39 protein-coding genes and 1 other RNA gene are annotated in these 41,004 nt (G+C 59.3%); 13 read left to right on the top strand and 27 right to left on the bottom strand.

The window, feature by feature from the left end:
* Positions 1 to 879: 879 nt before the first annotated feature.
* Positions 880 to 1,626, bottom strand: coding sequence for a YebC/PmpR family DNA-binding transcriptional regulator (locus tag LC354_RS13020; protein WP_223424475.1), 747 nt, complete (start codon positions 1,624 to 1,626; stop codon positions 880 to 882).
* A 183-nt stretch (positions 1,627 to 1,809) separates the two neighbouring features.
* Here LC354_RS13020 and LC354_RS13015 point away from each other — a divergent pair, with 183 nt between their 5' ends.
* The 3 genes from LC354_RS13015 (at position 1,810) to LC354_RS13005 (ending at position 6,156) form a co-directional block, all read left to right on the top strand.
* Entirely contained in the window at positions 1,810 to 2,757 is a 948-nt protein-coding gene (locus LC354_RS13015) for a glutathione S-transferase family protein (protein ID WP_223424474.1), read from the top strand.
* A 111-nt stretch (positions 2,758 to 2,868) separates the two neighbouring features.
* The gene (locus LC354_RS13010) at positions 2,869 to 4,641 is read left to right on the top strand and encodes an SLC13 family permease (protein ID WP_223424471.1); all 1,773 of its coding nucleotides are present in this window, start codon (positions 2,869 to 2,871) and stop codon (positions 4,639 to 4,641) included.
* A gap of 657 nt (positions 4,642 to 5,298) precedes the next feature.
* On the top strand, positions 5,299 to 6,156 hold the full coding sequence (locus tag LC354_RS13005; RefSeq protein WP_223424468.1) for a bile acid:sodium symporter family protein: 858 nt from the start codon (positions 5,299 to 5,301) through the stop codon (positions 6,154 to 6,156).
* A 566-nt stretch (positions 6,157 to 6,722) separates the two neighbouring features.
* Here LC354_RS13005 and LC354_RS13000 read toward each other — a convergent pair.
* The 9 genes from LC354_RS13000 to LC354_RS12960 all read right to left on the bottom strand — a co-directional run bounded on the left by LC354_RS13000 (position 6,723) and on the right by LC354_RS12960 (position 15,993).
* Positions 6,723 to 8,516 (bottom strand): SLC13 family permease, encoded by a 1,794-nt coding sequence (locus LC354_RS13000; protein WP_223424466.1) that lies wholly within the window; start codon positions 8,514 to 8,516, stop codon positions 6,723 to 6,725.
* Positions 8,517 to 8,539: 23 nt separating this feature from the next.
* Entirely contained in the window at positions 8,540 to 9,397 is an 858-nt protein-coding gene (locus tag LC354_RS12995) for a DMT family transporter (protein ID WP_223424463.1), read from the bottom strand.
* A 65-nt stretch (positions 9,398 to 9,462) separates the two neighbouring features.
* Positions 9,463 to 10,272 carry a TIGR00282 family metallophosphoesterase gene (locus LC354_RS12990; RefSeq protein ID WP_223424459.1) on the bottom strand — a complete coding sequence of 270 codons (810 nt, stop codon included), beginning with the start codon at positions 10,270 to 10,272 and terminating at the stop codon, positions 9,463 to 9,465.
* Positions 10,273 to 10,364: 92 nt separating this feature from the next.
* Positions 10,365 to 10,934, bottom strand: coding sequence for a 5-formyltetrahydrofolate cyclo-ligase (locus LC354_RS12985; RefSeq protein WP_223424457.1), 570 nt, complete (start codon positions 10,932 to 10,934; stop codon positions 10,365 to 10,367).
* A gap of 70 nt (positions 10,935 to 11,004) precedes the next feature.
* On the bottom strand, positions 11,005 to 12,399 hold the full coding sequence (gene mgtE / locus LC354_RS12980) for a magnesium transporter (protein ID WP_223424454.1): 1,395 nt from the start codon (positions 12,397 to 12,399) through the stop codon (positions 11,005 to 11,007).
* A 609-nt stretch (positions 12,400 to 13,008) separates the two neighbouring features.
* The gene (locus tag LC354_RS12975; RefSeq protein WP_223424451.1) at positions 13,009 to 13,431 is read right to left on the bottom strand and encodes a CAP domain-containing protein; all 423 of its coding nucleotides are present in this window, start codon (positions 13,429 to 13,431) and stop codon (positions 13,009 to 13,011) included.
* Positions 13,431 to 14,771, bottom strand: coding sequence for an 8-oxoguanine deaminase (locus LC354_RS12970; RefSeq protein WP_223424448.1), 1,341 nt, complete (start codon positions 14,769 to 14,771; stop codon positions 13,431 to 13,433). The genes LC354_RS12975 and LC354_RS12970 overlap by 1 nt, the downstream gene beginning before the upstream one ends.
* Complete coding sequence (gene hisN / locus LC354_RS12965) at positions 14,768 to 15,562, bottom strand: histidinol-phosphatase (RefSeq protein WP_223424446.1); 795 nt, start codon at positions 15,560 to 15,562, stop codon at positions 14,768 to 14,770. Before hisN ends, LC354_RS12970 begins: the two co-directional genes overlap by 4 nt.
* A gap of 53 nt (positions 15,563 to 15,615) precedes the next feature.
* Positions 15,616 to 15,993: a helix-turn-helix domain-containing protein gene (locus LC354_RS12960; RefSeq protein WP_223424445.1), complete on the bottom strand. Its 378-nt coding sequence runs from the start codon at positions 15,991 to 15,993 to the stop codon at positions 15,616 to 15,618.
* Between the two features lie 515 nt (positions 15,994 to 16,508).
* Between LC354_RS12960 and LC354_RS12955 the strand changes: the two genes are divergently transcribed.
* The 3 genes from LC354_RS12955 to LC354_RS12945 all read left to right on the top strand — a co-directional run bounded on the left by LC354_RS12955 (position 16,509) and on the right by LC354_RS12945 (position 18,413).
* On the top strand, positions 16,509 to 16,709 hold the full coding sequence (locus LC354_RS12955) for a hypothetical protein (protein WP_223424443.1): 201 nt from the start codon (positions 16,509 to 16,511) through the stop codon (positions 16,707 to 16,709).
* Between the two features lie 374 nt (positions 16,710 to 17,083).
* Positions 17,084 to 17,863 (top strand): Bax inhibitor-1/YccA family protein, encoded by a 780-nt coding sequence (locus LC354_RS12950; protein WP_223424441.1) that lies wholly within the window; start codon positions 17,084 to 17,086, stop codon positions 17,861 to 17,863.
* Between the two features lie 79 nt (positions 17,864 to 17,942).
* The gene (locus LC354_RS12945) at positions 17,943 to 18,413 is read left to right on the top strand and encodes a cupin domain-containing protein (protein WP_223424439.1); all 471 of its coding nucleotides are present in this window, start codon (positions 17,943 to 17,945) and stop codon (positions 18,411 to 18,413) included.
* A 517-nt stretch (positions 18,414 to 18,930) separates the two neighbouring features.
* Here LC354_RS12945 and LC354_RS12940 read toward each other — a convergent pair.
* The 7 genes from LC354_RS12940 to gatC all read right to left on the bottom strand — a co-directional run bounded on the left by LC354_RS12940 (position 18,931) and on the right by gatC (position 23,906).
* On the bottom strand, positions 18,931 to 19,443 hold the full coding sequence (locus LC354_RS12940; RefSeq protein ID WP_223424437.1) for a P-loop NTPase family protein: 513 nt from the start codon (positions 19,441 to 19,443) through the stop codon (positions 18,931 to 18,933).
* A 91-nt stretch (positions 19,444 to 19,534) separates the two neighbouring features.
* Positions 19,535 to 19,702 carry a 50S ribosomal protein L33 gene (rpmG, locus tag LC354_RS12935; protein WP_089276079.1) on the bottom strand — a complete coding sequence of 56 codons (168 nt, stop codon included), beginning with the start codon at positions 19,700 to 19,702 and terminating at the stop codon, positions 19,535 to 19,537.
* Positions 19,703 to 20,146: 444 nt separating this feature from the next.
* Positions 20,147 to 20,548: RNase P RNA component class A (rnpB, locus tag LC354_RS12930), an RNA gene on the bottom strand.
* 111 nt (positions 20,549 to 20,659) lie between these two features.
* Positions 20,660 to 21,325: an N-acetylmuramoyl-L-alanine amidase gene (locus LC354_RS12925; RefSeq protein WP_399203518.1), complete on the bottom strand. Its 666-nt coding sequence runs from the start codon at positions 21,323 to 21,325 to the stop codon at positions 20,660 to 20,662.
* 7 nt (positions 21,326 to 21,332) lie between these two features.
* Positions 21,333 to 22,097 (bottom strand): hypothetical protein, encoded by a 765-nt coding sequence (locus LC354_RS12920; protein WP_223424433.1) that lies wholly within the window; start codon positions 22,095 to 22,097, stop codon positions 21,333 to 21,335.
* A gap of 37 nt (positions 22,098 to 22,134) precedes the next feature.
* The gene (gene gatA, locus LC354_RS12915; RefSeq protein ID WP_223424431.1) at positions 22,135 to 23,619 is read right to left on the bottom strand and encodes an Asp-tRNA(Asn)/Glu-tRNA(Gln) amidotransferase subunit GatA; all 1,485 of its coding nucleotides are present in this window, start codon (positions 23,617 to 23,619) and stop codon (positions 22,135 to 22,137) included.
* Positions 23,619 to 23,906 carry an Asp-tRNA(Asn)/Glu-tRNA(Gln) amidotransferase subunit GatC gene (gatC, locus tag LC354_RS12910; protein ID WP_223424429.1) on the bottom strand — a complete coding sequence of 96 codons (288 nt, stop codon included), beginning with the start codon at positions 23,904 to 23,906 and terminating at the stop codon, positions 23,619 to 23,621. Before gatC ends, gatA begins: the two co-directional genes overlap by 1 nt.
* A 118-nt stretch (positions 23,907 to 24,024) precedes the next feature.
* Between gatC and LC354_RS12905 the strand changes: the two genes are divergently transcribed.
* From LC354_RS12905 to LC354_RS12890, 4 genes are all read left to right on the top strand, one after another.
* Positions 24,025 to 24,405 carry a VOC family protein gene (locus LC354_RS12905; protein ID WP_223424427.1) on the top strand — a complete coding sequence of 127 codons (381 nt, stop codon included), beginning with the start codon at positions 24,025 to 24,027 and terminating at the stop codon, positions 24,403 to 24,405.
* A gap of 255 nt (positions 24,406 to 24,660) precedes the next feature.
* Positions 24,661 to 25,353 (top strand): metal-dependent hydrolase, encoded by a 693-nt coding sequence (locus LC354_RS12900; protein ID WP_223424425.1) that lies wholly within the window; start codon positions 24,661 to 24,663, stop codon positions 25,351 to 25,353.
* Positions 25,354 to 25,423: 70 nt separating this feature from the next.
* A complete protein-coding gene (locus tag LC354_RS12895; protein WP_223424422.1) occupies positions 25,424 to 26,398 on the top strand; it encodes an adenylate/guanylate cyclase domain-containing protein in 975 nt (324 codons plus the stop codon).
* Between the two features lie 549 nt (positions 26,399 to 26,947).
* Positions 26,948 to 28,894: a tetratricopeptide repeat protein gene (locus LC354_RS12890; RefSeq protein ID WP_223424419.1), complete on the top strand. Its 1,947-nt coding sequence runs from the start codon at positions 26,948 to 26,950 to the stop codon at positions 28,892 to 28,894.
* 4 nt (positions 28,895 to 28,898) lie between these two features.
* Here the strand turns inward: LC354_RS12890 and ychF are convergent, their stop codons facing one another.
* Complete coding sequence (gene ychF / locus LC354_RS12885; RefSeq protein ID WP_223424417.1) at positions 28,899 to 29,996, bottom strand: redox-regulated ATPase YchF; 1,098 nt, start codon at positions 29,994 to 29,996, stop codon at positions 28,899 to 28,901.
* A 237-nt stretch (positions 29,997 to 30,233) separates the two neighbouring features.
* On the opposite strand from ychF, the gene trpA reads away from it, so the two are divergent.
* On the top strand, positions 30,234 to 31,025 hold the full coding sequence (trpA, locus tag LC354_RS12880) for a tryptophan synthase subunit alpha (RefSeq protein ID WP_223424415.1): 792 nt from the start codon (positions 30,234 to 30,236) through the stop codon (positions 31,023 to 31,025).
* A 316-nt stretch (positions 31,026 to 31,341) separates the two neighbouring features.
* A complete protein-coding gene (locus LC354_RS12875; protein WP_223424413.1) occupies positions 31,342 to 31,974 on the top strand; it encodes a DUF4956 domain-containing protein in 633 nt (210 codons plus the stop codon).
* 140 nt (positions 31,975 to 32,114) lie between these two features.
* Here the strand turns inward: LC354_RS12875 and LC354_RS12870 are convergent, their stop codons facing one another.
* The 8 genes from LC354_RS12870 to meaB form a co-directional block, all read right to left on the bottom strand.
* Positions 32,115 to 32,738, bottom strand: a complete 624-nt coding sequence (locus LC354_RS12870) for a (d)CMP kinase (RefSeq protein WP_223424411.1) — start codon at positions 32,736 to 32,738, stop codon at positions 32,115 to 32,117.
* The gene (locus LC354_RS12865) at positions 32,735 to 33,211 is read right to left on the bottom strand and encodes a hypothetical protein (RefSeq protein WP_223424409.1); all 477 of its coding nucleotides are present in this window, start codon (positions 33,209 to 33,211) and stop codon (positions 32,735 to 32,737) included. Before LC354_RS12865 ends, LC354_RS12870 begins: the two co-directional genes overlap by 4 nt.
* Entirely contained in the window at positions 33,211 to 34,557 is a 1,347-nt protein-coding gene (gene aroA / locus LC354_RS12860) for a 3-phosphoshikimate 1-carboxyvinyltransferase (RefSeq protein WP_223424407.1), read from the bottom strand. The genes LC354_RS12865 and aroA overlap by 1 nt, the downstream gene beginning before the upstream one ends.
* Positions 34,558 to 34,689: 132 nt before the next feature.
* Entirely contained in the window at positions 34,690 to 35,388 is a 699-nt protein-coding gene (gene trmB / locus LC354_RS12855) for a tRNA (guanine(46)-N(7))-methyltransferase TrmB (protein ID WP_223424405.1), read from the bottom strand.
* A gap of 94 nt (positions 35,389 to 35,482) precedes the next feature.
* The gene (locus LC354_RS12850) at positions 35,483 to 35,947 is read right to left on the bottom strand and encodes a copper chaperone PCu(A)C (RefSeq protein WP_223424403.1); all 465 of its coding nucleotides are present in this window, start codon (positions 35,945 to 35,947) and stop codon (positions 35,483 to 35,485) included.
* A 39-nt stretch (positions 35,948 to 35,986) separates the two neighbouring features.
* Positions 35,987 to 36,331, bottom strand: coding sequence for a hypothetical protein (locus LC354_RS12845; RefSeq protein WP_223424402.1), 345 nt, complete (start codon positions 36,329 to 36,331; stop codon positions 35,987 to 35,989).
* Positions 36,332 to 36,437: 106 nt separating this feature from the next.
* On the bottom strand, positions 36,438 to 36,728 hold the full coding sequence (gene rpmB / locus LC354_RS12840) for a 50S ribosomal protein L28 (protein WP_223424476.1): 291 nt from the start codon (positions 36,726 to 36,728) through the stop codon (positions 36,438 to 36,440).
* Positions 36,729 to 36,876: 148 nt separating this feature from the next.
* Positions 36,877 to 37,860 (bottom strand): methylmalonyl Co-A mutase-associated GTPase MeaB, encoded by a 984-nt coding sequence (gene meaB, locus LC354_RS12835; protein ID WP_223424400.1) that lies wholly within the window; start codon positions 37,858 to 37,860, stop codon positions 36,877 to 36,879.
* A 94-nt stretch (positions 37,861 to 37,954) separates the two neighbouring features.
* Between meaB and hrpB the strand changes: the two genes are divergently transcribed.
* Positions 37,955 to 40,369 carry an ATP-dependent helicase HrpB gene (gene hrpB / locus LC354_RS12830; protein ID WP_223424398.1) on the top strand — a complete coding sequence of 805 codons (2,415 nt, stop codon included), beginning with the start codon at positions 37,955 to 37,957 and terminating at the stop codon, positions 40,367 to 40,369.
* Between the two features lie 196 nt (positions 40,370 to 40,565).
* On the opposite strand, the gene LC354_RS12825 is transcribed toward hrpB, so the two are convergent.
* Positions 40,566 to 40,940 carry an NADP(+)-dependent, decarboxylating phosphogluconate dehydrogenase gene (locus tag LC354_RS12825; protein ID WP_223424396.1) on the bottom strand — a complete coding sequence of 125 codons (375 nt, stop codon included), beginning with the start codon at positions 40,938 to 40,940 and terminating at the stop codon, positions 40,566 to 40,568.
* Positions 40,941 to 41,004: the final 64 nt, after the last annotated feature.

Below are 41,004 nucleotides of genomic sequence, written 5' to 3'. Positions count from 1 at the left end.
TAAAAGATACTTGATCCGCAGGCCTGATCAGGCGATCTTCGCGTCAGATGGCAGGCCACTTGGGGAATGTCGGTTTAGAGGAGGAAAGGTATATCGCCACCGGCGACTTCCCACACGTAAGGAACGCGGGTTAAACGATAGGCGCAAGTTCAAGACGGACAACGCACCACTTGGGAAGCCAGCTTATTCCTGTTTATTCAGTGTCGGTTTCATCGCAGCGCACATTGGCGCAATAGTTGCGAATTAACGCTTTGTCCGCAGACTGTGTATTGATCAGGCTCTCAGATTTTCTGACGCAGCAGATGTCGGAAATACGGGCTGGCCAAGTGGCAGAATAGCATCATGTCGAGTGACCGGTATGGGCTGATTCCAACTGAAAACGTGCAGATATTCCAGAAGCTGCGGCGCTGAAATCTAATTCGATTGGGCGGCTTTGTTACACAAAACATCGTGCGTGCTGATACTCTCAATGAAAAACAAGATAGTGTTGAGCCGTTTTAATTCGATTGAATGCAAGATTGCGAAACCAACGACAATTGCGCCAATGCGCTGAGAAAATGTGGGCAGCCAAAAAACCAATTACTAAAGCAAGTGCCAAACCAAGTGGCAACTAGCCAGCTATCAAGAGAAAAATTCCACGACCCAAGGGATTGGCCAATTCAATCTGCGATATGCTTCTCACGGTTTTCATTCATCGATTCATTTAACGCACCGGGCTTACAAATTCTGCGAAAGACTGGCAGCAGGACGCAGACGGATCTGGGTCAAGTACTCAGGATACCTCTTCTTACAACCCGATCCGACATTTTGTACTTTGGCGAAGGGCGCGGGAAGTTCTCATTTTCATGACGATTGGAGAACGTTATGCCAAACCTCGCGCTACGCTTCCAACTGATCCATAACCTCATCGCTGGCTTCGAAGTTGGTCGTCACTTGCTGAACGTCGTCATCATCCTCGAGCGCGTCGATCAGCTTCATCAGCTTGTTCATGGCCTCGAGGTCCATCTCGGTCGTGGTCGTCGGACGCCAGATCAGCTTGGTAGACTCCGATTCCCCCAGCTCAAGCTCAAGCGCATTCGACACCTCGTTCAGATCGGTATCCGCACACCAGATCACGTGGCCGTCCTCTGTGGATTCCACGTCTTCGGCCCCTGCTTCGATGGCGGCCATCATTACGGTATCCGCGTCGCCCACTTCAGCCGGGTAACTCACCGCCCCCTTGCGGTCGAACATGAAGCCGACGCTGCCAGTTTCACCCAGATTACCGCCGTTCTTGGTAAAGGTCGAACGGACGTTCGAAGCCGTACGATTACGATTGTCGGTCATCGCCTCTACGATCACCGCGACACCGTTAGGGCCATAGCCCTCATACCGGATTTCTTCGTATTCGTCGCCTTCGCCCGCTTGTGATTTCTTGATGGCGCGATCAATGACGTCCTTGGGAACGGAATTTGATTTCGCCTCTTTGACCGCCAGACGCAAACGAGGGTTCTTGTCGGGGTCAGGATCGCCCATTTTTGCGGCGACCGTAATCTCCTTGGACATCTTCGAAAACAGCTTGGCGCGGATTTTGTCCTGCCGCCCTTTGCGGTGCTGGATGTTCGCCCATTTTGAGTGGCCTGCCATGGGGGGTCTCCTGTCGTTCTGTAAGTCCAAGGGTCTGTCGCGCAGCTATAGGACAACGGCGCTGTCGGGGGCAAGCCCACACCGGCGGCTGTGCAACGACGCAGACAGGCCGCGCGCGGGCGTCTGGTGCATCGCAACGCGCAGCACAGTATCCTAAAGTTCAATCCACGAGAGGGGACGCACATGGGCGTAATGATCGAAGGCACCTACCATCAGGACGACCCCGGACCGGATAGCACACGCGGGGGCGCCTATGAACGTGCCAAAAGCACCTTACGAGACTGGATCACGCCTACGGGTCCATTCCAGGCCGCGCCGGGGCGCTACCACCTCTTCGTCGCGTGGAACTGCCCTTGGGCGCATCGCACATTGCTTGTCCGTGCGGTGCTGGGTTTGGAACATGCGATTTCAATCAGTATCGCCCAACCACGGCGTACGGCAGACGGTTGGGTCTTTGACAAAACGGGGGCATTTTCCGACCCAGTACTGAAAGTCAGCGCGCTTCACGAGGTTTATGGCAAACAGCCCGCGCCTTACACCGGGCGAGTGACGGTGCCAGTGCTTTGGGACAAGAACACCAGCCAAATCGTATCGAATGAAAGCGCCGACATCGCGCGCATGCTGGCGCTGTACTTCGATCCGGGACGGCGTTTGGTCCCAAAAGCTCTCGAGGCCGAGATAGAAAGCTGGAACGCCCGGATCCACTCAAAGATCAACAACGGCGTTTACCGGGCCGGTTTTGCGCGCACGCAAGAGGCCTATGACAGCGCGGTCACCGAGCTCTTTACCGCACTGCAAACGCTGGAATCCCACCTGAAAGACAAAACAACCCTGGTCGGTGAAACGCTGACGGAGGCTGATCTTCGCCTGTTTCCAACACTCGCGCGGTTCGATGTGGCCTATCATTATGCCTTCAAATGCAACCTGGCCAAGCTCAGCGATTTTCCCAACCTCTGGGATTATGCCCGTGCGCTTTATGCGGTGCCCGGCATCGCCGACACCGTCAAACCGGACATCTACAAGGCAGGTTACTTTTCTCCGTCAGAGTTGCGAAATCCACTTGGGATCATTCCCAAGGGCCCGCAGGTGGATTGGACAAAGCCAACCCATCGCAACATCACATTGGGCTAAGCCCCCTCTCCCTCTTCTCTGTTCCCAAAAATCCCGGGGACGGCCGAAGGCCGGGGGCAGAGCCCCATAATCACACTGGCACCGGGGGCGACACCTGCCTAGGGTAGGCGCATGACCACCGACCAAATCGTTCTGTTTTCGCTCTTCGGACTTGTCTTTGGCCTCCTGCTATGGGGCAGGTTTCGTTACGATATCGTCGCCTTTTCCGCTTTGATGGCGGGTGTCGTCCTGGGCGTTGTTCCCACACAGGATGCGTTTTCGGGTTTTGGGCACCCCGCAACAATTGTGGTCGCACTGGTGCTGGTGGTCTCGGCGGGATTGGTGCGATCCGGTGCGGTCTTTCTGATCACGCGCACCCTGGTGGATGAAAGCCGCTCGCTGGGCAGCCATATCGCGCTGATGGGGGTGATCGGGGGCGTACTTTCGGCCTTCATGAACAATGTCGCCGCCTTGGCGTTGCTGATGCCGGTTGATATCCAGACCGCGCGCAAGGCCGGGCGCAGCCCGGGGCTCAGCCTCATGCCGCTCAGCTTCGCGACGATTCTCGGCGGGATGGTGACGCTGATCGGCACGCCGCCAAACATCATCATTGCCGCCATCCGAGAAGAAAGTCTGGGCGCGCCGTTTCGCATGTTCGACTTTGCGCCGGTGGGAGGGGTAGCCGCCATTGCAGGGTTGATCTTTGTGGCCCTGATCGGCTGGCGCCTGATCCCCGTGCGCGAGGATACACACATCAGCCCAGAAGATCTTTCGCAATATATTGCCGAATTGACAGTTCCTGAGGACGCGAAGCTGATCGGCAAGCGCCTAAGCGAACTGGACGAAGACGCAGAACGCGCGGACGTCGCGATCATCGGGCTCATCCGCGACGGAGAAAGACGTTATGGACCTGCGCGCAACGCCACATTGCGCGCTGGCGATTCTCTGGTCCTCGAAGCCACGCCGGAGGCACTGGACGAATTTCGCGCGGCGCTTGGCCTCGCTGTCGCAGACGCCCAACGCGAGGAGAAACTCAAGGCGACAGGGGCTGGCGTTGAAATCATTGAAGTGGTCGTGACGGACCAGTCCCGCTTGATCGGTCGGACCGCCCAGGGTGTCGGGCTGGCGTGGCGTCAATCCACTGTTCTGATGGGCATTTCCCGCAGCGGCAAACGCATCACGAATCTGATCCGCAAAACTCCGGTCCAGTCCGGCGATATTCTGTTGCTGCTGGTACCGCGCGATACCGGTGCGGACGTCACACAGTGGTTGGGCTGTCTGCCTTTGGCCGAACGGGGGCTCGCGGTCACATCCGATGAAAAGGTCTGGCTGGCGATCGGGCTGTTTCTGGCGGCCGTGGCGGCGGCCAGTGTCGGCCTGCTGTATCTGCCGGTTGCGCTTGGGCTTGTGGTCGTGGCTTACGTCCTGTCCAAAATTGTACCCTTGTCCGAGCTTTATACCCATATCGAGTGGCCGGTCGTTGTGTTGCTCGGATCAATGATCCCCTTGGGGGCCGCTCTGGAGAGTTCAGGCGGGACCGAGTTGATTGCAGGCTGGTTGGTCAGCCTGACCCAAGGCATGCCCGCATGGGCGGTTCTGACGGTTTTGATGGTCGTCACCATGAGCCTCTCGGACGTTCTCAACAATACCGCCACGACGATCGTTGCCGCCCCTGTGGGCATTCAGATGGCACAGACTTTAGGGGTTTCACCAGACCCGTTCCTGATGGCCGTGGCCGTGGCGGCATCCTCCGCTTTCCTGACGCCGATCGGGCACAAGAACAATACTTTGATCCTCGGTCCCGGTGGGTACAGCTTTGGCGACTATTGGCGATGCGGCCTGCCGCTGGAGGTCATCATCGTCGCCGTTTCAATACCTGCCATCTTGGTCTTTTGGCCTCTGTAACAGGACAGTATCAAGGCGGAGGCAGCGTCACCGGAGGGACCGAGCATCCGAACTTGAACTGGTCCATAAGCCCTTGGTCGCCGAAACTGTGAAGGCAATCCAGCATCTTTTCTGACTTTATAAACAAGCGCCCTTTGTGTCAAAACCCCGAAGGAAGTACCTGAATCCAATTTCCTTGGAATGCATATTGTACGTGAAACTGTGCTTCTCTCTGTACACAACAAGAGCGTAGGCAGACTTGGGAGACCATTGGACGTTGTTTTTGCAAAGTCGTCCACGCCATTCACGGACAATATCGAGCAGTGCTACGAGATTTGGAACCTGCCCTCGCGGGAGCCAGATTCCATTATATAGTGAGTGAAGCACGTTTTTGGCATCACTTCCGCAGATGACGCATTTCAGGACTAATGTTTTGTTTCAATAAAGCCGGATACTGCTCCTGTTACATCAGACGGTGGGACTTCTTCGGAAGTGCAGTTAAAAATTTTAGAATAAGAACTAGGTCCTTGGACACTTCATTCGCTGAGGATTGAAGCAGACGAAGCGGAAACCGACACGGTTTCCGCCCGTTTTCCGTGTCGGAAAACGTAGAGACCAAGCGTGAGCGTTGCCTGTAAGCGCCAACGATCGCTAAAGTTCGATGCAGGAGGGCTGCGCGTGGACATTCTCATTACCGTGGTTTTACCGCTATCTCTGGCCGTCATTATGTTCAGCCTTGGAGTCGGACTTACATTTTCTGATTTCTTCCGTGTGTTCAACGCGCCAAAGGCATTTGTGATCGGCGCTGTTTCGCAAGTTTTGCTGCTGCCCATGGTCACTTTGCTGACCGTCCTTAGTTTCGATCTGAGCGCCGAAATCGCGGTTGGTTTCATGCTGCTGAGCTTTTGTCCGGGCGGCGTCACATCCAATATGCTGTCCCGGTTGGCACGCGGGGATGTGGCATTGTCTGTCTCACTGACTGCAATCATAAGCCTGCTGAGTATACTGACGGTACCCATTCTAAGCGCATGGGCCGTCGTGCATTTCATGGGCGACGCCGCGCCAGACGTGTCCGTCACATCGCTTGCCACGGCAATGTTCCTTATCACCACGCTCCCGGTTCTGGTCGGACTACTTTTTAGGCACTTCGCGCCCGAAGTCGCTGTGCGAATGGAACCGGTACTGACAGGCATCGCCACCGCTTTGTTCATGACAATCGTCTCCGTCGCCCTCGCAGGCAACTGGGGCCTTTTCGTTGAAAATGTATACACTTTGGGTTCGGCCCTCATCATCCTGAATGCTGCGTTATTGTTCATCGGATTGGGCTTTGCGCGCACGAGCGGGCTCGCCTGGACCCAGGCCAAAACCATCTCGATCGAAACCGGGGTGCAGAACGCCACTCTGGGCATAACACTGGCTGCGCTTATTTTGCCGCAAGCAGAGGGCTTCAGCGCGCTGGCCCTACCATCAGCCGTTTACGGCATCACCATGTATTTGGTCGCCGCACCATTCTTGGCATGGTATCGCAGCACATAGGTGGCCAATTTTTAGAGCCGTTACTCTCTGACTGAATGGGATGCAATTTCGACGTCGTGCGCCAAGCGTGACTGATTGATCGCAGTTCCCCAGCGCGGCCAATGTGATTCCGGCGGTGCCCGGTCATGTTGACGGGCGGATAGTCATGATTTCCGATGATACAAGCTGTCCCTGCTTTATGGTATCCGTTTACGGCAGTGTGCGAAGGGCACAAATAATGAGACCTGATCCGACGATCGTAAGGTGGTCGCGTTTTGCCCGCGCCTTCATAGACGCGGTTCAACCCAGCAGGCAAATATCATAAAGCTCACTTTCAAAACCGCTTAGACGCGCGGCGCGTTAACTGCATATCCCTGTGCGCCAAACGATGGAACGATGGTTGGGCGGCAAACCGATCTGAATTCAGAAAGGGCCTGGGTGCATGAGCAGATTGTAACACGACGCTTGGACGGCGTCGGCAGCTTTGCAAGTCCGCCTTCGAGCGCGGCGTTTCGATCGATGCGTGATTCTTCGGCGAAATGCCTGCCAATGGGGCACCAGCGTAAAAGAATTTTCGACGAAAATTCTTACCCCGCACCCGGAGACAAGGGCCAGATAAAGGGAATCACCAAAGATGCCAGCAAGCCAACGCTTAGATTCAACGGAATGCCCACACGCAGGAAATCGGTAAACTTGTACCCGCCAGGCCCATACACCAGCATATTGGTCTGATACCCGATGGGCGTCGCGAAACTCGCCGAAGCCGCCACCATCACCGCCACCACCAAGGGCCGCGGATCGATGCCCAGCGCGCCCGCCAGCCCGATTGCAATCGGCGTCACTACGACCGCCACGGCATTGTTGCTGACCAGTTCCGTCAAAATCGACGTCAGCAAATAGATCGCCCAAACGATCAGGAAGGGCGGCAATGCCCCCAAAGCCGGCGCCACCGCATTCACGATCAACGAAACAGCCCCCGAGGCCTCCAACGCGGCTCCGATCGCCAGCATCGAAAAGATCAAGGCAAGCAAACGCCCGTCAACAAATGAAAACGCCTCGTCCGCGTCGATACAGCGCGTCACCAACACCACTGCCACGGCAAGAATGGAAAGCAAGAAGATCGGCGCCACGCCCAGCGCGGCCAGCACAACGATTCCCAGCAAGCTCAACAAAGCAACGGGGGCGTGGCTGCGCCGAAAGGCCCGCTGCGACGGCTTGGCCACATCGACCATATCCATATCGCTGGCCAGGCGCTGGATGTCTTCAGGTGCACCTTCCAGCAACAACGTGTCCCCCACCCGGACAACCAGATCGTCCAGTTGCACACCGATATTCTGGTTCCGCCGATGCACCGCCAGCGGATACACACCATAGCGTCGCCGCAATCGCATCATGCCCAGGCTGCGACCGATCATCTTGCAACCGGGCGTGATCAGCACCTCAACGGTCGTCGTCTCGACGGCCCCGACCTGATCCAAGCGCTTGAGTTCCTTGTTACTTTGCAAACCAAGCAACTCGGTCATTTGGGTTCGTAAAATGACCCGGTCACCGACCTGAAGCTCCACCCCCGCAAGGTTGCGCCGCAACGACAAATCCCCACGCACGACGTCGATCAAACGGACACCTTCGCGCTTGAACAACTGCACACCAGAGACTTCGCGACCAATCAGGTTGCTTTCAGGCGGAATGACAGCCTCGGTAAAGAACTTCATCCGACTGCGATCGCTGAGCAGTCCCGCCATGCTGTCACGGTCCGGCAAGAGAATCGGACCGACGAAGCGAAGATAGACCATCCCCCAGATCACAAGAATGATCCCCAACGGGGTGACTTCGAAAATTGTGAACGGGGCCAATCCCTGCGCCCGGGCAACGCCATCGACCAACAGGTTGGTCGAGGTTCCGATTAAAGTGAGCGTACCGCCCAAAATCGCTCCATAACTCAATGGAATCAACAATTTCGAAGGCGAAATACCCAAGGTCTTTGCGAGTTGTACAAAGACCGGGATCATCACCACGACAACTGGCGTGTTTGATACAATAGCCGACGAAATGATCACGAAGCCCATGAGCATGGCAATGGCGAGGACAGGATTGCTTTGCGCTTTGCGGTCCGCGAAGCCTGTGAACGCCTCCAGCGCGCCGGTCCGCACAAGCGCACCCATGATGATGAACATCGCAGCAATGGTCCAAGGCGCCGGGTTCGACAGCACCGACAAGGCGTCGTCATAAGGCAGCGCTCCAAGCGCCAACAGCACGGCGACGCCTGCTATCGCAACCACCTCCGTCGGAAAGCTCTCACGCAGAAAGAGCAGGAACATGATACACACCACCGCGAGCGTCGCAATCGCGCTGCCCGTTTGTGAAAGTTCGATAAAACCCATTGGATTCTCTTTGGTGGCTGAAGTCAGCGCCCACTGTCCTCTATCGCTGTACCAGCTTCAAGCGATGCTTTGCGCGGCTGCACAAGATACATCCCCAGCATCATCATCGCCAAAGCCGCCCAAAAGGCCGGCGGATAGGCCTCGTTCAGGATCAGCCAGGCCCAAAGGATGCCAAACAAGGTCACGAGGTAACTGATCTGGACCGCAAATACAGGGCCTGCCCGCCTCACCAGCCAAACATATCCGGTATAGGCAAACACATGCAGAACTGCACTGATCCCCAGTGCCATTTGCGCCGCCCCGAACGGCGGACGGGGGTCGATCCATTGCCCCGATCCCAATGCCAGCGGCAAGGTCACAATCGTCCCCACAATCGACGCGCCCCAAAGCACCTGCATCGCATCAAGGTCCGCAGCCCCCCAGCGGGCGACGAAATTGCCTTCGAATGCGTAGAACAGCCCGGAAATCATACCAATCAGAACCCAGAAAACAGGAATGTTGCCAGACATGTCCGCCCCAGGCAAAACGATCAGCAAGACGGCCGCCATTCCCGCGAATAATCCGCCTAAACGACGCCACTCAAAGCGATCCAATGCAAGAAAAAGAGTGATGGGAAAGGCCCAGATCGGAATCATCGACAGGAGGATCGACATGACCCCCGAGGGCAAATGCACGGCCGCCTGATAGCTGGCCGTATTTGGGAAGATCGATCCGACAAAGGCGATCACCACATAGAAGCGCAACTGGGCCCGTCCCAACGGCAGACGGGTGCCCCGTAGAATCGCCACCAGGGTCATGACAGACGCGCCAATCGCCATCTGCCAAAACAGTAGCCCGAAATGTTTGTAGCCGGTGCTGACCGCGATCTTGGTCAGTGGCATGGTCAAACCCTAGGCCGCCCCCACGACAAGCAAAACACCAGTACAAATGTAAAGTTCGCTGCGAGTCACGGCCCGCACTGTTTCAAGAGCCCGCCCTGACGCACCATTTCGATCCGGGTGGCGCGCCCGTCTGCGCCGGTCTCGATATAAACGCCAGACAGCGTCGCTTCACCCAAGGCAGGGGTGAAGCGCTCTTTGGGCATGCCGGTGATAAAGCGGCGCAATGGCTCGTCCCGCTGCATCCCGATGACCGAATTATAGTCCCCGCACATGCCTGCATCGCTCAAGTATGCACAGCCCTTCGACAAGATCATCGCGTCGCTGGTCGGTACATGGGTGTGGGTGCCCACCATGAGGCTGGCCCGTCCGTCACACCAATGGCCCATGGCCATTTTTTCCGATGTCGCCTCACAATGAAAATCGACGATCACCGCATCCGCCTGCGCCCCCAAAGGATGAGCGCGAAATACCGTCTCAAGAGCGGAAAACGGATCATCAAAGGGCCGCTTCATAAACACCTGCCCCAAAGCCTGTGTCACAAGCACCTGCTTGCCGTTTCGGGTTGGGAAAAGTCGCGCGCCCTTGCCGGGAGACGCCTTGGAAAAGTTCAAGGGCCGGATGACCCGGGGCTCGTGTTCAATGAATTGCAGCATGTCCTTTTGGTCGAACGCATGGTCACCCAAGGTCACGCAATCCGCCCCGGCCGCCAGCAAGGCCTTGGCATGCGCACCGGACAGCCCCATGCCGGACGTGGCATTTTCTCCGTTGACCACAACAAAATCCAGGTTCCAGTCAGCGCGCAAACGCGGCAGATGATCGGTGATCGCCTGACGACCGGCACGGCCCATCACGTCACCCAAAAACAGAATATTCATAAGGAAAGGCCTAGTGCGCGCCTACCTGTTCGGCAAGAGACAACGCACACTTCGTCCAATCAATACATCAACAAGTCACTGCCATGGCGCAATCAGACAGGGCCACAGGCAATGTCTATGACCTCAGTGTCGGTGACAATCATGTCGAGCGGCTGATCGGTCTTTTCAAGCGGCAATGCGTCAGCAGCCTGGGCGCCATAGGCAAATCCAATGGCGAGGGTCGCCCGGTTGGCACGCAACTGCTCGAGCGTGCGATCATAAAACCCACCGCCATAGCCAAGGCGACCACCGGTTCGTGTGAACGCCACCAAGGGTACGATAAGAATTTCAGGGGTGATGAAATCATCTACCTCCGGCAGCTGCGTCCCGAAGGGCCCCGCACGCAAGGCGCAATCCGGTGTCCAGCGTGAAAAACGTAACGGTTGACCCGGCGCCATGATGACAGGCACCGCGACAGGACCGTGTGCCGCGGCTTCACACATCGCAGGCAGCGGATCGATCTCTGACCTTATAGGCATGTATCCTGCGATCGGAACGCCGCGATAGCCTGCCAGAACCGATGACAAAAGGCCCGCACCGCCGCCCGCATCCAGATCGAAAGCGGCCTTGCGCGCCGCAAATGCCAGTTTGCGCGCGGCATCCTTTTGGGCCTTCAAATCCATGGTGCAGCGCCTAAGGGACGGTGGGCGGGGCGCATTGCGGCGCAGCCCGCAACAGCGTCGTCCCAGCGGCTCACAACAGCACGATCGCGGCAAGACCAAGGAAGGCGAAAAATCCGACGACATCCGTCACCGTGGTCACGAAAGCGCCAGACGCCAAGGCCGGATCAATGCCGACGCGGTCCAGGATTACGGGAATTGCAGTGCCCGCCAGTCCCGCCACCACAAGGTTGATGACCATCGCCATGCCTATCACATATCCAAGGGCGGGCGATCCGAACCAGACCATGCCGATGATGCTCATCACGACGGCAAAGACCATCCCATTGATAAGACCTACAATGACTTCGCGCCGGATCACCCGCCACACGTTGGCTCCGGTCAAATCCTTGGTGGCCAAGGCACGAACCGCCACCGTGAGCGATTGTGTCCCCGCATTGCCGCCCATGGAGGCAACAATAGGCATCAAGACGGCCAACGCCACGATCTGCGCCAGAATAACCTCGAATTGTGCGATCACAAGGGACGCGAGGATCGCTGTAAACAGGTTGACAGCCAGCCACGGCAGCCGCTGACGCGTGGTTTCGCGCACATTGTCCGACAGCGCCGATTCCTCCCCCACGCCCCCCAGAAGCAGGATATCTTCCTCATGCTCTTCATCCAGCACGGCCATGGCATCATCAATGGTGATCAGACCGATCAACCGGCCTTCATCATCGACAACAGGTGCCGAGATCAAATGATATTGGTTAAACGCATAGGCAACATCGCTCTCGTCCTGATTGGCCGGAATGACCTGAAATGTATCTTCGACCAAATCAATCAGCATGACGTCGCGGCGCGAGCGCATCAACTTGCCAAGGGTGACATTTCCGACCGGATGCAGGCGCGGATCAACCAGAACGATATGATAAAACTGTGTCGGCAGTTCGTCCTCGTCGGCGTTGCGCAGTCGGTCAATGGCCTCGCCCACGGTCCAATGCTCCGGCGCCATGACGACCTCGCGCTGCATCAGACGCCCGGCCGAGTATTCGGGGAAGGACAACGATTGCTCAACGAGGGCCCGATCCGCGTCTTCCAACGCGTCCAGGATTGCCTCTTGCTGGGCATCCCCCAGATCCTCGATCAGATCGACAACATCGTCGCTATCCAGATCCCGTACAGCTTCAGCCAATACAGAAGGCCGCAAGACGGAAATGACTTCCTCACGGATCGACTCGTCGAGTTCCGACAGGATGTCCCCATCGAATTCACGGTCATAGAGGCGAATAAGGCGCGACCGATCAAAGGCATTGATCTGTTCCAGTAGGTCTGCAATGTCAGCCGCGTGAAGCGGCTCCATCAGCTTGGTCAGTTGTTCGCGATCTTCGATATCGACGGCATACAGAATGGAAGCAACGTCTTTGCGGCCCAGCGTGTAGGCATTGTCATCCGCATTTTCCGAGTCTTTTTCGATTTCATCCGACATGGCTGCCCCCTGATGCGCCGCGACCATACGAGGGGGCTTCCGCGGATACAACTGCATCGACTGGGCTATACTGCAATCTGATCTGGATAAGTGATAAACGACCGTTTGAGCGGCAGACCAAAATTCTGATTTGACCTGTAAAGCCGAACCATCTCGACGCATTCCAAGATTGACAGGACGTCGGGGCCCGGAGGCTCAAGGCCGTACACATTCGATTCAGGACGACACGAACAGCTCGGCCAAACGGGCATAAGTGCGCACCCGGCTTTGCGCTTAAATCTGTATTAATGCAGATCGTTACGGTCGGACCCGAACCAGTAACGGCAGCATCATGAACTCAAACGCCCGAACTTTGCCACGGTCCTCCGGACTGTTTGCGGCAAATCGTAAATGCACGTCATGGCTCACTCCGAAGAACATCGAGGTGCAGAGCCAATCCGGGTTTGGCACTCTCATACATTCGAAAATCCTGCTACAATTGAGCGCTCTTCTATACGAACGCTTTAATTCGCAACGACGACGTTGGCTTAACAGGCGCAAGGTTTGAAACGCTGAAGGCAGTGGAAACTGACGCAGTTTCCGGCCGTTTTCCGGGCCGGAAAACGGAAACTAGCACTGCGCGCCGAACACCATCACCCAACGATTTCCCTGCGCGCGCGCGAAACCCATGGCCTCTGCCTTGCGGCTCAGGATGTTTTTGCGATGCCCGCTCGAATTCATCCATGCCACCATAGCACGTGACAAATTCGGCTGCCCAACCGCAATGTTTTCAGCTCCAAAGCAGTATTTGTAGCCCGCACGTTTCAGACGCTTCGCAAGGGTCGAGCCGTCGGATCCGGTGTGACTCATGAAATTGCGCGCTGCCATGTCACGCGCATGGGCAAGCGCTGCGGCTTCAAGGCGGTCATCATAGACGAGCGCCGCACGCCCCTTTGCGCTGCGTTCCGCATTCACTGCCGCAAGCGCATTTGCATCTGCCGCAGCTATCCCCGCCAACATCAATAGAATAGTGCTCAGAAAGATAGTCCGCATTACGTTCCTTCACTCAATTGCCGCGCGAGCACGGACTGACGCTCCATAGCAGCGCCGAGGTCAAATGTCGTCATTTGCCCATCCCGCACCACCTGTCGCCCTTCGACAAAAAGATCACGCACGGTAGTGGGCCCAGACAACAACAACGCGGCAGGATCCCAGCTGCCTGCCGCCTCTATGCCCGAGACGTCCCATATTGCAATATCGGCGCGGGATCCGAGAGAAATCCTGCCACAATCCGGCCGACCAAGCACATTTGCGCCACCGCGAGTCGCAATCTCCAAAGCTTCACGGACGCTCATAGCATCCGCACCGTTAACAACCCGTTGCAAGAGCATGGCCTGGCGCGCTTCGGCCACCAGATTGCTGGCATCATTGCTTGCCGACCCGTCGACGCCAATAGATACCGGAACACCTGCGTCACGCATCGCCCGAACCGGTGCGATGCCCGACCCAAGACGGCAGTTTGAACAGGGGCAATGCGCGACACCCGTACCGGTTTCCGCGAAAAGAGCAATTTCAGTGGCATCCAGTTTCACACAGTGCGCATGCCAGACATCCGGACCTGTCCAGCCGAGATCCTGCGCATACTGGCCCGGGCGACAGCCGAACTTCTCCAACGAGTATGCGATATCTTCATCATTTTCCGCCAGATGCGTATGCATCATGACGCCCTTTTCTCGGGCCAGCACTGCGGCATCTCGCATCAAGTCCCGACTGACCGAAAAAGGCGAGCACGGCGCCACACCGACACGGCACATCGCACCGGGTGCGGGGTCGTGAAAGGCGTCGATGACCCGGATGCAGTCCTCCAATATGGCAGCTTCGGATTCGACCAGGCTGTCGGGTGGCAATCCCCCATCGCTTTCGCCAATGCTCATCGCTCCGCGGGTAGGATGAAACCGCAGCCCCACGATGTCGGCGGCGTGGATGGTGTCTTCGAGACGACTCCCGTTTGGGTAGAGATACAAGTGGTCCGAACTCAGGGTACATCCCGAGAGCGCAAGCTCCGCCAGTCCGATCTGGGCCGAAACAGACATGTGCTCGGGCGTGAACCGCGCCCAGATCGGATAGAGCGTTTGCAGCCATCCGAACAACAGCGCGTCCTGTGCGGCGGGTACCGCTCGCGTCAGAGTTTGATAGAGATGATGATGCGTATTCACGAGACCGGGCGTCACCACACAGCCCTGCGCCAGAACCGTTTCACCAACAGTCGTCAATCCAGGTCCGATATCCGCAATCACGCCATTCCGTATCAGGATATCCGCATGTTCCAACTCCCGGCGGTCATCGTCCATCGTCACGACATGTGACGCGTTCTTGATCAGCCACTCTGTCATGCTGTCTCCCTCAGAATATCAAGCGCCGCCCGGTGAATCTCAAGATTGGCGGCGGCCAGCACACGCCCTCCTTGATGGACGGGTTTCCCATCCCAGTCGGTGACCACGCCACCGGCGGCTTCAATCAACGCAATCGGGGCCTGAATGTCATAGCTGTTCAAACCTGCCTCGATCACGAGATCAACCTGACCTGCCGCAACCAGCGCATAGGCATAGCAATCCATACCGTAGCGCACCAACTGCACCTTGGCGGCCACGGCCTCGAACCCTGCACGATCCTGAGCAGCCCCGACTTCCGGGAAGGTTGTGAACAGGGTCGCGGCGGACAAGGCACGCGGCGGGCGGGTGCGAATGGGGCCAGATCCGTGTGGGCCAACCAAATGGGCCGCACCGGCGCTACCCACGAACCGCTCGCCGATATAGGGCTGGTCAATGATCCCCAGGATCGGACCGCTATCCGGCCCGACTGCGATCAGAACGCCCCAGGTCGGTGTCCCGGACACAAAGCCGCGCGTGCCATCGATCGGGTCAAGCACCCATGTCAGACCGCTGGACCCTTCGGTCGCGCCGAACTCTTCTCCGACGATTGCATCCTGAGGCCGCCGCCGGGCCAAAACAGCGCGCATCGCCTGTTCGGCCGCGCGATCCGCAACCGTGACGGGGTCGTACCCATCCGCCAGTTTATTGTCTGCCACGAGATCAGTGCGGCGGAAATGCGGCAAGATTGCCGCACGCGCGGCATCTGCCATCGCGTTGGCTACGTCCGTCAGCTCATCAATTTCATATGTCATCACACCGAGGTGCCAGAGGAGGCCGGATGGCGCAAGCCCCGCCCCTCTCGGACTCAGGCGACGTCGCTCAGGACACGGGCCAGCTCAAACAACCGCCGGCGTTGATTTTCGGGAATTGCGTAGTAGCTGCGGACAAGGTCCATTGCTTCCTTGTCTCCGAGCATATCAGGTGGCGCCTGTGTTCCGCCATCAGCCGCGACGTGACCCGCCCCGTCGTTCAAACCCTCGAAAAAGAAAGACACAGGAACACCCATCGCTTCCCCGATGTCCCAAAGCCGGGACGCACTTACGCGATTGGCCCCGGTCTCATATTTCTGGATCTGCTGAAACTTGATGCCAACCATATCAGCCAGTTTTTGCTGGGTCATACCAATGAGCCAGCGCCGTTGACGGATACGTTTTCCCACATGAGTGTCCACGATATGTGCCATCTAAATTCTCAACTCTCTCAAATACATGGCTCACTCAAGAGCCTTTTACACCGAATTCAAACGCTGCCAAAATAAACAGTCGATCCGGAAGTCACCCGACGTTGCAGCCCTCAAACCATATTTCGATCGTTTTTTAAAAACAACGCAATCCGACCGAGGCAGACATGTGCGGTGGGTCTGCTGCCATAAAAAGTGCGCGTCCGATCAAAAAATGCGTCGACGATCCAACTGAGAAATTGAAGTATCACAATCCCCCACACGAATGACAGTATACATTCTGTATTTGCAATCAATAGCTTAGTCACTCGACGATTCATTCAATTTTTGGTTGAACATCCCGTAAGTAGCGAAAATCCCTGTGTTTTCGGCAGTTCTTGGCCAAACGCGAAAATCCGCCGATCGCGCGGAAATCGGCCCAATGCCCCGCGCATTTCACGCTGCTCCCTGCCTTTACCGCATGCAGTCGTGCCGAGTCGCTCGAGCCAAACGCGCCAAGTCACAACCAAACGATTGCGTTGTACACATGTTATGTGGCCGCCCCGATACAGGCCAGTCCGCTGTGGCGGCAGTTGTGGCAAAATCCTGTCGTGATTGATTTGGTCAAGAAATGGCGGTTCGGCTTCCTCAAGCAGCGTGAGGACATTCGGACCAGCATCGACCTGCGCGCCAGTCGCCCGGTCGCTGTCAGTGTCGACGACGCCATCCGAAGCGCCTAAACCAGCAAATGGTTCCCTGACGCTGTCCGCGCAATGGACAGTCCCGCACCGATCGAAGGGGCCGAGCCGGAATGTCTGTGCAAAGCGCTTGATCAACATGCATTCACCCCTCAGGCCAATGCACGCGAAGGGGTGAAATCGATCTGCCAAGTGCCTGTAAACTCACGTTCAGCAAGAGAAACCTGTGGCCGGTACGGATAGATTTCATAATTTATGACAAAAAGCGTCGGATTCTTTGGTCGGATCGGCGTGTCAATGGTGAAAAACCCTTGAAAGGGAGCCCTTCTGACACGATATTAGCGCATGAGCGGGCGGAAATCCGCGACCGTCAGGACAAACCTGTCGGGCATAATGTATCAATTTGGAGGTCAACAATGGCTGAGTTGAATACGATCCGGTCGGCGGCCGGAACACGCGCCGCCCAGATCGACGTAGGGCTGCGCGCCCATATGAATAAAGTGTACGGCACCATGTCTGTCGGCATGCTTATCACCGCTGCTGCGGCGTGGGCTATCGCGGGGCTTGCGGTCACATCCGATCCGGCAGGCGCAACCATAGCGCTTCGTGAGGGCCAATACCTGACGGGCTTGGGCACGCTTCTCTTTGCGACACCGCTAAAATGGGTCGTCATGTTTGCACCACTGGCCTTCATTCTGTTTGGCTGGGGCGCGTTGATGCGTCGTGGCTCGGCGGCTGCTGTGCAATTGGGCTTCTTCATCTTCGCGGCCGTCATGGGCGTGTCGATGAGCTCGATCTTTCTGGTGTTCACACCCTACTCGATTACCCAGACGTTCCTTGTCACCGCAATCGCCTTTGCGGGTCTGAGCCTTTACGGTTACACGACCAAGAAAGACCTGAGCGGCATGGGCACATTCCTGATGATGGGTGTCATCGGTCTGATCGTCGCGATGATCATCAACATCTTCCTGCAGTCCCCTGCGATGATGTTCGCGATCTCCGCTCTGGGCGTTCTGATCTTCGCGGGTCTGACGGCGTTCTACACGCAAGAAATCAAAAACACCTATGTGGCGCATGCGGCGCACGGTGATCAGGAATGGTTGGACAAAGCGGCAATTGACGGTGCTTTGAGCCTCTACATTGCCTTCCTGAACATGTTCCAATTCCTGCTGATGTTCATGGGTCAGCAAGAGTAGCACGCCTTGGTATAAGCTGCTCGAAAGGGGCCGGTCATTGCGACCGGCCCCTTTTCGTTCCCGTGCAGGAGGATACTGAATGACAGTCATAAAAAAGGGCAGCGCCAAAATAGATAGCGGCGGTCAGAACAGCGCGCTCGGTCCCTATCGGGCAGAGTTGATCAGTGACAGCGCCGGTCTGACGCAGTTCGGCGCTTTTGTCGAAGAACTGCCACCCGGCTCGTTTTCCTCCCATGCACATTGGCACGCAAATGAAGACGAAATGGTGTTAATCCTGTCCGGCTCCGCAACACTCATTGAGGACCGGATCGAGACAACGCTTTATCCCGGAGACGCTGCGTGCTGGAAAGCCGGAGAGCCCCAAAGTCATTGCATGGAAAACCGCAGCCGGGAGCCAGTTCGATATATGGTGATCGGGACGCGCGCGCCTGCCGACCAAGTCACCTACCCAGACATGGACCGGGTTCTCCACTTTGACCGAGACACCCAAGCGCGGCGCTACACGACACTCGCAGGCGCACCCGCAAACGCGCCGGGAACAAACGAATGAACGATGTGTGACCTGACAGTAAGGCGCACCCTCGGTGCGCCCTGACCTCCCAGAGCAAACAGGTCATCTGTATCGACGGAAATGCCACCTTTAACGGCGACATCCATCGGCGCAATCGTCTCGAAGCCCACCGCATGATAAGACGGCTCTGCCATTCGGATCGCCCAGCTTTTCATACACGCATTCCAGCCGCGCGGACCTTGCCAAACCAGTGAAACAGCAACGCCCCCCGACACCGGGGATGCAACGCGCGATAATCTGTTGCTTCGTGACGGATTTGCTCTGCATGCGGTCTTTGCGGTCATGCTCCAACGACCGACCCTAAAGATGACACCATCCAATAAAACCGACGCAATTGGTGCCGCCCCCAAAAACGCAGACTGTGCCCGGCTGATGATAAGCAAGCCAGTGACAAGCAAGGTCCCCGGATAATTCACCTTGCGCAGATTTGGGCACGTTCGGAGCAGCACCCTGTCGACCGCTGCCAGGTCCGCCATGGTCGACGTGCGATTTTGATTTACACGGCTTCCATGAACCGACGCACCTGAACGCGTGTTGTCAGATGGTGGATCGACACCTGCTCCGGCGCATCTGCAACCAGCGCGGCGAGGCGGTTTGGGCCCGTGCGCCGCGTGTCCCAGATCCAACGGTAGAAGGCCCAGGTCTCGCTGTGGATACCCTCTACGCAGCCTTCGGCCATATCGGGGCGGCGCTGCCCATAGTTCTCGACGAGGCGTCGTGTCACGCGCCACAGTCGCAACCCGACAGGTAAGTCCAGCCAAATCAGGGTATCGGCACGCGACAGACGGTTTGCATATGTGGTCGAAAACCCACCTTCGAAAATCCAGGTGTCACGCGCCTCGATCTCAAGGGCCATCGCGCGACGAGCCGCTCTCAGGCGAGGATCCCAGCCCGGCCGCCAGTGAATATGATCCATGTGATAAACCGGCAAGCCCATCCGCCTGCCCAGCGCGCGCGCCAGTGTGCTCTTGCCCGAGCCTGATCCGCCAACAATCATCACCCGACGCATGTGACACCTCTGCATGCCAAGTCTGGTCTCCGAACGACAAAAGCCGCGTCCTTGCGGCGCGGCCTTTGAAATACAAAAATGGCAGGCGATCTTACTTGATCTTGCCTTCCTTGTACTCAACATGTTTGCGCACAACGGGGTCATACTTCTTGATTGACATTTTTTCAGTCATCGTCCGCGCGTTCTTTTTGGTCACATAAAAGTGGCCGGTGCCTGCGGTCGAGTTCAGGCGAATTTTGATCGTGGTTGGCTTGGCCATCTGAGTTCTCCTCGGGGCACGCACGCGTGCAAAAGTGTCAGACTCGGCTTCTATCGGTTGTGTATTCGGAGTCAACGCGCTTTTTTCAAATGACCGCATCCAAAGCTGAAAAAGACCGGCAAAACTGACTTTTTTGCGTCAAATTGATAAGGTCAGGGTCTTTGATACGTATATTGGGAAGACATCTTTAGGAAAACTTCTCTGATTTACGGCATCGTGTTTAAGGTCACATTCGCCACGTCGCGTCCTGCTGTTGCGGAGGGCTTTTAACCGATAACAACTTAGGCTGCATTCCCGGAACAGGTCGGCGGCAAGAAACTGATGTTTGGTGACGATCATGTCACAGCGCGCGGCAAACCTGCGAACCAGATGGCAAAGTGTTTCGCATCACCTGCCACGGGACACGGGAAAAGCTTATGAATTCACCCTGACCCTGGCATAGACACGCGCGGAGAGGCTATAAGCCGGATTCTGTCATAGGCGGATCGCTCCGCCCGAGATGACCATTCCTCTCGGGATGCTGTTACCAACACCCCTCTAGCTGCCAACCCGGACCTGCTGAGGCAAAAGCAGCCCCGCCGGTTGCCCGGCACGCGGTCCCTATTTGGCATTGCTCCCGGTGGGGCTTGCCATGCCCGGTCTGTTACCAGCCCGGCGGTGGGCTCTTACTCCACCGTTTCACCCTTACCCCAGCACCCGTAGCACGGGCGCGAAAGGCGGTTTCTTTTCTGTGGCGCTTTCCGTCGGGTTGCCCCGCCCGGGCGTTACCCGGCACCGTTGCTTTCTGGAGTCCGGACTTTCCTCTCTGTCAGGTTGCCCTGCCAAAGCGGCCATCCACCGCTCCGCGCGTGGCTCGCCTTACGGCGTGAACAGGGGGCGCGTCAATGGGCCGTCGTACCTGCAGAGGGTTCGGGAGCCTCCGGCGGGAGTTTAACTGGCAAGATGAAGGGGGATCGTCTATGTGCGGGCGCCATCGCTCAACGGGGTAAAGTCGGCAGCTTCCAAAGGACCGGACGCGTTCTGCCGATATCTCAGGCGGACAGCGGCAAGCAAGTCATTGTCACCGACATCGGCTGTGTACCCACACGCCCGCGCCATCTTGCGAAAGAGGGCCGCATCGGGGACGTGTGGTGGCAATGTCTTTCCTGATGGCGCGGCGAGCCCTTTTGTTTCCAATCGCGCCCAATCGAAAAAGGCGCCCGGGTCACATTTTCGACCCGGTGCCATGTCAGAATGACCGATGACATTTTGCGGCGGGATATCCCATGCCGCGAGCATTCTGGCCAACAATGTTTCGAGGCTTTTCATCAGCGCTGGCGTAAAGGGGCCCTGCCCGTCATTGTCCAACTCGATCCCGATGGACCGTGAATTCATGTCTTGCAGCCCGTGCCACTCGCCAGCACCCGCATGCCACGACCGTAGCCCTTCGCCGACGAGTTGGATGATCCGCCCGGATTTACAAATGACATAATGGGCGGATACTTCGGCTTTGGGATCGCAAAGCCGGTCAATCGCGGCCTCGGCGGAGGCCATTGCCGTATAGTGCAGAACCACGTAACGCGGCACCAGCCCGTTCCGGCGAACCCCGCAATTGGGCGACGCAAACTGGTGCACCGCAACCATCCGCGGATCAGCCGCCGGAGTTCGGGCGGAATGGGGCCGGATCCCAGTCGCAGGCATATCCATCGCCATCCGGGTCAAGACCGCGCCGATCGCGCTCCGGCCCGCCACGCGCGAGGAAGTCGATCTGTGCCTCGTCTGCCGAAGCATATCGCGCGCAACTGCGCATCAGACCGGAGACCGATGCGATGTTGAGGCGTTGGTAAACTTTGGTTCCCTTGGGATGGTTTGTCTGCAACGCATATTGAACCACGTTTGGTTGCGCGTCGCCCGATCGTTGAGGCAGGTCCGTTGGTTGCACGATCTGATATTGCGCGCGATTGGACTGAACGCGGGCGGCGTCACTGGCAATGGTTTCGCGCCCCGACACGGCATCAAAGCTGTTTTCATCCGAGATGGCGGGATTGCTCTGGAACACAGGCGCCGCGTTGGAGGGGCTCGCATTCACAACCGCAACGCCGGAATTCGTTCCGGCTGCCAGTTCTGCGTCGAGGCTCTGAGGATCATAGACGGCGCGTGCGCTGCGCTGGGTGGGTTGTGGAACAGGCGTTCTGAGCGCCGACAAGGGTTCACCGGATACCGCTGGTGCATTCGGGACAACGGTGGAGGTCGCCAACTGTGCGTCCCGCGCCTGTCGGGCCGCCAGCGTCGAGGGGTCATCAAATCCGACGCCTCTCCCACTGTCATAGGCACCTGCCCCGCTGTCGGGCACCGCAGGTTGGCACGCTGCCAGACCGGCTACCGCACCCATCATCATAAACTTGCGAATACTCATTTCTGCTCTGCCATTGTCAGGTCTGATCGAGGACGTTTTACCACCATTTTTGTGGCTTGGCCACAAACCCCGCCCGGGCTTCAAGCGCATAAGCGGTGTTCAGCAAATCACCCTCTTCCCAAGGTCGGCCGATCAGCTGGAGCCCGAGGGGCAGCCCTTGACCATCCATGCCCGCAGGCACCGCGATACCCGGCAGGCCCGCCATGTTCACAGTCACCGTGAACACGTCGTTGAGGTACATTTGTACAGGATCATCCGACGCCTCGCCCAACCCAAACGCGGCAGACGGCGTTGCAGGCGTCAGGATCGCATCGATGCCCGTGGCAAACACGTTCTCGAAGTCGCGCTTGATCAGGGTGCGGACCTTGCGCGCCCGGTTGTAGTAGGCGTCGTAGAACCCGGCCGACAGAACATAGGTCCCGATCATCACTCGGCGCTGGACTTCGGCTCCGAACCCTTCGGCACGGGTCTTTTCATACATCTCTGTGATGCCATCGCCATGATCCAGCTTGGCCCGGTGCCCGTACCGCACGCCGTCATAGCGCGCGAGGTTCGAAGACGCCTCCGCCGGCGCAATCACGTAATAGGCGGGCAGCGCGTATTGCGTATGGGGCAGAGAGATGTCGACAATCTCGGCCCCGGCATCGCGCAACATCGCCGCGCCGTCGGCCCACAGCGTTTCAATCTCCGTCGGCATACCGTCCATGCGGTATTCCTTGGGGATGCCGATTTTCTTGCCCTTGATATCCCCCGTCAGCATTGCTTCGAAATTCGGCACGGGAAGATCCGCACTGGTGCTGTCTTTCGGGTCATGCCCACACATCGCCTCGAGCATGATCGCTGCATCGCGCACCGACTTGGTCATCGGCCCGGCCTGGTCGAGGGACGAGGCAAAGGCCACGACACCCCAGCGCGAACAACGCCCGTAGGTCGGTTTGATCCCGGTAATGCCCGTGAACGCCGCAGGCTGCCGGATCGAGCCGCCGGTATCGGTGCCGGTGGCGGCCAGACACAGGTCGGCAGCGACAGCAGACGCAGAGCCGCCCGACGATCCGCCCGGTGTCAGTTCAGCCGTATCATTGCCGCGACGCCATGGGTTGACCGCATTGCCATAAACCGATGTTTCGTTGGACGAACCCATGGCGAATTCATCCATGTTCAGCTTGCCCAGCATCACCGCGCCTGCGTCCAGAAGGTTCTGGCTGACGGTGGATTCGTATTCCGGCAAGAAGCCCTCCAGGATTCGCGATCCTGCCTGACTTGGGACCCCCTTGGTACAGAACAGGTCCTTGATTCCGATGGGCAAACCGCACATGGCAGGGGCATCGCCCGCAGCGATCCGCGCGTCAGCCGCAGCCGCCTGTGCACGCGCGATATCAGGTGTATCGTGGACAAAGGCGTTCAGCGCACCTGCGCCCTCGATCTCGGCCAGACAGGCCTCGGTCAGCTCAACAGATGTCACATCGCCCACGCGTAGCGCATCACGCGCCTCGGCCAGACCCAGTTTGTTCAATTCACCCATTATTCAACCACCTTCGGCACGGCAAAAAATCCTTCGCGCGCATCGGGCGCATTGGCCAGCACGCGCTCTTGCTGATCTCCGTCGGTCACAACGTCGGCTCGGCGCTTGAGGCGCTGCGGCGTCACAGATGTCATCGGCTCAACGCCTTCCACATCCACTTCGCTCAACTGTTCGATAAAGCCGAGGATCGTGTTGAACTCAGCCGCAAGCGCGGGAAGCGCCTCGGGTTCGACCTTGATCCGGGCCAGTTTCGCCACGCGGGCGGCGGTGCTTTCATCGATGGACATGAGGAACCTCAATTTACGTCTCTTGGGGCTTTAGCGCGCGTATCGCGCACCTTCAAGCCTCCGCCCTTGCAGGCACGCGGTCTTTGGCACAGATTTGACCAAACAAAGGGACAAAGCCATGAAGCTGACACTACACCATGTGAACCTGGTCACGGACAACGTGGCGCGGATGGAAAGGTTTTATCGCGACGTTCTGGGGTTAGAGACAGAAACCGAAGGATTGCCGACGCTGGAGAAGAAGCAGGGCTACGCGGGCGACGTGGCCTTTGTCACCGATGGCGCGATCCAGACGCATCTGGCCCAAAAAGATCCTCTGGCCGGGTTCAACTCCGGACAGTTGGTCAATCCCGTCAGTCATGGCCATATCGCCTACCGCACCGATGATCTCGCCGCGTTCATTGCGCATCTTGAGGCACAGGGCATCGCCTATGCCGATTGGGGCAACCGTGCGGTAGCAGGCTGGCACCAGATCTTTTTTACGATCCCGAAGGCAACGTGATCGAGGTACATCAGGTCTCCGACACCTGACAGCGATACCCACTGATCGGTCTTCGCGGCATCACAGCGTTCAGAACAGAGCAAACCGAACGCAACCAAGGCCGCCAAGCTGACCGGCGCCCGAGCCCAACCCCTATGCGAGAGCTAACGGCCTTACGCCACAGGTCCGTGTTTCTCTGTTCCTAAAAAATCCCCGCCGGAGGCTCCCATAGCACGCAAACCGCGCTAAGGTCGGACAAAATGAGGAGCAAACGCAATGAACATCATCTGGCTCGGCCATGGCAGCTTTCGCATCGAACTCGCAGATCAGGTTTTGCTGGTCGATCCGTGGATCAACGGCAACCCGATGCTGCCCGAAGATCAGGTGGCCAACGCCATCGCGGATGCCACCCAGATCCTCGTCACCCACGGGCACTTCGATCACACGACCGATGTGGTCCAACTCAGCCGCGACAAGGACCTCCCGGTTTCGGCCATTTTTGAGCTATCGGCGCACCTCACATCCCTCGGCGCGGTCGAAGGCAACGGCTTCAACATGGGCGGTACAATCCAGCTTGGCGATGTGAGCGTCACCATGGTCCCGGCAAGCCATTCGTCCTCGATGGCCGTGGACGGACGCGGCGTCTACATGGGGCAAGAAGCCGGGTTCATCCTCAAGGGTGAAGGCAAAACGATCTACCTGTCTGGCGATACCGGGATCATGGCGGATATGGACTGGATCGGGGACTACCACAAACCGACCATTGGCATCCTGTCCGCCGGCGGACACTACACCATGGACATGGCCGGGGCGGCCTATGCCGCGAAACGGTATTTCAATTTCGACACCTTGATTCCCTGCCACTACCGGACCTTTCCGCTGCTCGAACAGGACGCGGCGGCGCTCAAATCGGGCCTGCCGGGTGTCAACGTGATTGAACCGCAGGTCATGCAACCGATCGTACTGTGATCAACATGACCCGGTGGCCCACATCGCCAAGCGCTGCGCATCCACGATACCCCAGCCTGGAGGGGCCCACATGACCGACCCTTTCACACCGTCACCCGAGCTGGCCGCCATCGCAAGGCGCTGGTTGAAAACCTATGCCGGACGGAACTCCGAAGCCATTGTCAAACTGTTCTCCCACTCGGACAGCGTCACCTATATCGGATCCGACGAGGGCGAAATTTTTACCGGCAACGACGTGCGCGAGATGTTCGGAGCCTTCACCGAGCATCAGGTCGTTCTTGAACTCGAAGACATGGAAGCCAGCGGGTTCGAGGCCGGTCCGGTCGGATGGGCCTATGCCACCTTCACCGTCTATTCGCCGGACGCCGACATGCGCGTTCGGTTTCGCAGCACCCTTGTCTTTTCGCTGGAAAATGCCGTCTGGCGCGTGGTCCATGTGCACAATTCCAATCCCAAGCCCAATATGGAATCGATGGGCTACACCTCTCCCAATCTCGAAAAGCTCGCCGCCGCCGTGCACAGCGCCGGGGTCGATCTGGGCCGCACGGGTATCGCGTCCGTCATGTTCACCGATATCGTCGACAGCACCGCACTGGCCGCGGCCACAGGCGACGCAAAGTGGAGCCGGATCGTCACCGATCACGTGGCAAGCCTCACCGAATGCGTGACCGGTTTGGGCGGGACCTTTGTCAAATCCCTTGGCGATGGCACTTTGTCCACCTTCGCCTCGGCCAGTTCGGCCATGCAGGCGGCGCAAACCATCATGACACGCATGGCGGCCTCCAAATCCGAGCCGCATTTACAGCTGCGCATCGGCATCCATACCGGCGACGTGGTTGAGGCCAACGGCGATTTTCTGGGCAGCGTTGTCAACAAGGCCGCCCGCGTGGCCGCCTTCGCCGCACCGAACGAAACCCGTGTCTCCGACGCCACCCGCGCAATGATCGGCGGATCCAGCGATTTCGCTTTTACCGACGCCGTCAGCGTGACCCTCAAGGGACTGGAAGGCGAACACGTTCTTTACCGTTTGGCCTGGGCGGAATGAGCGGCAAGAATCCCGAGCGTGAAGCGATTCTCAGCCTGTAGATCGAGCCAACAGGAAACGGCAATGGCAGAACCATTCGCAATCACCTCAGCCCTGACGCCACTGCACTCTATTGTGGAACCGGGCCCGAGGCGTTGATCAGCGCAGAGGCGCTGCAATATGGCATTTTTGCGCATATTGAGGAAATCGACGGTGCGCGTCTCGAACCGTAATCCTTTCATTCCCGGGCTTGGGACCATACCGGTTGGGCGATCACGGGATGTAAAGTGACGCGCCCCGACACTGTCAACGCGCCTTGGTGGCGATTGCATGTCCCTTTCAGTCTCGAAGCCGGTGTGTGGAAAGCCCATCATATGTACGGCGCCTATACCACCGACTATCACGAGACCGTCATGGGGGAACATCACAGCGCGTTTCAGGCCCCGTTGACTGCAAAATTCAGCATAGACCTATAGTTGCGGCCTTGGATGGCCAACTGGGTTTTGCACATCAGATTAAGGTTGATCCTGACAGCCTCCGCAGTAGCCTTGAGGGGCGAAAGGGTGCGGTATGGTGGAAAAGGTTGTACACGGCGTCAACGTGGCGGCGTGTTGCGGGCAGTTGGTGACGCAAGCCGTGGACATCGCCTCGACCGGAGGGGTAGCGACGGCAATGAGCGCGACACTGTCTGCGCTCGCGCTCAGGCCGTCCGCACGCACCGATATGGAACGGGACTGCCTGACCGCCCTGACCAACCACCTTGAGGCGGCTGCTCTGCACCCCAACATCGAAAAACAAATCGTTCTGATGCTGGACAGCTTTCTACCCGGACGCACAGATTTTGCCAGCGGAGATATGAACGCTGCATCGGTCGCCGCCCATATGCGGAAAAGGGTGCAGGATGAAAGCAATGTGCCGGAATACCGCGAAACGGCCGTGCTGGACGCCTACGAGGCGCTGTTGAGGGCCACCCTCTCACCCTTGCTGCCGCCTAGAACACAGAGCGAGGCAAACGATGCCGAACTGCTTGCTCGATCAACGCAACACGATAACAAACTTTCCAAATTGATGGACATGGTGGAGGCCCAAGGCGCCGACACCCGCCTGCACGCCGCTGGCATTACACCGCAGGCCATCACGCAACTGGCCGCCCGCATCTCGGCCAAGACCGATGACCTCGGCCAAGCCTGGCGTGATCTGGAAAACGCGATGGAGATTGCGGTCAAGGTGCAGGCCGAAGGGCACATGCGCTCCAACCATGGTGATTTTGTCGATACGGTACTGGCGCGGGTGGCAGAGTTGTCGGCGACGGGGGATTACGCCAGCGCGAACGCGGCGATTGATGCGGCGCTGGAGGATGCAGAGGCGGCAAAGGCCCGGCTGCTGGAAAGCGGCGTGAACATTGCGAAACTGGCCGGAGACATCGAACGCGCCGCGCGTTTGCTGATTGCGCAGGCCGATCATGCGGCGGGTGGTCTGGCGACGTTTCAGGCTTTGCGGACCTTATGGAAAGAATACTACGAACGCGGACGGGACAGGGGCGTCACTCTGGACAGTGAACTCGCCATTGCTCTGGCCAACCACGTCCACAACCGCGCTACAACATCTGACGAGCGTGGCACGGCCCTGAACGATTTGGGCGCTGCGCTGCGAACCCTCGGGGAACGCGAAAGCGACACCGACAGGTTGGACGCTGCTGTCACAGCCTATGAAAACGCCCTGCTGCAATGGACACGTGACAGGGTGCCGCTGGACTGGGCCATGACACAGATGAACCTCGGCACTGCGCTGAAAACCCTCGGGGAACGCGAAAGCGGCACCGACAGGTTGGACGCCGCCGTCACCGCCTATGAAAACGCCCTGCTGGAACGGACCCGCGAAAAGGTCCCGCTGGATTGGGCCATGACACAGAATAACCTCGGCGCTGCGCTGCGAACTCTTGGGGAACGCGAAAGCGGCACCGACAGGCTGGACGCCGCCGTCACAGCCTTTGAAAACGCCCTGCTGGAATGGACCCGCGAAAAGGCCCCGCTGAACTGGGCCACGACACAGAATAACCTCGGCAATGCGCTGCAAACCCTCGGGGAACGCGAAAGCGGCCCAGACAGGTTGGACGCCGCCGTCACAGCCTATGAAAATGCTCTGCTGGAACGGACCCGCGAAAAGGTCCCACTGCAATGGGCCAGGACACAGAATAACCTCGGCGCTGTGCTGCAAACCCTCGGGGAGCGCGAAAGCGGCCCAGACAGGTTGGACGCCGCCGTCACAGCCTATGAAAACGCCCTGCTGGAACGGACCCGCGAAAAGGTCCCGCTGGACTGGGCCATGGTTCAAGGGAACTTGGCGAATGTTTCGATAGCGTTCTTTGGCAAGACCAAGGACGCGTCGCATCTGGAACAGGCGCGGGCCTACGTAAATGCAGCCCGCGAGGTATACGTTGACGCAGGTGCGGATCACTATATCGGGATAACAGACCGGATCCTGACAAAAATCGCAAACCGGGAAGCGACCCTTTGACCTCTCACGTATTAAACAAAAAGTGCAGCACGTCGCCGTCTTTCACCACATACGCCTTGCCCTCGGCCCGCATTTTGCCGGCCTCTTTTGACGGGCCTTCGCCGCCCAGCGTGACAAAATCGTCATAGGCGATGGTTTCGGCGCGGATGAAGCCTTTTTCGAAGTCGCCGTGGATCACGCCCGCCGCCTTGGGCGCGGATGTGCCTGCGGGTACCGTCCAGGCGCGTGCCTCTTTGGGGCCAACGGTAAAGTACGTCTCAAGGTGCAGCAATTCGTAGCCTGCGCGGATCAGCCGGTCGAGGCCCGCCTCGGTCAGGCCCATTTCCTCAAGGAACATCTGGGCTTCCTCCGGCTCCAACTGGCTGATCTCTTCTTCGATCTGGGCCGAGATCACCACGTGGGCATTGCCCTGCGCTGCGGCCATTGCAGCCACGGCCTCTGACAATGCGTTGCCTTCAGCGGCTTCGGCTTCGCCCACGTTGCAAACGTAAAGCACGGGCTTGGTCGTCAGAAGTTGCAGCATCTTCCACGCTTTTTCGTCTTCGGCGTCCACGTCCACGGTCCGCGCGGGCTGGCCGTCTTCGAGAACGGCAAGGGCGGCACGCATGAGGCGCTCTTGCTGTACCGCTTCCTTGTCGCCCCCGCGCACCTTGCGCACGATGTTTTGCAGGCGCTTCTCGATGCTTTCGATATCGGCCAGCATCAGTTCGGTCTCAATGGTTTCGGCGTCGGCCACCGGATCAACGCGGCCTTCGACATGGGTCACGTCCCCGTCCTCGAAACAGCGCAGCACGTGGGCGATGGCGTCCACTTCGCGGATGTTTGCCAGAAACTGGTTGCCCAGGCCTTCGCCCTTGGACGCGCCTTTGACCAGCCCTGCGATGTCGACAAAGGTCATGCGCGTGGGAATGATGGATTTTGACGATGCAATCGCGGCCAGTTTGTCCAGCCGTGCGTCGGGCACGGCCACCTCGCCCACATTCGGTTCAATCGTGCAGAACGGAAAGTTGGCCGCCTGCGCCGCTGCCGTTTTGGTCAGCGCGTTGAACAGGGTCGACTTGCCAACATTCGGCAGACCCACAATTCCCATTTTGAAACCCATCGCGAACATCCTTTTCGAGGTTGCGCCGCTTCTAGCAGGCCCGTGGACAGGCGCAAGACGGCGACGGGTGAATGCAATCGACGGGTGACCGATGAAACGGACCGTCAAGCAGAAGAAAGGGGAGGTCCAGAGGCAAGGGATGACCACGTCGCCGCGTCGCCAGGATTTCCCGTTCCGAGGACGCTTGCCTTTCGTGTCGCTCTGGGGCAGTTGAGGGCCGACCTGTAGGAGACGCCCATGACCCGGATCGACGCCAAATTCCAAGCTCTTGCCGCTGCTGGCCGCAAGGCGTTTGTTTCTTATGTGATGGCGGGCGACCCGGATTTTGACCGCTCGCTTGAAATCGTGCGGGGATTGCCGGGGGCCGGTGTGGATGTGATCGAATTGGGTCTGCCATTCACCGATCCGATGGCAGATGGCCCCACGATCCAACTGGCCGGTCAACGTGCGCTGGAAGGCGGCATGACGCTCAAGAAGACGCTGGCCCTCGCGCGGGCGTTTCGCGAAGAGGACGATACGACGCCAATCGTGCTGATGGGCTACTATAACCCGATCTACTCCCACGGGGTCGACAAGTTTCTGATAGACGCCAAAGCGGCGGGGATCGACGGTCTGATCGTGGTCGACCTGCCGCCCGAAGAAGACAGCGAGCTGTGCATTCCGGCGCAGGCGGCAGGGTTGAATTTCATCCGTCTGGCCACACCGACCACAGATGACAAGCGCCTGCCCCGCGTGCTGCAAAACACGTCCGGTTTCGTATATTACGTGTCGATCACCGGCATCACCGGTGCCGCCGAAGCCGATGCCGTCGATGTTGCACCGGAAGTCGCGCGGATCAAGGCCGCAACCGATCTGCCGATCATCGTCGGCTTTGGCATCAATACGCCCGAGAAATCACGCGCGATTGCATCGGTGGCGGACGGGGCCGTCGTAGGCTCAGCCATCGTCAGCAGGATCGCGGCGGGCGACAGCGTGGCGGATGTCCTGGCCTTTGTGAAATCGCTCGCCGACGGCGCACACGACGCCTGACGACGGCTTAGTCTGTTTACCACCTTCGGAAAGCTGCCGGTTCATGTGCGCCCCAGCCGCGGCCGATCAAGGCGCGGGCAACGCTCGGTTATCACATTCCCTGTGCGGCAAAGCGCTGTTGTTCTGTTTTAATTTGGCTTCGCCCGGTGCCAGCGGATCAGGACGCGCCGCAAAGGGGTTGCACGTCACAAACCGCACGTCGTCAGGCCGGTTTTCGCCGGTCCGGCGGGCATTTTCAATGGACAGTTGAATTGTAGCGATAATATGACACTGTCACCTTTGGACAAGATTAAATGGTGACCAGAAAAGACAAAGAGTGACCCAATTTGCTGACCTTGCCGATTTGGCGTTACGGTTTGCGATCAATGTTGTTGCAATGGCAGTCCTGATATTCGGACTGTACTATCGCCGCCATGGGGACCGTACCCTTGTCACGACGGCTGCGATGTTCAACATCTTCGCTTTCGCGGTTCTTGGAAAACTTGCAAGTGTTGAGTTCGGGTTGGCGGCCGGCTTTGGGCTGTTTGCCATCCTTGCCCTGTTCAGCCTGCGATCGGTACAGATCGGCCGCATAGAAATCGCGTATTTCTTCGGCGCTGTCGCAATCGCGGTCATCTGTTCGATCGAAGGATCGCCCACAGCAAACATCATCGCAATATCGGGCCTCACCCTGCTCAGCGTCTATGTCATCGATCATCCGGCCCTGATGCGCGGCACACGCGTCGTCACGGTTACGCTCGACGAGGTCGATCCTGACCTTTTGTCGGACCCGGTAGCTCTGCAAAATCATATAGGTCAACGGCTTGGGATACGTGTGATCAGTTTCAAGATCGTCAGTCTGAACCTTGTCAAGAAATTCGCGGTGATCGATGTAGTATTCAAGCTTCCCTTCGGAACGAACAGCACGCGCGCATACGACGATCCGCATCTGTCACGCGCGGAAATCTGAACGGATGCAAACATGCTGGCGCGCTGTTCACCGCAGCCTGACGCTGCTGAATGCGACATATGTCTGCCCAAGGTTCTGTGCAGATATTTCAGAGCCACGTCCGGTCAGTGCAATAATTCAAGAACTTAGGCTGTCGCCGACTATCTCAGGCCGCTACGCTTGGCCTCGACCTGCGCGATTGCGGCGGCCACTGCGGCGTCGATACTCATGTGCGATGTATCCAGAATGTACGCTCGCTCGCTTGGCCTGAGGGGGGCAGTTGCGCGCTCTGTATCGCGTGCGTCCCTGATCCGGACGTCTTCCAGCACCTGCTCGAAATCCGCATCTTCGCCGCGTTCTTTCAATTCGGTCCAACGCCGTTTGGCCCGCACCTCGGCACTGGCGGTTACAAAAAGCTGGGCTTCGGCCTGGGGCACAACCACCGTGCCGATGTCGCGCCCGTCAAGAACGGCGCCGCCTGCCCGTCTGGCGAAGGCGCGTTGAAAATCCACAAGTGCCGCGCGCACCTGGGGAATGACGGCCACTTTGCTCGCGGCCTGCGCGACGGCAGCGGTGCGCAGGCTCGGATCTTCCAACGCCTCCGGCATCAGCGCGTGTGCAGCGTCAATCGCATTTGTCCCTTGCAGGACCTGTGCGCCCACCGCGCGGTAGAGCAGCCCGGTATCAAGATGCGCAAACCCGAAATGCGCCGCAACAGCACGCGACACGGTCCCTTTGCCCGCCGCCGCAGGCCCATCAATGGCAACGGTGAATGGTTCTGTCATCTGTCGCTCCGGTTGTGGCGGGCAACCCATATATGCGCCCCGATGACCAAGGACAAACACGCAAACTTGGACATCGTCAACAGCGACGCCAGACCGATTGAAGCCGTGTCACCTGCCAGGGCTGACACCAGAAACGCGTTTTCGAACCAGTCAGACACTCCGTAAGCCAATGCCGCACCCACAGCGATCCAAACACGCGACCGGATGGACCAAAGCACCAGGAAAGCGGACAGTGCAACCGCCAACAGACGATCGGCGCCCAACAGAATGGCCTGGTATTTCAAGACAACCGTCTCCGGAACCTTGGCAAAACACCGGGCAAATGTCTCTGCGCCGTATCCCCAGAACCGCATCTCCGGCCCAATGCAGCAGTCCAGATCCGCCGCCAGTGTCGAAAAGGAAAAATAGGCTACACGCAGATACAGCAGCGCCGCAACCACGCCCAACACCCACAGGATCACCCGGCTGCGCATCACGTCCGGCTGAGCCGCGCCCCGAGGTCGGCCATCAGAGTTTCGAAGATCGGGAAAGATGTGGCGATCGGTCCGCCGTCGTCAACGGACATGGGCGCGTTGGTCGCCATACCCATCACCAGAAACGCCATGGCAATGCGGTGATCGAGGTGGCTGGCGCAGGTCGCACCGCCCGCCACGTTGCCATGGCCAAGGGCCGTGACGGTCCACCAGTCCGGCCCGTCTTCAACCGTGACGCCCGCGGCCCGCAGGCCCACGGCCATCGCGTCGATGCGGTCGCTTTCCTTGACCCGCAATTCCTTTACGCCCGGCATGTGGGTCTTGCCGCTGGCAAAGGATGCGACGACGGACAGGACGGGGTATTCGTCGATCATGCTCGCCGCGCGGTGCGCGGGCACTTCGATCCCCTTGAGGTTGGGCGAAAAGCGCGCGCGCAGGTCGGCCACCGGTTCACCGCCTTCGCTACGCTCATTTTCATAGGTCAGATCCGCCCCCATCTCGCGCAGCGTTTCAAAAAGCCCGGCCCGTGTGGGGTTGAGGCCAATGGTCGGCACCAGCACGTCAGACCCCGGCACGATCAGCGCCGCACAGACCGGAAAGGCCGCCGAGGACGGATCGCGCGGCACGTCAATGTGTTGCGGCGTCAGTTCAGGCTGACCTTTGAGCGTGATTACGCGGCCCGCTTCGGTGACTTCGGTGGTAATCTCGGCGCCAAAGCCAGCCAGCATGCGCTCGGTGTGGTCGCGGGTGGCTTCGGCTTCGATCACGACCGTTTCGCCGGGCGCATTGAGGCCCGCAAAGAGCACGGCGGATTTGACCTGCGCGGATGGCACAGGCACGGTGTAGCGCACGGGCACGGGCTCGGCCGCGCCCACGAGCGTCATTGGCAGACGCCCGCCCGAGCGGCCAACGGATTGCGTGCCAAAGAGCGCCAGCGGGTCGGTGATCCGCGCCATGGGGCGCTTGTTGAGGCTCGCGTCGCCGGTAAAGGTCGCCGTGATCGGAGACGTCGCCATCACCCCCATGATCAGACGCACGCCAGTGCCGGAATTGCCGCAATCAATCACCTGATCCGGCTCGGCAAAACCGCCGACGCCGACACCATGGACCGACCAATTGCCGTCTCCGTGATTGGTGACCTCAGCGCCGAAGGCCCGCATCGCCTTGGCGGTATCCAGCACATCCTGCCCTTCGAGCAGGCCGCTGATCGTCGTTTCGCCGACACACAGCGCGCCGAGGATCAGAGACCGATGCGAGATGGATTTGTCACCGGGGACCTGCGCTGTCCCACTGAGGGGACCGCAGGCCGCGGATGTCATGGGGATCGGATCGCCGTGGCTGGACATATGCACGCTCATTCTTGCGGGTGATTGATGTGGGCGCACACCTAACCGTTCGATTTGCCCTCGTCCAGAGTGGGCGGGCGACACGCCCGCCTTACGGGGCCAGATCGACCAGACACACCCAAATTCGCCCTGTCAGTCCTTTCGGAGAAAGGTCAGGTAGTGCGGCGTTCGCCCCTCGCGCAACGCCTTCTGCTCATAGCGCGTGCTCAGCCAATCGTCCCACGGGGCGCGCCAGTCGGCGGGGGTTTCGGCCGTCCAGTCGAAGCCCTGGCCCGGTACCTCTTCGAGGGTTTGACGCACGTAATCAGGGATGTCCGTGGCCACACGCAGCATGGCTCCGGGCTTCATCACCCGTGCAAGAGGGCCCAGATGCTCCGGTGTCACAAAGCGGCGGCGGTGATGGCGCGCCTTGGGCCATGGGTCGGGATACAACAGAAATGCGCGGTCAATGCTGGCATCAGGCAGCACGTCCATCAGATCGCGGGCGTCACCGGGATGCACGGCCAGGTTATCGACGCCCGCACGCCGGATCTTGCCCAGCAACATCGCCACGCCATTGATGTAGGGCTCCGCACCGATGATCCCCACATCAGGGTTCCGGGCGGCCTGATGCACCAGATGCTCGCCTCCGCCAAAGCCGACCTCAAGCCAGACCGGCTTGCCGTCAAACAGTGCGCCAAGGTCGAGCGCTGTGCGCTCCGGGTTTTCTTCCCAGGACACCGGACCCGGCGACAAGGCCGCCAGATCTTCGGCGAGATAGGTCTTTTGACTGTCTTTCAGGGTCTTGCCCTTGAGGCGGCCATAAAAATTGCGATAGGGGCGTTGTTTCATGGCGCGGCGTTTAGCCTGTCATGCACAGCGGGGCAATCGAAACCCGTAAGGCGGAGGCATCCTCCGCCCCCGCCAGTCCTCGGGTCGCGCAACTTTACCCGCCATGCGCGCCTTTCGCAGGCTTGCGTTCATTGTCGACGGGAATGGTGACGGCCACTTCTCCGGCCCGCTCGAACACAAGGATTACTTCGATCTCCGCATCCTGCTCCAGCGGTCCGGTCAGGCCCATCAGCATAACGTGATCCGCGCCCCGCATCATGTGGTGCGTAGCTCCCGCGGGAAGTACAATACCGCCCTCGATTTCAGTCATCTGCATCACGCCATCACCGGTTTCGATATGGGTGTGCAGTTCGACACGTTTGGCAACATCGGAGCGCGCTGCGATCAGGCGATCGTCCTGGCCGCTGTCGTTGGTCAGCATCATGAACGCAGCTCCGGATTTCGCATTGGGATTTGCAGCACGGGCATAGGGGTCCATGATCTTGATGCCGTCGGCCCATGCAGGAATGGCGATCAGGGTGGCAGCGCAAGCTACCGCGAAAAGCGAACGATAAGACATGTTGGTCTTCCTTTGGTATCTGAAATTATTCTGAGCGGTTCAGAAAAAGGAAGGCGGGGCGCGGACCGGTCGGTTTGGCAATGGTTTTGCACGGATGACAGCATCATCTGTCCGAACAGTCAGATGGGTTGAAACGACAAGTGCCTCGGGCGACATGTCGAATGCGGGCAAGATACCTGCATCCAGATGAACGATACAGTCGGGGCAAAGATGTGGTGCAGACGTGGGTTGGCCATCAGCATCGGTGTAGATCACCGTCGCCCCAAACCCGCTGCATATGACAATCTGATCCACAGCCGCAGGCGCAGATTTCGCCACAGCGATGCTATGGCTGGTCAGAGCCAGCGCAAGACTCAGGAAAAGGGCAAGGACTGCGCGTTTCATGGAGATAATGTATTGCCGCGCGAACAGCAGTGCAACTGCGACCAAACGAAACGGCCCCGCCTGCATAGTGCAGACAGGGCCACGTCAATTCAGTACCAAACAAGGCTTAAGCGACTGCCGCTTGTGCCTTGGCGATCTCTTTTTTCACTTTTTGCGCATTGGCCGACAACTCAGTGTCTTTTGCCTTCGCAAGGTAGGCGTCAAGACCACCACGGTGATCAACCGAGCGCAACGCGGATGCAGAAATCCGCATCTTGATACCGCGGCCCAGCGTCTCGGACTGCAGCGTGACGTCATTCAGGTTAGGCAAAAAGCGCCGGCGCGTTCTGTTTTTCGCGTGGCTGACATTGTTGCCAACCATAGGGCCTTTACCGGTCAGTTCGCATACACGCGACATTGGGTTATCCTCTTCATCTGTCTGTCGTGTTACCCCCGCGAGCCCGGTTGTAAAACGACGACCGCGCGGCACCTCGCCCACGCATGCTAAAATTCGTTTGCGGGCTTTAGGGGGAATCGCGGGCAGGGTCAACCCGCAATGGCGTGGATCAGCCCCCCTTTTCAGCCGTCAGATGCGCCAGCATACGCGTTGCCGCAACGGCAGGGTCGAGCGTCCCGTCAGCGACGGCAGTGCCGAGCTCTGCCATCCTGGCCCGCGCGCTTGCGGTGTCCAGCTGCGCCAAAAGCGCCGCGCGCACGTCCTGCTCGAACCAATAGCGCGCCTGCTCGGCGCGTGTTCCTTCGAAAAATCCGGCATCGCGGCGCCATTCGGCAAGGCTTTGCATCTCGTCCCAGGCCGCGAGGATGCCGTCTTCGTGCAGGGCCGACACCATCCGGGCCTTGGGAAAACCGTCCGGGTCCTGGGGTCGTTTTCGCAACAACCGCAGTGCACCCGCATAATCCGCGCAGGTGCGCGTGGCCGCCGGTTTCAGGTCCCCATCGGCCTTGTTGATCAGGATCATGTCCGCCATTTCCATGATGCCCCGTTTGACGCCCTGCAACTCGTCGCCACCGGCAGGCGCCAGCAACAGCAAGAACAGGTCGGCCATCTGTGCCACGACGGTTTCCGATTGTCCCACACCAACGGTTTCAATCAGTACCACGTCGAACCCCGCCCCTTCGCACAAGGTCACCGCCTCGCGGGTGCGGCGTGCCACGCCGCCCAGATGGGTCTGGCTGGGTGACGGCCGGATAAAGGCGTTCGCCTCGCGGCTCAGCCGGTCCATGCGTGTCTTGTCACCCAGGATCGATCCGCCTGATCGCGCCGACGACGGGTCGACCGCCAGCACCGCCACGCGCAGGCCCTTTGCCACCAGCATCATCCCGAATGTCTCGATAAAGGTCGACTTGCCCACGCCCGGTGTTCCCGACAACCCGATGCGCAGCGCCTGACGATCCCGCGGCAACGCGGTCAGCACCTCGGCCGCCTGCGCGCGCTGATCGGCGCGCGTGCTTTCAACCAGCGTGATGCCGCGCGCCAGAGCGCGCCTCTCGCCCGCTGCGATGCGTGTCGCCAAATCGGTTGTGTCCATCGGTCTGCCTTTTCTGTGTCGACCTGTTTTTGGGAAAGCGGCGGGCAAATGTCCAGTGTTGGCGCGCGCGCTGACATGGGCCATAAGGCGCGCCATGACGCCCACAGACCCCTTGCCCATCGATGCGATCCTCCCTGAGGTGCTGGAGAGCCTGCGCCGTGATGGCCGCGCGGTGCTGCAAGCCCCTCCCGGGGCCGGGAAAACGACCCGCGTGCCGTTGGCGATGCTTGAAGCGGGCCTGACGCGGGGCAAAATCCTGATGCTGGAGCCGCGCCGCCTGGCCGCCCGCGCCGCTGCCGACCGCATGGCCGCGACCTTGGGTGAAAAAACCGGCCAGACCGTCGGTTACCGCATCCGGGGCGACAGCACCGTAAGCCCACAAACGCGGATCGAAGTGGTGACCGAAGGCATTCTGACCCGCATGTTGCAATCCGATCCTGACCTGCCGGGCATCGGGGCGGTGATATTTGATGAATTTCACGAACGCTCGCTCAATGCCGATCTGGGGTTGGCGCTCTGTCTCGAAGTCGCCGATGCGCTGCGCGAAGACCTGATCTTGCTCGCGATGTCTGCCACATTGGACGCAGGCCCCGTGGCCGACGTCATGCGGGCCCCGATCCTGACGTCGGAAGGCAAAAGCTTTGAAGTGACGGCCCAGTGGTTGCCCAAACCATCGCCCAAGGACCAGCGGTTCGAGGCCAGCGTTTCGGACCTCATCCTGCACGCCCTGTCCGAGGCCGAGGGCAGTCTTCTGGCGTTCTTGCCGGGTGAGGGCGAAATCAGGCGCACAGCCGCGTTACTGGAAGGAAAAACCGGACCTGTGCCGATCCACCCGCTGTTCGGTGCGATGGATTTCAAAGCACAACGGGCCGCGATTGCGCCCAGCGCCGCGCGCAAGATCGTGCTGGCCACCTCCATTGCAGAAACTTCCCTGACCATTCCCGACATCCGTATCGTCGTCGATGGCGGGCGGTCGCGGCGCGCGCGCTTTGACCCGTCCTCCGGCATGTCGCGGCTGATCACCGAACGGGTAACCCGGGCCGAAGCGACCCAGCGGGCGGGGCGCGCGGGCCGTGTCGCCCCCGGTGTCGCCTACAAGCTCTGGACACGCGGCGAAGACGGCGCGCTGGCCGCCTTTCCCCCGCCGGAGATCGAAGCCGGTGACCTTGGTGCCTTTGCATTGGAACTGGCCATGTGGGGCGGCAGCGAAGACAGCCTGCGGTTCGTCACACCGCCCCATGCCGGGCGGTTGGCCGAAGCACGTGCAGTCCTGCGGATGCTCGGCGCGCTGGACGAAAACGGACGCATCACGGAGCATGGCAAGGCCCTGGCCCGCCAGCCCCTGCATCCACGTCTGGCGCATATGCTGGAAACCGCGGGGGATCAGGCCGCGACCCTTGCCGCCTTGCTGGCCGAGCGTGACCCGATGCGCAACCAGGGCACTGACCTGACGCTGCGGTTGCGCGCGATTGCAGACCCCCGCGCCTTTGAGGGTCGCGTGCATCGCGGCACGGTGCAGCGCATCCGCGACGAAGCCAAACGGCTGCGGCGCGGCAACACGGGCGTCAAACTCAGTACGGCCGCGATGGCGGCACTGGCCTATCCCGACCGCATCGGGCTGCGCCGTTCCGGCGATGCGCCCCGATATGTGCTTTCCGGCGGCAAGGGCGCAGCGATGCCGGCGGGGGACGCGCTGGCGGGTCAGCGGCTGATCGTTGCGACAGATCTTGACGGGGACCCCCGCGAGGCGCGCATTCGCCAGGCGGCTATATTGGGGCAGGATGAGCTGGAAGATCTCTTTGGCGATCAGATCACCTGGCAGAACCTTTGTGTGTGGTCACGCCGGGAGGGACGTGTTCTGACCCGCTCCCAACTGCGTTTTGGCGCGTTGATATTGGAAGACCGCAGCTGGAAGGATGCGACCGAGGATGCCATCGCCCGCGCCATGTTGGACGGGGTCCGGCAGCTCGGTCTCAAGCCTACCCCGGCAGCGCAAAGGCTGATCAAACGGGCGGCCCTGATGGAGGATGGTTTCCCCGATCTGAGTGAAACGGCTTTGCTGGACACGGTGGAAGACTGGCTGCTGCCGCATTTGGGTGGCGTACGATCAACGGCCGATTGGAAGGCGTTTGATATTCTGCCAGCACTGCAAAGCCTGTTGGGCTGGGACCAAATGCAAGCGCTGGACCGGGCTGTGCCGGGGCATTTCAAAACGCCGTTGGGACGGAAGGTGCCCATTGACTACGCCGAGGAAGTACCCGGCATTTCCGTACGCCTGCAAGAGATGTTCGGCGTCACGCAGCACCCGATGGTAGGGCGCAAACCTGTACAGATCACGTTGCTCTCTCCCGCGCGCCGCCCGGTCCAGGTGACGTCGGACCTGCCGAGGTTTTGGGCCACCTCCTACGAAGACGTGCGCAAGGACATGCGCGGCCAATACCCCAAACATCCCTGGCCAGAGGACCCGACACAAGCGGACCCGACCCTGCGGGCCAAGCCCAGAGGTTAGGCGGAGGAGCCTCCGCCTTACGGGGTCCTCAACAGGTCTCACGCCGATCCATGTGCGATGGGTCGACGCAAACATTGCGCCGCGACAGGTAAAAGGCCCAGCGCCCAAGTTAGCATGAAGCGGCTGCCATAGTCCCCGTAAGGCGCACCCCGGTGCGCCATGCCTGCGGTTGGTCAACCGTTACGATCCCTTCGGTTCACCCGTTCCAAGGGCCATGATGCGCGCCCTCTCGATCCGTGCGTTCAAACCCGTGTGCGCCGAAAAAATCGCGTAAACCCTGAATCATATCCGCAGTCCCGCGTGCACGCGCCATGCTGTCATGCCAACTCAGCGCCGCAGCCAGTGCAGGCACCGGCTGGCCGCGCAAAATCGCCGCGCTGACGACGCGGCGTAGCCCGGGAATGGTATCCGCCAGCAGAGCAGCCAGTGCGGGCGACAGGATCATGTGACCATGCGGCAGCGCAGTGCGAAAAGCTTCGGCAAAGGTGCCGAGCAACGCCGACCGGATAATACAGCCCGCCCGCCAGATCTCGGCGATGCGCGCCATATCGAGAGACCAGTGAAGGACCACCGGCTGACGCCGGAGGCATCATTTGTCGGAATGTAATTCCAGGTACTGCTTGATGACATCGTCT

It is taken from the genome of Tateyamaria pelophila (assembly GCF_019966495.1).
Taxonomy (GTDB): Bacteria; Pseudomonadota; Alphaproteobacteria; order Rhodobacterales; family Rhodobacteraceae; genus Tateyamaria; species Tateyamaria pelophila.
This window is presented reverse-complemented; position numbering and strand designations above follow the sequence as displayed.

Coding starts and splice junctions, on each gene's coding strand:
- LC354_RS13020 (WP_223424475.1), bottom strand. CDS start 1,626: ATGGCAGGCCACTCAAAATGGGCGAACATCCAGCACCGCAAAGGGCGG.
- LC354_RS13015 (WP_223424474.1), top strand. CDS start 1,810: ATGGGCGTAATGATCGAAGGCACCTACCATCAGGACGACCCCGGACCG.
- LC354_RS13010 (WP_223424471.1), top strand. CDS start 2,869: ATGACCACCGACCAAATCGTTCTGTTTTCGCTCTTCGGACTTGTCTTT.
- LC354_RS13000 (WP_223424466.1), bottom strand. CDS start 8,516: ATGGGTTTTATCGAACTTTCACAAACGGGCAGCGCGATTGCGACGCTC.
- LC354_RS12995 (WP_223424463.1), bottom strand. CDS start 9,397: ATGCCACTGACCAAGATCGCGGTCAGCACCGGCTACAAACATTTCGGG.
- LC354_RS12990 (WP_223424459.1), bottom strand. CDS start 10,272: ATGAATATTCTGTTTTTGGGTGACGTGATGGGCCGTGCCGGTCGTCAG.
- LC354_RS12985 (WP_223424457.1), bottom strand. CDS start 10,934: ATGGATTTGAAGGCCCAAAAGGATGCCGCGCGCAAACTGGCATTTGCG.
- mgtE (WP_223424454.1), bottom strand. CDS start 12,399: ATGTCGGATGAAATCGAAAAAGACTCGGAAAATGCGGATGACAATGCC.
- LC354_RS12975 (WP_223424451.1), bottom strand. CDS start 13,431: ATGCGGACTATCTTTCTGAGCACTATTCTATTGATGTTGGCGGGGATA.
- LC354_RS12970 (WP_223424448.1), bottom strand. CDS start 14,771: ATGACAGAGTGGCTGATCAAGAACGCGTCACATGTCGTGACGATGGAC.
- hisN (WP_223424446.1), bottom strand. CDS start 15,562: ATGACATATGAAATTGATGAGCTGACGGACGTAGCCAACGCGATGGCA.
- LC354_RS12960 (WP_223424445.1), bottom strand. CDS start 15,993: ATGGCACATATCGTGGACACTCATGTGGGAAAACGTATCCGTCAACGG.
- LC354_RS12950 (WP_223424441.1), top strand. CDS start 17,084: ATGGCTGAGTTGAATACGATCCGGTCGGCGGCCGGAACACGCGCCGCC.
- LC354_RS12945 (WP_223424439.1), top strand. CDS start 17,943: ATGACAGTCATAAAAAAGGGCAGCGCCAAAATAGATAGCGGCGGTCAG.
- LC354_RS12940 (WP_223424437.1), bottom strand. CDS start 19,443: ATGCGTCGGGTGATGATTGTTGGCGGATCAGGCTCGGGCAAGAGCACA.
- rpmG (WP_089276079.1), bottom strand. CDS start 19,702: ATGGCCAAGCCAACCACGATCAAAATTCGCCTGAACTCGACCGCAGGC.
- LC354_RS12925 (WP_399203518.1), bottom strand. CDS start 21,325: ATGGTTGCGGTGCACCAGTTTGCGTCGCCCAATTGCGGGGTTCGCCGG.
- LC354_RS12920 (WP_223424433.1), bottom strand. CDS start 22,097: ATGAGTATTCGCAAGTTTATGATGATGGGTGCGGTAGCCGGTCTGGCA.
- gatA (WP_223424431.1), bottom strand. CDS start 23,619: ATGGGTGAATTGAACAAACTGGGTCTGGCCGAGGCGCGTGATGCGCTA.
- gatC (WP_223424429.1), bottom strand. CDS start 23,906: ATGTCCATCGATGAAAGCACCGCCGCCCGCGTGGCGAAACTGGCCCGG.
- LC354_RS12905 (WP_223424427.1), top strand. CDS start 24,025: ATGAAGCTGACACTACACCATGTGAACCTGGTCACGGACAACGTGGCG.
- LC354_RS12900 (WP_223424425.1), top strand. CDS start 24,661: ATGAACATCATCTGGCTCGGCCATGGCAGCTTTCGCATCGAACTCGCA.
- LC354_RS12895 (WP_223424422.1), top strand. CDS start 25,424: ATGACCGACCCTTTCACACCGTCACCCGAGCTGGCCGCCATCGCAAGG.
- LC354_RS12890 (WP_223424419.1), top strand. CDS start 26,948: ATGGTGGAAAAGGTTGTACACGGCGTCAACGTGGCGGCGTGTTGCGGG.
- ychF (WP_223424417.1), bottom strand. CDS start 29,996: ATGGGTTTCAAAATGGGAATTGTGGGTCTGCCGAATGTTGGCAAGTCG.
- trpA (WP_223424415.1), top strand. CDS start 30,234: ATGACCCGGATCGACGCCAAATTCCAAGCTCTTGCCGCTGCTGGCCGC.
- LC354_RS12870 (WP_223424411.1), bottom strand. CDS start 32,738: ATGACAGAACCATTCACCGTTGCCATTGATGGGCCTGCGGCGGCGGGC.
- LC354_RS12865 (WP_223424409.1), bottom strand. CDS start 33,211: ATGCGCAGCCGGGTGATCCTGTGGGTGTTGGGCGTGGTTGCGGCGCTG.
- aroA (WP_223424407.1), bottom strand. CDS start 34,557: ATGTCCAGCCACGGCGATCCGATCCCCATGACATCCGCGGCCTGCGGT.
- trmB (WP_223424405.1), bottom strand. CDS start 35,388: ATGAAACAACGCCCCTATCGCAATTTTTATGGCCGCCTCAAGGGCAAG.
- LC354_RS12850 (WP_223424403.1), bottom strand. CDS start 35,947: ATGTCTTATCGTTCGCTTTTCGCGGTAGCTTGCGCTGCCACCCTGATC.
- LC354_RS12845 (WP_223424402.1), bottom strand. CDS start 36,331: ATGAAACGCGCAGTCCTTGCCCTTTTCCTGAGTCTTGCGCTGGCTCTG.
- rpmB (WP_223424476.1), bottom strand. CDS start 36,728: ATGTCGCGTGTATGCGAACTGACCGGTAAAGGCCCTATGGTTGGCAAC.
- meaB (WP_223424400.1), bottom strand. CDS start 37,860: ATGGACACAACCGATTTGGCGACACGCATCGCAGCGGGCGAGAGGCGC.
- hrpB (WP_223424398.1), top strand. CDS start 37,955: ATGACGCCCACAGACCCCTTGCCCATCGATGCGATCCTCCCTGAGGTG.